Below are 55,776 nucleotides of genomic sequence, written 5' to 3'. Positions count from 1 at the left end.
TTCTTGTCACAGATATAGGATTTATTATCTATTGGATTGTTACTTACTTTGAATTGATACCCAAAAGTGCAGCCTTCAAAGATTATGATAACCCCATAGTCATAGCTTGGAATTGGTCGTTCTTCCCTCTAGATATTCTTATTTCATTCACTGGATTGTTTAGCCTATATTTATACAAGCTACATAGAGAATCATGGAAAGGTTACGCTTTAATTTCTCTAGTGTTAACATTTTGCTCAGGGCTACAAGCTATTGCGTATTGGGCATTTATTAAAGATTTCGATTTCACATGGTGGGCTTTTAATTTGTACTTGATGATTTACCCTCTATTCTTTATAAAATTACTTATAAAAGATAACGGCAATCAAAAAAGCAACCTTTCCTTATAATGAACGTTTTAAAAATTGTAAGAATTAATGAATAGTAGCATTCACTAATAAAAGAGGTAAGATTGGCTTAATCTTACCTCTTGGAACTTGCTCTTTTATGGTGCAATATCTTCTAAAACCTTTTCACGTGTTTCAATCATCTTAAATGCCATAAACGCACCTACTGCAGCTACACAAGCAAACAGAACAAAAACAGAGGTAATTCCCTTAGCACCTAACACAAAGCCAAGTATCGTAGGAGCAATAGCCGAAGCTAGTCGCAGCCATGCTGTCGCAAACGCGATTCCAAGTACTCTCATACGTGTTGGATAAATTTCTGGCGTGTAGAGATAGAGTAGAACCGTAATTGTTCCCATAACGCCGTAAGCTGCTGAACCTAAATACATAACACTTTCGGCAGATTTGGCACCATTAAACCAAAGTGTCGTTAAAAGTAATCCTACAACAAGAAAAGCAATAGTTGCCCACCTTTTACGGCCAACTTTATCAATAAGTAAGGCGCACGCAAACACAGCCACTGTTTGAATCACATTCGTTAGTGACGCTGCGTGTAGAGAATCCTCTAATGGAAGATTATAAACTGTTTTATATAAACTTGGGAGCCAGTTGTTAAGTCCATTCGCAACAAAGTAGGAAGAAAACCAAAGTGTCCAGACAATTAGCGTTCTACTGCGGTAAAAAGGGGAAAATAATTCTTTCCAATTGCCTTTTACTACAGCTTGAGGTGCACTAATTTTTGCTTCTATACGTTTATCCGTACTCGATTCAATTTCTTCAATTACTCGTTCTGCTTCGTCAAACCTGCCCTTTGAAATTAACCAACGAGGCGATTCACGCAGCTTAAAGAAAAATAAAAAGACAATTAATCCGCCGATACCACCGATCAAAAACATCCACTTCCACCCAAAGCTAGGTACAACTAAAGCACCAATCTGCGCGGATATCATTAACCCTAGCGGAAAAATCATCTCATACAGCATAAAAAAACGTCCCCGTCCTTGTGCAACTGAAAGTTCATTTATATAAGCTGCAGCAACAGGAACTTCACCACCTACTCCGATGCCTTGTACGAACCGCAGCCACAGTAGTGCATGGAAATTACCTGCAAATGCACAAGCAATACTCATGACAGACATTAAAAAAATGGTCCATTTAGCACTATAGACACGTCCAAACCGTTCCGCCAGCCACCCAAAGAAGATAGCTCCAATCGCTTGTCCAAGATATCCAGAACCGATAAGAATACCGATTTGACCAGGGGTTAAATTCCATATTCCAATTAATACGGGTAAAACGAATGCCAGAGATAACGCATCAAAAGCATCAAAAAACGTGGCTGAACCCATAATCACACGTGGTTTAATATGCCAGCGTGAAAAGGGAACGCTTTCTATACGTGTAAGCAGTTCGGCAGCACGATTCGACAAGCCAATTTCTTCATGATTATAGTTGATATTCTTAGTAGGTTCTGAAGAATTTCTGTTCAATTCTGTATTCATACATAAATCCTCCTTAGTAGCGATTCCTTCAAATCGGAATGACAATGACCCTAAGATGCGTGAAACAAAACTTATTAAACTAGGAATTCAATGAAAGGGTTTACAGTTAAAGACAGCACATAGCAGACTCTAAAATTTTTTAGAGCCTAGGTATACATTTTAGTTATGTTTTGGACTATCGGTTGTGGACCTGTTGATATATTCCATCTTAAATACAACATCTTTTTTTCGAATCTGTTTTCCTTCGAGCATATTCATCAGTATCGAGGTTGCTCTTTGACCAATACCTAATAAATCGACATGCACTGTAGATAAAGCAGGCGTGATAAAATCTGAAATTGGAACATCATCTGCACCAACCACTGATAAATCTTTGGGTACAGATAGTCCAAGCATATTGGCTGCCTTAATAACCCCGATGGCTAAATAATCAGATGAGCAAACGACCCCTGTAATGTTGCTATGTTTCTTTAGAAATGTCGCTACTTCTGTTGTTGCTTTTAAAGCGTCAAACTCATCAATCTCAAATACGTTTTCAGAAGAAAAAGGTAAACCTAGTTCATCCATTTTCTTTTTATATCCATTTAAACACCTAACACTATGCATGGAACTCATCGGTCCATTTACGATTCCAATATTCCGGTGTCCTAGCTGATAAAGAGCATCCACTGCTTGTTTGATACCATCTTCATCATCCGGTCGCACGCACGGGAAAGGAGATCCTTCTAAATAGCTCCCTACTACGACAATCGGTAACCGGATACTTTCTAACCATTCTAGGCTTAGCTCTTCATTTCTAGGTGCGAAAAGAATAACCCCGTCTACAGCCTGAGTTTCAAGCAACCGCTTCTGTTGAGAAGAGGTAAATGACATCATCATATTATAGTCTGTTTGGTCGATTCCTTTCGCTATTCCTTCTAAAACGGTTGAAAAAAATGGATTGTTCAGAATAAATGATCCTCGTGGAACCACAACCGCAATATTTCCTGTGTTTTGTTTAACAAGCCCTCTAGCCCCTAAATTAGGACGATAATCTAATTCTTCCATTACTTTACGAATTCGTTCCGCGGTTTTCGCGCCAACACCAGGTTTATTTGTTAATACTCGTGAGACAGAAGCTGTTGACACACCAGCTTTAAGTGCCACGTCCTTAATACTTACACTCATAGTACATACCTCCGTGGGTCAAGTATATCTATCTATTATAAACGAGTCCCACCTAAATACTAAAGAATAGTGGTTGCAATCTTGCAACCACTATCTACAATGTTTATTACGCTTTCACTTCATCTTTTAATAATCCGACTTTTAGTAAGCCTTGACGAATTTCTTCTACTTCCTCTTCTTTTAAAGGTAATACTGGACGTCTCGCTAATGAACTACTAATTAATCCACGTTGATACATCGCTTCTTTCATACGCAAGTGAGAAGTAGAAGAAGGTTCATCCATTTTATATACAGCCTGCTTTAATTCAAAGATACGGTCATACACAGCATTCGCAGCCGTTAAGTCTTGATCTTTTACACATTTTACTAGTTCTGCGATTAAATCTGGCACAAAACAACCAAAGCCAACTAATGCACCGTCAATTCCTTGAACTAAAGTAGGTAACAAGTATTCATCATGGCACGTTAACAGTGAAACATCAGGCGCATTCTTTTTTAGTGCTCGAATATCCACTTCATATTGTGCAATATCTCGTTGTCCGACTTTAATAGACACAACGTTTGGAATAGCAGCCATTTCTAATAATTGGCTGGTTGTATACGAAGTTTTTGTCCAAGTTGGATATTGGTGAACAACGATTGAGATGTTAATCGCTTCTGCCACATCTTTAAAAAACTGAACAGGTGATTCTTCTTGCATCCCAAATCGCAGCCAAGAATGCGGAGGCATCAGAAGGATCCCACTTCCTCCTGCTTTTTCTACAGCTTGCGCATGTTGGATAGCCTCAATTGTTCCTTCTGCCGATACACCAGAGATAACAGGAATACGCCCTTTTAATTCGTCAGCTGCAATTCTTACAGCCTCTGCACGTTCTTCAGGTAGTAAAGTCATAATTTCTCCCGTATGTCCATTTACTACAATTCCATTAACCCCTTCATGACTTGCAACCCAGCGAACTAAAGAGCGAAAACCTTCTTCATCAATTGAATAGTCGTCCTTGAATGGGATAAGAACTGCTGGAAATACGCCACTCCATTTTACTTTGTTTTTCATTAAAAACATCCCCTTTGTTGTTTTAGTTTTTAATTTTAAATTTATAGTAAACGTTTACGTAACTAATCATAAAATGTAAACGATTAATTGTCAATATAATTTTTATTTTCTGATAAATAAAGACAAAAAACTGCTTTTAATCGTTAAAAATTCCAGCAAAAATATAATTATTACAGAATAATTTAATAGTAAACGTTTACTATTACAAAAAACTCATACAAATCCGTGTAAGCAGCATGGTAATTCGTATATGCTCCAAGTCCTAAAAAGAGTAAAAACAAGATTGAATTAAAAAAGAGAAGGATAAAATCCTTCTCTTAAACTACATAATTGTTTTTTAACTATCATTCAATCACTCTATTTATCCTGCAATTTGAGCCCTAGTAAAAGTCCCATTTATATTTCCTTCTACAACGATACTATGTCCTGCAAACATATCTCCATCAGAAAAATAAAAATCAAAATCTCCTTCTGGATAAACGGATATAGTGTCTAAACTCATAAAATCCATAAACATTTCTTCTGTAATTTCCTCTATTTCATCCTCTTCCTGTAGCCAATCGTTTGCTAAATCGACCAGTTCCGCTGCGGCATACATTCTAATTTTTTGGCTCCATTTATCCTCCTCCTCAAAAAGTGTGTGTGCTGTCTTCAGCGCAGACTTCATCATACTTTCATCTTCATGCCAGTCAAAATACAGCTCGCACTGTTCATTCGCCCAAGCAATGTTTCTTTCAAAAACTTTAATACTTTTTTCAAGTGTAAACTTGCCAAATATCTCATCATGATAGTAAACGGGCTTCACTGACTTTTTCACTATTGTTTCTAGCTCTCCGTCTTCATACTCTGGTTCCAGAATGTTAACGAGCATCATTGAATCCGTTCCCGTACGTACTTGTAGCTTTACAACGGTATTACTTTGCAGTAGATTCATTGCTTTTTCCACTTCTTCCTCGTCCACTAACCATCTAAGCTGTATCTCTTCTTTCTTGACTGCTTCATTTTCCTCTAAACTTTTCCATGCAATTAAATCAATTGATGCTGTCCATAAAGTCTCTCCACGGGACATTCCAGCACCAATTCCTACTGAACCTGTAACCGCTGCTATGTCAATTACTTCTTCTGAGAATCCTTTTTCAAATTTCTTTTTTTCAATGAATTTACTCATTTAATGTACATTCCCCTCTTTAACTGCTTTTGAAAAATTCGCCCTAAATATATAGTTGCAAACTGATATGTCGTTCTCTACTCTTATTTTTTATAGCGGTCCACCTTCAAAACCAATAGGCCATCCGCTCCTGTTAAATTTCACTTTATATTGAAATACATTGGGATAATCCCCGTAAACAAAAGCTAAAGAAAATCCTGCAAGAATATGTCCGTCAAAATTTAAAAGCCGCCCAAAACTTACAGCGGACAGGTAATAGACACTAAATTTTTGTGCAGAAATGAACTGCTTTAAATACTCGAATGACCTTTTAAGATAGATATGTAATTGTTTCAATATACAATCCGCCATTGCAACGAATTCCTCATATGGCTTTTCACTATTTCCCTCTACCATAATTTCAACTTCTTGCCATTCTCCTATATCCGTACTCCAAAACCATTGCCTTGTAACTGGGACTTCCGCTTCATTTTCATCAAGTGGTTTAGTTAGGACAAGTTTTTCATACCCATTTTGTTTGAAGTTAGAGATTGTATAGGTTCGTTCAGAGAACTCAAGATCACTCATTTATTCCTCCTCCCTTCTATGTTTTTACTTCTATGTAGAAATATGTTTTTGACTTACTACGTTTAATTTTAGTACTACATAAAGCGAACATCAATTAGATTACTCAGCCTCTTTCAATAAAAACTCTTACGTTTTTCTGATTACTGTTACTATAATAAGAGATAAGCACATTACCTATAAATTATGAGGTGGAGGGTTAACCAATAAATAAGAAAATCGCTAATATTATTATCTTTTTTGTGTGGTTCCTGTTTTTGTTCCTTCTATGGATCATCTTCTCTTTTTCTAAAGGCCAAGGTGGCCAATGGTGGTCTATGTACCATTTGAACGCGAATCAATATGGTCCTTGGGCTTTAGAGATTTCTTATATAAAGATTAGTGTTGCTGCTGTTATTTCGTTAGTAATAGCTTATATCGTGAGTTTTAGGTTTAAAAGCAAAAGATAAGATTAATTCCATCTTTTCACCTTTTCAAATAAATACTGCACTCCATATAACAAATATGCTTTATAGTGAAGGTAGATAAAAAATTGAAAATGATTTAATCGGTTTAGACCTACAATTTTCAACCTTTTAAGAACATCAATAAAGTAAAAAGCAAAGATTCCATCAACTACAATATTCAGTAGTAAAAACTTCTTAAAGTTTCCATACGAAGATTTAAGCAGCCACATTGAAAGAGGCATATAAGGTCCAATACTAAAAGGAAGTTCATCTTTTATAAACGAATCTTTTTTATCATAAAATTTCCACCACTTCCTCTGATGCCCATACAAATGATTAATAATTTCAAAGATAATAATAAAAATCCCTGCTAACGAATAACGTCTTATGCTGCGTTTTCCTATAAACAACAATGATAACCATGGAATTGCTATTATAGATAAGTTAAATCCTAAGTGTTTTCTTGATATCATAAGTGAACTCACCTCAATGTACTTCATCTAGTTCTTCTTATAGTGTCCGCCTATCACAAAAAAAAAACACAAACCATCTATAATGGTCTGTGTTTTTTATTAATGTGCTTTTTGTTCAACATTAACTCTCTTGATAAAGAACGAGATAACCAATCCAACAATTGAAACAATAATCGCAAAGATGAACGCATGCTGAACACCGTTGGTAAAGGCAAGAACTTGATTTAATGGATCCATTTTATCTGATACCGTCTCAAGGAAGCTTCTTGAACCTGATGAAAGAATGGAAATTCCAACAGCTGTTCCAATTGCGCCGGAAACCTGCTGTAAAGTGTTCATAATCGCTGTTCCATGCGGGTACAGCTCAGGTGGAAGCTGGTTTAATCCGTTTGTTTGAGCCGGCATCATAATCATCGAAATGGCTATCATAAGCGCAATGTGCAGAGCAACGATAAACCCTGTTGACGTTTCCAGCGTTACGGTTGAAAAACCATACATGGTGCCGGCTACAATCACAAGACCAGGGATAACTAACCATTTGGGACCAAAGCGGTCAAATAATCCGCCCATAACCGGTGAAAGAATTCCGTTAATCACTCCTCCAGGAAGAAGCATTAGACCAGCGGCAAAGGTTGATAAAGCTAATGATGTTTGTAAGTATAAAGGTAAAATCATCATCGCAGACAGCAGTACCATCATGCAGACTAGAATTAACAGAAGACCGATTGTAAACATCGGATACTTAAAGGCTTTAAGGTCTAGCATTGGCTCTTTCATCTTCGTTTGACGAATAGAAAATGCAACTAATGCAACAGTTCCAATCACAAGAGTTAGAATAACCTGTAGACTTCCCCAGCCCCCGCCTTCTCCAGCGCTGCTAAATCCAAATACGATTCCTCCAAAACCTATTGTTGAAAGAACAACAGAAATCATATCGATTTTTGGCTTCGTTGGTGTGGTAACGTTCTGCATAAAGAAAGCTCCAAACACTAAGGCAACAAATAATAGCGGAAGTGAAATCCAGAAAATCCAGTGCCACGTTAATGTTTTTAAGATTAAGCCTGATACGGTTGGGCCAACAGCTGGCGCAAACATAATAACAAGGCCGATAATCCCCATTGACTTTCCACGTTTATGCGGCGGGATAATAACAAGAATCGTGTTAAACATAAGCGGTAAAAGTAAAGCAGTTCCAACGGCTTGCACGACACGGGCAATCATGAGTACCCCGAACGTTGGTGCAATAGCTGCAATAAATGTTCCAATGATGGAGCAAATTAGCGATGCTATAAAAAGCTGTCTGGTCGTAAATCGTTGAAGAATAAAACCTGAAATAGGTACCAAAATTCCTAACGTTAATAGATACCCTGTTGTTAGCCATTGTGCCGTTGTTTCGTGAATACCAAAGCCTGAAATTAGCTCTTTTAACGCCATATTTAGCGCTGTTTCACTAAATAAACCGATAAACCCGGCAATAAGAAACGACGTAATAATCGGCAGCACTTTGATGTTAGAGCCTTCGGCTACTGTTTGTTGATTACTCATATTAAATTGTCTTCCTCTCTTTTACATACTCTTTTTGGTGAATTTTTCTATCTTAATGATAAGTTGATTAGCAGACAAACAATACATACCGATATAAAGATTAGCAATAGGTTTAAGACATTATGTTGACTAAGCTTTTTCCTTCTCTTCTCTTTTGACCGGATTGCTTTTTGTCTTCTGAATTCGTTTCTTTCCACAGATACCTCTCTCTCCATTTCATTTCTAAATTACGTATGTAAACTGTTTCCCATTTATGTATATGCTTTTTCAATAAGCAAGATAGAACTAAAAAATGAAAAGAGGAAAGGCACTTATTTATACCATTCCCCTGTACAAAGGAAAAATGAATTTTCACTTTGTATACCAGGAATATTGTAACACAGCTATAAGCACTGTTTCTATCTAAAATATACTAAATAATGATATCTATATACCTAACTCAGTTCCCTCGCGATAATTAAAATTTGTTTCTGTTATTTTGTTAGGAATGACATATATAGTGATTTTTGAATGTAACAGAAGTTGAGCTTCTATCATCAATTTTTTATATTTAAACCTACTATAGAACATACGTTCCCGAAAGTCAATCTTCAACAGCAATCACAAACAGAGCCAACTAAAAAGATATTCTCCTAAACAGAAGAATATCCTAGCTAAAAATTCATTTGAATAACTAATAGTTCTGAACAGAATGATTGAATTCAGTGTCTCCATTTTAAGATATGTTCATTTTCCGTTTGAAGCAGCTTCGTCATATAAACGATTTGTCCCGTATGATAAGCATAATGTTCAACGACATATAAGATAACACTTAAGCATGACTGTACTTTACCTGGTTCTGGAATTAATGTACTTGTTGTAGAGGGCATTTGTATGGATTTTGCTAAATCATTAAAATCAAAATTCCCGATAACTTCTTTACTTTGTTGTCGTGTAAGAATTAAATTTTCTATCAGCTGATCAGAGTTCATTACTCTGTTGTCAGTAAATTCTTTAGATCGCTGTCTAATAAAAGGCTGACCACCAATTATGCTGGCGATAAATGCATATTCGCTGCCGGCAAGATGTAAACATAAGTTTCCAATACTATTCGTTTCTTGCCGGAGCTTTTTCCAAATGTCATCATCTTCTAATCTACTAATACAAGTTTGAATTATATTCAATTGTGTATCAAGGGATTCAATACTTTCTTTTATGAAAGAATTCATCTAGGTTCTCCTTTTGTATTATTATTCTATATTATAAATAATTATACATAGAAAAACATATATTTGCACTGTATTTTTTGTATTAGTTATTAATTTATTAAAAACATACCTGCAAAGCGTACGTGTAGAAATGAAAAGAGCAAACTCCCTTGCACGTGAGTTTGCTCTTTCTCTTCTTTATTCAAAATTCTTCAGTTTAACTTATTGTCCCATATCCTTCATCCTTTTAAGAGCTTTTCTATATTCTTGATCTCTCATATGCAGCATTTTATCAGGAGAAGGTTTAGGCTGGCCAAACTTTTTCAAAGCTTCTCTATACTCGCTGTCACCAATGACTTGATTCGCAACAATCTCTTTAGGCGAACGCTCAAAAACGGGAGTAGCTTTTTTACTGTGAACCTCTTCGGTACTCAGCTTTTCTTTATTTTTTTCTTTATCATGCGGCTTATGAGCCAGCTTGTGTCCCTTACCTGTTAAAAACATCAAAAACGAGAGAATGAATACCACAATGCTCAATACACACGAAAACGTAGAAAAGGTATGATAAGTAATGATTTCAGATTTTACATGTAGAGACTGAGTGAAATTTTCTTTACTAGCCACCTGGCTCTCTGCACTTACCGTCGCAAGGTGATTTTTATACACCTTTGCAAAAACAATACTGCTGATTACAGGGATGACTGCAGATACTGTAACTCTTATAAATTGAACCGTGACCATTCGAGGGACTAAACTTGGTAGCGGTCCGCCTAAAGCAGCACCCATCAGACCTGCAGCGACTGTGAACCCTACTCCTGTGATTAAAGCGGTGAAGCTACTAACAAAGAGAAAAGTTGAAGCATGACCGTCCACATACATCCACTGTATGTTTACTCCCATAATAATGACGGCTCCTATAATACCTAATAAGCCCGGCCCGACTTTATCATATAGTACGGCACTTAATATGGCCGCAATTACTATCCCTGCAAAAAGCCCGATATAGATCAGTGACATCTCTCCTTTATCAAAACCAGATTCACTTTTAAGCAATCCTTGTAGAGATAAAAGAGTGAGACTCATACTAATATTTCCTATAACAGCGATTAAGATAGCGAGAGCTGGTTTTCGAGAAGCCACTAATCGAAAGGGAATTAACGGATTTTTAATATGCCATTCTGCTATAAATAAAAAACATAAAAAAATGATGCTTCCTACTGTGCCTATCCATACATAAGTAGATGCCCATCCTGATTTTTGGAGATTAAGTAATGTAAACGTAATAAATGCAGTAACCATAAACATTAACGCTGCACCGATGATGTCAAATGGTTCATGATGTTTTTGCTGTTGCTTGGCGTGATTATTTGTTAAAAATTTGTAGCTAAAACCTATTCCCAGTAAGGAAAGTACGGCCGCTATATAAAATAACCATCTCCAGTGTCCGTAGCTGTTCACTAACATTCCGAGAAAAATGCCCACAACGCTAGAGCCATAAAATCCGCCAATAAGAATCAGTAATGCCAAGTTCCGTTTCTGAATCGGAAAAGAAAGAACCAGCATTGGAATCATCATCATAAGTGCTAAACCCGTTCCTGTCCCTTGTAAAAACCGACCAATGCCCATTCCTAAAAAGCTGTTAGAAGCAATACTTACGATAGCTCCTATAAGAAACAAACACATCGAAAGAACATAAGTACTCCTCTCCCCTAGCTTATGTCGAAGAATTGGTCCAAACGGAATACAAAATGCAAAGCTGATAACCCCTATTAAAACCGGTGTTATCGAAATATAAGATTGATTGTTAAACGTTTGTTGGAGAATTTCACGTATAGAATTTAATGACGTGTTTAACATTAAACCAGGACCAATAGCTAAAACTGCCAGTAAGGAAATCCCCCAGTGTTTTTCTATTTTCATACTACAATTCCTTTCTGCCTTTCATGATTGTAAAATATCTTTATCTGAACAAACTAAAAAATAAAGCTTCAGTAAGGAAGCTTTATTTTATTTTCTAAACCTGCCACTCGAATTGGCCCTAGAAGGGTTAAACGGGTTAATTTATCAGCCATAAATGCAGGGCTAAATTTCATATCGCTTTCTAACCAAGAACAAATGACACCTATATGAGCTGATGTGATATAGCTAATCAGGATATCTTTAGGAATATCCAGTCCATCCTCTGCTTCTCCAATCGAAGAGATTAGCTCTCCGTACACTCTTTTCTTTACAATTTCCGTCATATGACTTCTGAATTGAGGCAATCCTCGGTCACTTAGCATGACTTTAAAATAATCCGCGTGTTCGTAGATGAATTCAAAAAGCTTTAAAAAAGAAACAGACTCATCTTTTTCTTTCACTTCTGAGGAAGCCTCGTTATTTTGTTTAGGCTTTACCTGCTCTATTAGCTCTTCTAAAACTTCATTCATGATCTGAACAAGAAAGTCTTGCTTATCTTGATAGCGTAAATAAAAGGTTCCTCGCGTTAACTCCGCTTTTTCCGTAATTTCTTGAATCGTAATGGACGTGACATCTTTCTCCTTAAGAAGTTCGACTAAAGCGTCTCTTAAGTATTTATTTGTTCTTTTTATCCTAGGATCTACTTTTGTTTTTTTAGACATAGTTGATCTCCTTGTATCACTTTTATTAAGACATACGGTGGACTGTTTAAACTATCCTGTATCATCAGCATATATTCTATACATAATGTAAACTAATGAACATTATGTATATTAAGTCTCACAAAGTATAGCCAATCTGTCAATATCAAAAATTGGGTAGGGTTAAAACATTCCATTGTTAGAGATGGATTGCGTGAAATCTTTTGTAAAAACATTCAAAAGAAATGGTATTAGAAATGAAGGAATAGTAAAAATTGATATTATGGAGGTGTTTTCTTATGAAAAAGTTTGAAGTAACGTTTCATTTAATCAATGGTGAAATCAGTCATATAGTTGAAACTAAATCACTTATTCGTGCAAAGAACTACATACAATATAGATTTGAAGATAAAAGTAAAGTATTGGACTTAGCAAATGACTTGGTACTCGTTAAAAGCAGCGTTCAATACTTTACCGTAGCTGAAAAAGAATAAGTAACTTTGTAAAAGGACGTTATCTTCGAGAGTAATGTCTTTTTATATTGAATGGGATGAATAGTCGAGTATGAATTGCTTGTTACACCGCTGCTGATTTCCGTCCAAGGCTTCGCTTTCTCCAGGAGTCTGCGCCTTGCCTCTAATCACCAGCTAGAAGCACCTGCATACACAAAGCCTACGTTCTCACAATAAAAAGATCCGAACAGTTTATCGTTCGGACCTTCCTTCCACTAAACTAAACTACTTTTAAGCTCTTTTCTCGCTACTTTTTCACCCAGTTGTCATTACTATCTTTTTTGTACTTTGTTTTTACTGCATTCCAAGCGACTTTATGAGCTGTAGCTTCTTCTTTATATTCGTCACTAGCTGAGTTAAATGCTTCTTTATAAATTTCCTGAGCATGATGAGGAAGGTTATCTTTTACTCCATCAGGCAATTCTTTTAATGAATTGTAGGGCATATAGTATTCCTCCTTGAAAACGTCTTTTACTACTGATTTACCTGTTTTAAGGGGGTATAAACATTTAATTAATAATGAAAATGAATGCCTCTTAAGCTAATTATAGTGAGGCATTTTGTCAATAAGTTATATATAGGATGATGTAATGTAAAAAGCAACCCAACCAAGGAATGTATATAAACTGTCATTTTAAAAAACAGTTCTCTATATGGAAATTAATGATATAATTACCTCTAACTGTATAAGAGGTGGTTTTGTTGATAGAAAATTTAATTGGAGGAACACTACCGTTCTTTCCTTCTAGGGAAACAATAGTTGCTAAAAAGAAACTTAGTCTATTACGTAAGCAAGAATGGTTTAGAACTGCTTATGGAACGGAAACTATCTAAAACAATCGGGTTAAAGAATTTATAGCCAGCTTTGACGTAGAGTATTTGCTGAATGATACTAATGAAATAAGATTATTCTGTCAGAGATTAGATGAGCTTCTTAAGGAAGAACAGCTTAGTTAAGAAAGGATCTACGAACTATGAAAAAATCGAATACAGATCACTTACTTTGGAACATGTTAAAGCTGTGGATTTCTATACCTAGAAATATTCGTGTAGCATTTCTTTGGGCTTTTATTTTAGGGATCTCTTACTTTAGTTGGGTCAAGCTAGCCCACAGATTTATTTAGCTTTGCTACCTTTCGGATCGTTTTTGTTGCAAAATAATCTATAGGCATTATTTAACTTGAAAAAGATAAGAAAAGTTTATTGTAAAGGGATAGATTAATATGGCTGTAAATATTATCTTTAATCCATTTTTGGCTTTAATAGTCCTTATTATAGGGATATGGATGGCAAGTTTGGTCAACCTATTGTTTGGGTTAGTAGCAATTTTGGGAGGTTTGTTATTAGGGTTCTCTACCTTATTCAAAAACGGTATAACAATGAATAAAAAGTCAAAGGTTCTACTTTTTGCATCTTTTGTTTTTCTGTTGAGTTTATTCTCATTAGCTTACTTGGTTGTATCAGTCTTTATCTTTCATTTCTAAAGACACTTTAAATGAATAAACAAATAAAAGGATCTTGTAAACTAAGATCATTTTTTGATTATGGTATTCTTTCGTCTTTCTTTTTAGATATTGAAGACAACGCTATGAAGATTGGGATTATGAATATATAGTTCTCTTTAGATACTCCCAACGTTAATAAAATCATCAAGCCTATTAAAGCTCCTAAAATCATTCTGAAAATAGTACTTATCTCCATTTACTTAATAGTTCCATTTAGATTATCTTCTGCTTTTTTTATAGGTTTATATACAAAGACGTGTAAAGATAATCCTATAACTGCAGTAACGTTTAAAATAATACTCAAAATTGGTAACGCCCATTCAAAAAACGCAGGTAAATGTCCGTTCATACTTATTATAGACATATTAACTCCAATTATTAATATGGAAATTAACAAAGGCAAATTTTTAATCAATGTAATTCCTCCTATACATTATCTCTTTGATTTTACCATAAGAAGAAATAAATGTATTTACAACTTTCAATTTCAAAGGAATTCCTAATACGTTAACTAGGATCGCTTACTTAACTTAAAACCATACGTTACTATACATCTACTAATTTTCGTATATTTTCTTTTTTTGTAGTGCTATATTATTATTTGTGACTTCTTTTTGAAAAATAAAATTTTGACCCTATTGCTGTTCGCAGTACAGTTTATTAGTTAAAGGAGAATTGTATGTATGACCTGTTTGATAGGCAAGTTACACCCATACCGCCGGACTATTATCACCGTTTTAATTATCTTTGCTGGAATGTATCTTTACTATTTTTTCAGTAGTCAACCACACCTTACTGGTCAATCACCAAGTAAAGTATGGAAAGCCGAATATACACGTTCTGATACATATTGGGAAGGAACTCTAAAGTGCTTATCTGAAGATGCTATTACATTACATAGGTTTAGTATTATAGAGAACGGTAAAAAGGTGGACTATTCTCCTCATAACGATATGATTTTTCAGCAACCCTTTGACTTCATGTCTTTAGGTGACCGTCCACAAAGGAATGAGACTTATAAAGTTCAAATAGAATGGAAGGATTCTAAAGGGACTCATAAAGAAACCTTTCCATTAGAACGATCATATAATCCTTTTTAGAGACATGTATTTACCCAAGAGATTAGTCGCTGATAACATAGTTCAATTTAAGGAAACAAGAAGACCCGAAAAATAAAAAACTCAACTGAATATACTATTAAAGGAGAACTGCCTTGAGTCGCTTTATAAAACTAGTTGTTACATCCCTTTTATCTACTGCTATTTTTAGTGCTGTCTACGGGATAATCAGCTTAACACCTGAAAGTGAAAAAGAACCTAATATTTATTACTTCAGCTTTACAGATACATTCGTATTTACATTCATGTATACTTTACCCGTTTATATAGTTGTTGGAATTATTTGTTCCTATCTAATTGATATGCTAGCACATAACATGCAGACAAGAAAAATGTACTTTTCTAAGCTATTAATGTACTCGTTAGCAGGAATAGTTCCTGGTTTAGCATTTTACTTTCTGTTTGAAGGAATTCAGTTAGATTATCAATTGTTATTTTATTTTTTTGCTCTAGGTATTCTTGCAGCTAATACTTTTTATCATACTTTGCTACTTATAAATAAGGTTTTTAACAGAAAGAAAATTTAATTAAGGTTTGCTTTTGCTTCTAACGCAAACGTACATTATGATACAGAAGGATTTTCATATATATTATAAAAAAGAATAATTTCAGAAAGAGGAAAATGTGTGAAACGTAGTCGTTTGTTGCTTTTATCGTTAATGAGTAGTTTGCTAGTTATTCTAGTATCATTGTTCCAGTGGGATCTGGTGGATATGATAACGGAATTTTTAATGTTACCTGTTTGGTTATTTGTCTATGCCTTTTTTATCATCATAACTGTATGGGCATTGATTCACCTTTTTAAAAATAGAAAGTGGCAGCCGTTTGTTATTCAGCTCATCACTATCGCATTATGGTTCTTCTTTCCCTTTACTCAAGTCAACTTGGATTTGAACTTTAAAATCCACCAGAATAAAAGAGAAGAAGTTGCGGCTAAAATAAAAAATGGCGTGATTAAACCTAACGTACCCGATAGTCCATCTCTTATTCAATTGCCAAAAGAGTATACTCAATTGTCTAAAGGCGGAGGCGACATTGAAGTAGAAATAAAAGGAAAGTCGACATCAATTCTTTTCTTTACGTACCGCGGGATGCTAGACAATTTCTCAGGATTTGTTTATGACCCAAATGATCATAAACCTTCAAAAAGCGATTTTGACGGAGATTTTAAACAGATAGAAAAAGTACATAAGAACTGGTATTATGTATCTTCTTATTAAAAATAGATACTGCTTAAAAACTGGCCCCAAATCGTTAGACACTGTCTGACAATTGGGGCCGGTTTTTAATTTTCATTCTTTAATTCAAGCTCTCTACTTCAGAATACCGTTTTTTATCTACACGGTCAAAGTAAGCTTGTTCAAGAATTTGCATATAATCAGCCTCGGTAATTAAGCGGACGTTACTTGGCGTTGAGTTGTTTTGCATAGCCAACTTTACAATGCCCGGAAAGTCTTCTTTCTTTACACCCTCTAGCTCTTTTAATTTAGGAATATTTAATGATTCTGTTAATTCTATAATTCCTTGAATTAATTTTTCAACAGCTATTTCATCTGAATCTGAATCTTTGGCAAAACTCATATACCTTGCTAATTTAGCATGCAGCTGCTTATTCTCCATAGAATTAAATTTTAATACATATGGTAAAAATACTGCGTTAGCAACTCCATGCGGGGTATCATAAAGCCCTCCAAGCGCTTCTGCTAAGCAGTGTACCGAAGCAACATCTGCAGATCCGAAACACAAGCCAGCTAAGAGACTTCCTTCCAGCATATCTTGACGAGCCGCTTCATTTTTACCATCGCGGAAAACGATAGGTAATGCCGAAACAATCGTTCTCATTGCTTGAGCCCCAAGCGCTTGTGATATAGGATTTGTTACTTTACACGTATAACCTTCAATCGCATGAACGAGGGCATCAATGCCAGTCGCAGCCGTAACAGAAGGCGGAAGACTTAATGTTAGTTCAGGATCAAGAATCGCCAAGACAGGTCTTAATGTACTATGTTTGAGCGTCATTTTTCGATGTGTAGATGCCTCGGTAATAACAGCAGAACGAGTAACCTCTGATCCTGTACCTGAAGTAGTTGGAATACAAACCACTGGTGCGATGTTTGAATACAGAAGTCGGCCGTCTGCATAGTCAGATGGTTCTCCGCCGTTTGGACCGCACAGCGCAATAGCTTTTCCTGTATCCATCGCACTCCCGCCACCAATGGCCACAACTGCCTCCGCACTAAAGTCACGGAATAACTTAGCACCTTCCAAGCAGTTCGTATCTCGAGGGTTTTGTTCAATTGAATCAAATACCAGCACTCGGTAACCAGAAGCCTCCAAGGCAGTTACAATTGGTGAAACTAATCCCGCACGAACCACACCAGGGTCACTCACGACTAAAATTGATGAACCGATATTTAAAGATGTCAGCATTTCTGGTAATTCTCTAGCTTTCCCCATTCCTACCTCAATTCGAGTAGAACAAAAATAGTTATAAGATTTCATTTATACCCCTCCCGTTGTCTAAAATCAAATACATACCTTAAGAAGCACTATTTTTTAAAATTTCATCATGGCCGGTAAGCTTACTTGTTCCATTCTGAAGCTAATATCCCCATAAAATATGTATCTACGTACTTCCCATCCACATAGGCATGGTTTCTTAATTTTCCTTCGGTAACAAAACCAATTTTTTTATACAATGCAATGGCCTGTTCGTTTATTCCTCTTGTGGTTAAATAGATTTTATTTAGACGAAGCTGTTTAAACCCTAGATCAATCATTTGCTCCATAGCCATTCGACCATATCCGTGACCTCTAGATTCTGAAGATAGGAGAATTCCTATACTAGCTCTTCCATGTCCATGGTCTATATCCTTCAGAAATACCCATCCAACTAATTCTTTTTTATCGTTTTCAATTCCTAAAATTAAATCGTTGTTCATTCTTTTCTTTTCTACTTCTTGTACTACCTCTTCATAAGTTAAAGGTGTTCTGCCTATCATTCGTATTGCCCGTTCATCATTTAACCATTTATGTAAGTATTGAATGTGAGTAGTTTCAAATGGCGTAAGATGTATTCTTTTTGTACTCATTGATTTATCTTCTCCTTTTAAAAAGAGTTAACCACAAATTACAATTCATTCCATACTTGATTCCATAAATGTTGCTGACAAAGGTAAATGTGTATTTCTACTTACGATATACAACAGCCAAATTAAAATAAGTAGGTGCATAATTGAATCAAGCCATTAATCTGTTTAAATAGAACACTTTTGTATGTAATTCTGGAATCAATAAAAAAACCCTTTCTTACATTTTACGTATAGTTAATCTTTGTCTTTAATTAGGGTTAATTCATCGGTTTGAGATATTAAATCAATTATCTTATTTCCTTTTTCATAATAAGTAGAGGCTCCTTCTCGGTCCCTTTCCTTCCATCCTTTTGATTTAATCACTAATTTATATCCTGGCGGGATGCCGTTTTCTTCAGAAGCTTTAGACCAATCATACATGTTTACACGTTCTTTTCCTTTTACTAACTTTGCATTTTTAGGGACAGGGAAACCGAAAAATTTATCAGATGGGATATAGGCAAAGAATGTAACAAAATAGAAAATTACCGCTCCCATTAGTAAAATTCCAGTAACAGTGATCGTCACGGCTTTTTTCAACTTATTGCCCTTCTTTCAATGACATTTTTACAATGAGATGGATCTTATTGCATTAAGATTCCTGTTGTTTTAGATTTAAGCACCTTTTTGTACATTAGTCTTATATAGCTTTTTCAACCAGGAATAAAGAATACATTCGCTAATTATAAAGATAAGAACGCTTATAAACGTAGTCGCTAAAAACTCAAAGACGTTAAGAATAGACATAGAGTGTCCCCACCACCAATATCTAAAATCCATTCCAAACAAAACGAAATGAATAAAAAGAGAAATTGCCTGAACTTCCCCTACTGATCTATGAGATTTTATAATAAGTATCCTTCCAGCAAAGAAACTAATTATAAAAGATAGAATAATAAATACAAAATAAAGAGAACTAGTCAATAAGGCTTCCTGTGGTGAATACATTTCAGCCTCCTTTTTATTGATTATTTTACCATTAATTATAATTAAAGGAAGTTGTTTTTAAGGATTTGCACCTTAAGAAATATTTAAATAGAAAAAGAATCCTTTTGTAGCGTTGTTGACACATTGTTTCTCAAAAAACAGGATCAATTTTTCTCTAATCTAAGGTTGTTCCTTCTGATAAACCCTATTACGTTATTCCGATGTAATAGAAGAAGGATTTTTACTTTTTAAAATAGAATAGTTCCTTAAAGAATCATAAAGGAGTTGATTTCATGTCTAAACAAATAAAGGATAGAAAAGAAATAAAACTTTTGGATTCTCAAATTTATTTATGTGATGAAATTAAAAAGTTGTTGAGGAAAAAAGAAAAAAGAAGTCTAGCCTTTGAACAAGAGTACACAGAACATGATATATTACACATTGCTTTAAACAGATTAATGAGTGAGTTAATCTCTAGACATTAAAAATTTCATCTATTATATTTGATATTATTCGAAATAGATAAGTTTCATATAAAAATAGACAGAATATTTCATCATTATCTTTACTTTGTAAACGCTTTCGTTTATACTAAGTATAGGTTGGATGGCATGAGTGGCTGTCATAGTATTTAGCGTAGGCGGGGCTGATACGAGGGAACAGGACATAGAAGAAATGTCCTTTTTTGTTTGGGCAATATTTCTTAGAAACTAGAAAATATTATAAAATGCTTTCAAACATTTTTTTTATTTAGCATGCCCTATCCAGTCTGGAAATTGAAAACGACCACCTCTTCACAATCAAAAGAGGTAGCTTTTTTTAAAATTGAATGAACAGCAGTCGTTAGATAATGCTTTACTGCATCTTAAGTAAGTTGCTTAATTTAATAAACTGTATTCGTAGACAACATATTCATCGCTTTTTCTAACAGTAAAATATCTTCTTCAACCATTCTTTTCACATCGTCGAGATCAAGTTGAATATATTCTTCTTTTAAACGTTCTAATTCCCTGACAAACAGAGTTCCCGTATAGTACCTATAATTTGTCACTAATATTTATCCCCTTTGTGTGCTCTTAATATATGTAATTCCCCTTTACTTAGATTAACAACCAATAAAAGCAAGATTTTTTCAAAAAAATCCTTCTCTGATGTAGGCAAAGGATTTTTAACTTTATTAGAATAGGAAAAATACGTTATTAATGTGGTCAGATTTGTAGTTTCATATACATACAACGTTTTATCGTTCTACTTTGCTTTTAAATCAAATTTATCTTCTTTACCATTCCATTTTATTGTTATATGAAAAGGAGCGCTGCTGCTTTGAGTCGCACATCCGCTGCAGCTCCCATTTAAATTAATTTTTCCTCCCGTCTCGTCATCCGTACCTGATAATTTGCTTGTTTCCCCTTCCACGACATAAGAAACTTTTCCTACTTTCTCTTTGTCTTTTCCTTTATAGATAATACTGCCTTGTCCGTTTTCAGTATTCTCTCCTTTATTTAAAAGATACAAAGCTTTCCACTGATCCCCTTCCCCTTCAAAACGCACGCTTTCTTCCTTACTCCCACAGCTACTCAATACTAATAAAAGAATAGACATGAATCCTAAAAACAACAAATTTCTTTTCAATTTTGAATCCTCCTACACGGTAAAAAAGCAGCCATATTATCCTATTGGGTAAATTTTTATTACTATCTGGCCTTTTTTTAAGTAATTTAAAGTGAGTTATTTTTCAATATGTTCTCCTGTTATTGGAATAAAACCATTTTTAAATAAAGCGTACCATTCTTCTAGTTCTTTACTCTTTAAAACATTTAATTTATTTACAATGTCCTTCGAAAATTCTAATGCACCGCTTCCATTAGCTGTAATTAGACACCCATCACTAACAGATTGTTTTTCTATATAATTTTCATCCCCTCGATAATTAGGTGCTCCTTCTTTCAAATAAGGTAATGAATTACCTGTATGTTTATTCTGATCAAGAAACCCATAGTTCCCTAAAAAGGTCGTTGCATCACAAATCGCTGCAACCGGAATGTTATGTTCAAAACAAAAGCTCACCAGTTTCTTTACCTGATGATTTTTCTCTTCTCTCCGTCCCGTTCCCCCAGGCATAATTAACATCGCAAAGTCCAGTTTAAAAGGAAAGTCTTTTAGGCTGTAATCTGGAAGAACGGTCAATCCTCCCATTGAAGTTTTAGGGTGTTTGTCGATTGCCATTGTCTGAACTTGAAATCCTGTTCCCTGTTTATTTAACTCAGCTGTCACATAACTGGCTTCCCAATCAGCAAAACCATCTGTAATAAAGACCATCACTTTTTTCATACATACGCCACCCCTAATTCTTCATTAGAAATATAACTAAGTACATGATCAATCACCTATCTTAATTTACCACTTTATATATATAGTGTAAAATAACACCAATATCAAACTATTACGTTTAAGAATATCTACCTATAATTGAGCAATGTTTCCATCTAAATCATGGTTTCTCTTCTTCTATTAAAGGGAATTAAACCCTAAAAGTGAACCTTAAAAGGAGACCAACATGGTTACAATTGAATCAATCATAATAGGTATTGTTTTTATCCTCATTCAATTATACGCATTAACAATTGTCGAACGTTCTCCAATCGGGGAGCAAAAGCTGCTCTCATTATCAGGCGGTGTAGCTATTGCCTACGTATTTATTTATATCTTACCGACGCTTCATAAGAAACAAGAAGAGTTTGGAGGGTCGCTAGCCCTTGATACTGAACTATATTTTCTTGGTCTTCTCGGCTTACTCGTCTATTTTTCGGTGTATTCATTTGCTCAGACAAAAGCAGCCACTCACCTAACGGAACTGACCGTGTACATGGTACAGGCTAGTTTTTTTATGGTTTATTCTTTTATCATTTCTTATGTCGTATTTTCAACCGATGTTAAGCGAGTTGAATCAGTATTTTACGGACTGGCTATCAGCCTTCATTTTATCGGGTGGTCTTACCATCTAGGAAAAAAACATAATCGCTTACACAAAACTAGAGGTCGCTATATGCTGGCCGGAGCAACTTTTCTTGGATCCATTCTGGGCGTCTTCGGTCCCTCATCCGGCTTGCTTATCGAGTCGATGATTGCTTTTAGTTCAGGTGCAATGTTATTTAACGTGATCAGTAAAGAACTTCCTTATGAAAAACATGCGCATTTGCCTACCTTTTTAATCTCATCTCTTATCTATGCGGCTACAATGATTTCGTTAAAAGCTTTTTTCAATTGGTAGCTGCGTGCGCGTGTTTTCACAAAACAAAAAGAGCAGCCTTAAAGGTTGCTCTTTTAAAATATGGTTTTTATCACTAGATATACTGCAGCAATCGATGCAAGAACGATAAGTACATTCAAAATGCGATGTTGAGTAGCTAAGTGGCCTCGCTTCATTTCTGCACGAGTCAATGGTTTATTTTCATCGTGATTTCCACTCACTCTATTACATCTCCTATCCTGTTTAGTTATTGGTTCTGGCAATTTAAGCAATAAGCTGATCTTTGTCAGCTGCTTCTTCCTTTTTTATCTTCCCTCTACATAAGATATAGAAAACACTAAACATAACAATCGACCAAATAAGATTAGCTCCTGGCTCAGTGTTAGCTACCTTAAACAAACTCGGTATAGATCCGAAAACAGAATCGTCCGTTGTAAGGAACAGAGCGAGAAACATGTTGTTGGCTGCGTGTGCGCCAATGGTAATTTCTAAGCTTTTTGTTTTAATCGCGATATATGTAAGAGCAAAACCAGCTACAATATAATCTAGTCCCACCAATATAATGGATTTATTCATTTCAGGATTAGCAAAATGTCCTATAGAGAACATTAGTCCGACAATAATCGCAAGTAAAATTGGACGCTTCACTTTCTTACTCACCCATTGAAGAAGAAGCCCTCTAAAAAACAGCTCCTCTGTTGTTGTTTGAATAGGTACTAACAAAAGCGTAATCAGTACTAACAGGCTATACTCTTTTAAACTTACATGATTCCATGAATAATCCGAGTGGTTAAACACGACATCAATTAATTGTGAAACGATTAGTAACAGGCTAAAAGCTCCAAAAGACCATATTACTTTCTTCCAATTCACACGTTTGTTAGCAGTGATTAATGATTTCATTTTTCGTTTGTGAATAAAACGAATCCCGATCCATAAACCGAAAATCCAGCATATGTACATAATATGAGACAACAGAAAATCAAGATTAGCATTGATTCCTACAGCTACTCCGCTATCAAAATCAACATATGATTTTCCACTTTCATCAGCTGCAACCATTATCATTTCAGCAATAATATAAATAACTGATCCTAACAGCATAAACACAGAAGCAAGGATTGTTGTACTTACATAACGCTTCCAGCTATTTTTTCCTTCTTCCACATTTAAATAGTTTTTCATTTTATTCTTACTCCCTCAGCCTTCTCTTCTCAATTACATCGTTCTTCTCTACTTCGTTGTTGTCTAGGCAGTGTAAAAATCTATTAGGACCGGAAGTCCTGCAATTATGTTAACTACCGCCTGCTTTTTACCTTTGAAGATAAGGAAATAGACTGACAATATGAAGAAATCACAACTCTACCCATTACCTCTTTATATAAAATTTAGCGTCTTAAAAGCCGTTAAAAAACAGCTTCTTCTAAAAGAAGACTCGACACCAAGTCATCGTTAACCTTTATATCCTGCTCATATGTGCCCGCATACACATAATTTTGAAGAAAATACTTGCTACTCAAGAATATATATCCTAGAACAACTAAAATAAATATTTTTTTCAACATCGTCCTCACCTTTTTATCCAAAGTTTTCCCCTCACGGATGCTACCACAACCGCTAAGGGCTTATCTATAAACAGCTTTTCATTTTTTAAAATTAGCTACCATTCTATCCAACATCGCAAAATGTATATAAGTTACAAATATATTACATTATTATTACAAATGTAACAATTACATTATAACTAAGAAAAAGAGGATAATCAATATGAAGTGTTCAGTAAGACTAATAAAATTGCTAGATTAATATGATGCGTGTAAATAAATCAAAAACATGTTGGAAAAGACGTTTGTTATTAAACAGGAATATTTAAAGAACAAAAAAAGCAAACTCCCTACCATTAGGAGTTTGCTTCTTTTATTTAAGAGTTTTTATAACCTCTTTCATCTTGACACTCTTCTAAAGGAGTGATTAGATATATATATGTTAACTTTTTTAAAAATAAAGTTAACTTATTTTATCGTCGGTGGTGAGAGTGTATTGTATTGGGAAGAAGATATTAAAAGAGAACTTGCCTATTTAGATGAAATTTTTCAAAAACGGCACCTTGTTACGACAGAATTTGCTGAAGAACCATGGCTTACAGTCAATGGACGTAAAATGTTAAACCTTGCCTCTAATAACTATTTAGGCTACGCAGGAGATAAGGGGCTGAAGAAAACAATGAGTGATGCTGTGATGACGTATGGAGTAGGAGCAACAGCTTCACGCTTAATAGTAGGAAATCACTCTCTTTATGAGACAGCAGAAAGAGCACTTGTTAATTGGAAGAAAGCTGAGGCAGGACTTATTATCAATAGTGGTTATAATGCAAACCTAGGAATCATCTCAGCCTTGGTTCCGCGTAATGCCTTCATCTTCAGCGATAAGTTAAATCATGCAAGTATCATTGATGGAGCCCTACTGAGCCGTGCAAAACTGCAGCGCTATCGCCATAACGATATGAACCACCTAGAAAATTTATTAAAAAAAGTTCCCTTAGAGTCACGGAAGTTAATTGTAACAGATACTGTTTTCAGCATGGATGGTGACTTTGCCAAGCTCAAGGAACTTGTTAAATTAAAAGAGCAGTATAACGCACTATTAATGGTTGATGAGGCTCACGCAAGCGGTGTATACGGAAAAAATGGTGAAGGATATGCGCATTTTCTTGATCTGCAAGATAAAATTGATATTCAAATGGGAACGTTTAGTAAAGCGCTGGGCTCATTTGGAGCTTATGTTACTGGAAAACAGTGGCTCATAGATTATTTGAAAAATAGAATGCGAGGATTCATTTATTCAACTGCTCTTCCCCCTGCTATACTCGGTGCAATAACGGCTGCGATTGAAAAGGTGCAACAAGACACAGAGCGTCGCGCACTTCTTCAACAACATGCACTATTTTTTAGAAAAGCACTTACATACGAAGGATTCAACACGTGCAAAAGTCAATCTCAAATCATTCCAATTTTGACGGGAGAAAACAAAAGAACAATGCAGTTTGCAGAGCGTTTACAGAAAGAAGGAATTGCTGCTATTGCAGTTAGACCCCCTACTGTTCCTGAAAATAAAGCAAGAATTCGTTTTACTGTAACAGCAGACCATACTCGCGAAGATTTAGAGTGGGCCATAAGAAAAGTTTCTCTAATTGGAAAAGAAATGAGTGTGATCCAATGAAACAATCCACTATCCTAATATTTCCGGGATGGGGAATGGAAAAAGCAGCGTTTCACCCAATCATAAAATCATTATCTACTATATGTAACGTTTTGTGTATAGACTGGAGAGGTGTAAAAGAACTAAGTGACTTTAAAGAACGAGCAATCCAATTGCTTACTTCTACTCAAGGTACTGTTTATTTAATGGGCTGGTCATTAGGTTCCCTTATAACGCTTGAACTTGCAAGTTTATACCCTAACAAGATAGAAGGACTCATATTAATTGGCGGAACTAGTCGCTTTACAAACGACGTGCATAATACATTTGGATGGGAGCAGCGCATCGTTGAACGTATGAAAAAACAGCTACAGCGCAATAAGGAAAAAACACTTACTGCATTTTATAACGCTATGTTCACTAAATCTGAAAAAGAAGAAGAATTTCATCATCAATTTATGGAAGTTGTTCAGCGTGATTATCAAGGAGATAGTACGCACTCCCTCCTTACAGGGCTGGATTATTTACTTCAAAAAGATGTTAGAATGCAACTCAATCAAATTCAAACTCCTTGTTTGTTGATCCATGGAAGAGATGATCAAATATGTTTACCTGAGTCTTCTTCTTTCATAGCTGAAAGAATTGGTGGAAAAGCGCAGCTGTGCATTCTAGAAAAAGCTGGTCACATTCCTTTTTTTACGAAGCCTCAGCACTGTACGCAACTTATAGAAAAATTTCTCGAAAAGGAGCTCATTTATGATTAATAAGCAACTTTTAAAGAAAAGATTCAATAATCATGCTAAAACTTATGATGCTTATGCCGATGTACAAAAAAGCATGGCAAACCAGTTAATAGATCAGCTTTCCACCACTTTCTTTAACCAGAAAATAGCTATTCTTGAAATTGGCTGCGGCACGGGTTATTTAACACAATTATTGTGCGAAAAATTTCCTAAGGCTGCTATTACAGCAGTTGATTTGTCATCAGGAATGATTGAGTTAGCAAAGAAAAAAGTAATGGAAGATCGAGTTTCTTTCATATGCGGAGATATCGAGGAACTAAGTATAGAAAGACATTATGACCTTATTATTTCGAATGCAACATTTCAGTGGTTTAATAGTCTTCATACGACAATAAAAAAATTGTATAAACAACTTAAGCCTACAGGCAGCCTGCTATTTTCGACCTTTGGTAGTCGTACATTTCAAGAGCTTCATTCATGCTACAGCCATGCGAAACAAAAGCTCGGTCTTTTCAGTAATAGTTCACCTGGCCAATCGTTTTTTTCTCTTGAAGAGTTGTCTCAAGTTTGTGAACAAGCATTAGTTCCGTTGAGAGAACATCCATTTAAACTATCAAAAATGGAGAAACTAGAGGTTCAATACTTTCCGACGGTTCAGGCATTTTTTACATCAATAAAAAAGATTGGAGCAAGTAACAGTAACGAGGAAAACTACTGTCAACGTCCTTCGTTTTTTCGTGAATTAATCAACCTATATGAAAATGATTATCGTAATGAGAACGGAATAAAAGTAACCTATCATTGCTTAATATTTAATGTTACAAAAACGATCCAATAGCTAATCCTGCCCTGGCTACTCTCTAGAAGTGATGGATTGCCCCCAGTAAAAAAGGGTACTCTTCTATTTAGAAAAGTACCCTTAAATAATCAATTAAATTTAATTAACTTACTGTTTTTTAGAAACTAGCTCAATAATATTTGTTATACCTTGCTCGTTGTATCCTGTTTTTAATAACTGTATTTGACCACGTTCAGATAAATTTGTAAAAATGATTGGTGTAACAAGTGATTTAGCATTTTCCTTAATGTAGTTTAGGTCTATTTTTAAAAGCGGGGTTCCTTGTGTAACCTTTTCTCCCTCTTTAATTAGACATGTAAACCCTTTCCCATTCAAGTTCACTGTTTCTAACCCTACGTGAATTAATAACTCTAGATCTTGATCTGTTTTTAGACCTATGGCATGTTTTGTAGGAAAGATGCTAACAACCTCCCCATTGATAGGAGAAACAAGAGTATTATTAGTTGGTTCGATGGCAAAACCGTCTCCCATCATCTTTGAAGAAAAAACAGCATCAGGGACTTCTTCTAGAGGCACAATATATCCATCAAACGGAAGTTTGAATGCGCTTCCTAAAGTTGTATCGTTCATTTCTTTTTTCTCACCTGTTGCAGCAACTTCAGTTTTTGTCTTCGCTTCAGGTACTTCTTTGTTATTAGAGCCTTCTGTAATAGCCTCTTTTGGTATGCCAAATAAATATGTGCAGATGAATCCTCCAGCATATCCTGCAAGTAAGCCAATGATATATTTCAGCCATAAACCGTGAGCAATTAATGGAATTAATGCTAGGCCAGATGGACCGATAGCAATGGAACCAACGTTTCCGAACATTCCAATTACGGCTCCTCCAATTCCTCCACCGATACAAGCAGTAATGAATGGGCGTCCTAATGGAAGAATAACTCCATAAATAAGTGGTTCTCCAATACCTAATATTCCGACAGGAAGAGCCCCTTTAATAATGGTAACAAGTGATTTATTTTTACGACAACGAATCCAAAGTGCTAAAGTTGCACCTACTTGTCCAGCACCAGACATGGCAAGAATCGGAAGCAAGATGGTCATACCAGCTGTGTTAATCATTTCAATATGAATAGGGATTAATACTTGATGCAGACCTAGCATCACCAATGGTAAAAATGCCACTCCTAGTACAAAACCTGCAAAAACCCCTCCACGTTCAAGTGTCCAATCTATTCCACCAATTAAATTACTAGAAATTAGACCTGCAAAAGGCATAATAAAGAAAATCGTTAGTAATCCGACAATCAGAAGAGCAATTGTAGGTGTAACAATAATATCGATTGCATCGGGAATAAATCGACGTAAGAATTTTTCTAAAGATGAGAGTAACCATACAGCAATCAAAACGCCGATAACCCCGCCTTGCCCAGCAGTTAAGGGCTGATCGGTAAAGATATTCATAATAGGAAACTCTTCTGTAACTCCCGTTAAAAGGGTAATACCTCCAATAACCCCACCTAGGGCCGGAGTAGCACCAAACTCTTTTGCTGCGTTAATACCTACATAAATAACTAAATAGCTGAAGATTGCATTTTTAATCACATTAAGAATCGTAACGTATTGTTGCCAAGTGTCTTTATCAAGGTCTCCCGCGGTTATGCTATTGGCTAAAATCGAAGCAATGCCAGCTATTAAACCTGCGCCTACGAAAGCTGGAATGAGAGGTATGAAAATGCTTCCAACTTTCCGTAAAAAATTTTTAAATGGCGTATTGTTTTTCTTTTTTAGCTCAGATTTCATATCTGCACCTTTTGACGTCAAACCTTCAGATGAAGCTTTTTCTTGTGAAGGAGCTTCAGAATCTTCTTGAAGTACAATACCAAATTGTTCAGCAACTTTCGTAACTACTCCTGGTCCTAAAATAATTTGATACGTATCATCATCGACAACCCCTACCACTCCTTTCACTTGTTTTATACTCGCTTCATCAATTCTATTATGATTCACTGGGGTGACTCGGAGTCTTGTCATGCAGTGTGTATAATTCGCTATATTAGAACTGCCTCCAAGAGCTTGAAGCAGTTCTTTAGCTGTTTGATGATGTTTACTCATAGTTGTTCCCATCTCCCTTATATTTTCGCTACTTAATTAACGATTGCTTGACGGATAAATCCTTGGGTTTGTTCTAAACGATGTAAAGATTCCTCGTATGAAAGGCCTGTTAAAATCATGACTATAGCAAGCTTAGAATTACAATTTGCTTTTGCTAAGTACTCTTCTGCCGTATCATACGTGCATGAAGTTGCTTCCATCACAATTCGTTTTGCGCGCTCTACGAGCTTTTCATTCGTCAACTGCACGTCTACCATTAGATTTCCATAAACCTTTCCGATACCTACCATAGAAGCTGTCGAAAGCATGTTACAAATCAATTTTTGTGCTGTTCCAGCTTTCAAGCGAGTAGAACCTGTTAATACTTCAGGACCATTTACTACTTCAATTGCAATATTTGCTACTTTTCCAATATCAGAACTTTTATTGCAACTAACTGCTACTGTCTGAGCTTCAATTGAGTTAGCATATTCTAATGCTCCAATGACATAAGGTGTACGACCACTTGCTGCAATCCCCACAACAATGTCCGCCTTAGTAAGTCGAATGTTTTGTAAGTCTTCCATGCCTAACTCTTTACTATCTTCTGCTCCTTCTACTGCTTTAATAAAGGCTTTTTCTCCGCCGGCAATTAAGCCTACTACTTCATCTGGACTTGTACCAAATGTAGGCGGACACTCAACAGCATCAAGCAAACCAATGCGGCCACTAGTTCCTGCACCTATATAAATAAGGCGCCCCCCTTGTTTCTTAGCTTCTATAATAGCTTCTACAGCTTGCGCAATAGAAGGGAGTTCTGTTTTTATCGCACTCGCAACTTTTCCATCTTCTTCATTCATGGTTGTAAGGAAATCCAAAATAGACATTTCATCTAGATTCATTGTTTTTTCGTTACGTGTCTCAGTAGTTAAATGTTCAAGCATTACTTATCATCCTATCTTTGTTTTTGTTTGAAATCGTTCTCAAGTACAGAATAACGTCTTTGAAATTAAATTTCAACAATTATTTTAAAATGTTAAAATTTAATTTCAGAAACTATAGTAATATGTGACTTTGGACAAACATCATATGCCTGAATTTTAGTAAATAAGACAACTCTCGCCGTATAAATATCAAGCATGTCTTATATCAATAATGACTCCTTCCCTCCTGCAGCAAGGATTTTTTTTACATACGTTCCTATTAAAATCATTATTTTCATCCCTATATAGAAACTACCTTATGTTAAATGAGTAAAAAAGCGAAAAATTTTCTATTTTTTAGAACAGAATAGTTCCTTAAAAGGTTATAAAGGAGCCGAACTCATGTCTAAACAAATGGAAGATATAAACGAAATAAAGCTTTTAGATTCCCAAGTTCACTTATGTGAGGAGATTAGAAAATTGTTAAGAGAAAAAGAAAAAAGAAATCTACCTTTTATACAGGAATCTACAGAACACGATATCGTGCACATTGCTTCAAACAGGCTAATGAGTGAATTAATCTCTAGACACTAAATATATAGGAGCGCATTCATCAAGCAGACGAATAACTAATGACAAAGCAATCTGGATGCTACTAGACTGCTTTACCCCTTTCTGAAATCCGTTTTATGTTTATATCATGTATCTTAAAAAACAGAAAAAACAAGAAGGATCTCATAAGAATAATGCGTTTATCTATTTATTCTTCGTGCGGACAAATGATTGGATATTTCAAACTCAAATTACTAATAATACCGTTACATGTCTTTTGCGTAAAAGGAGCTAAGTAACGATGGAACTGAAAAGAATAATAGGCGTCACCTTTTTATCAAGCGTTATCTTATTTTCGGGACCTTTATCACTGGTCAATGCATCAGTAGATGATTCTAAAATGACTGTAAAACATTCAGTGAAAGAAGAGCTGCCCAATATAAAGATTTTGGCCACTGGAGGTACGATTGCAGGTTCTTCTGAAAGCAGCACAGACACAACTGGATATGAATCAGGAGCTCTTAACATTAAAACAATTATTAAAGCTGTTCCTCAGTTGAAAAAGCTAGCGAATGTAAGCAGCGAACAGGTCGTAAATATCGGAAGTCAAAATATAACTAACAGCATTTTATTAAAGTTAGCCAAACGAATTAATACACTATTAGCTTCTAAGGACGTTGATGGAGTGGTCGTGACACATGGATCTGATACGATGGAGGAAACGGCTTATTTTCTAAATCTGGTAGTAAAAAGTGAAAAACCGGTGGTTGTGGTTGGTTCAATGAGACCCGCTACCGCTATAAGTGCAGATGGACCGCTAAACTTATATAATGCAGTGAAAATTGCTTCTACAAAAGACGCACGAAATACCGGCGTTTTAGTAGCGCTCAACGATCGAATTGGTGCAGCTCGTTATATAACAAAAACACATACAACGGCAGTAGATACGTTTAAATCCCCTGAACAAGGATATGTAGGAGAAATAGCTGGAGATAAGGTAATATTTTATAACAAACCAACTCGCAAGCATACAACACAATCAATATTCGATGTATCAAAATTAGATAAGCTTCCTCAAGTAGATATCATATATGGGTATCAAAACGATTCTAGGAACTTTTATGACACAGCCGTAAAAGCTGGAGCAAAAGGAATAGTCGTTGCAGGAGCAGGAAATGGACTGCTATCCGATGCTGCCCTAACAGGTGCTAGAGATGCGGTAAAAAAAGGCGTAGTTATTGTTAGATCTAGCCGGGTAGGAAGCGGAGTTGTGACACATGAAGAATCAGATGATAAAGATACGTTTGTTACATCCGATTCGTTAAATCCACAAAAAGCCCGTATTCTTTTAATGCTTGCTTTAACGAAAACGAAGGATCCTAAAGAGATTCAAGAATATTTTAATGAGTATTAATAAAAAACTGTTTATACCGCTGTTGATTTCCGTGCAAGGCTTCGCTTTCTGCGGGCGGCCGGTGAGCCTCCTCGTCACTTCCGCTCCTGCGGGGTCTCACCTGTTCCGCTTTTTCCGCTGGAGTCTTCGCCTTGTCCTCCAATCAACCGCTAGAAGCACCTACATATACGAAACTCACGTTCAGATTTCCCTTTAACTAACATACTTTTATCTCAGCCTCTTTGAATTAAGAAAGAAACCATCAGCAGGTCCCTTATTCATTTCCCCAGTTCTTGCTTTCCATAATTAAATGATTTGAGGTGCCGTCTAGTACACGCCACACCAAAGTCTTGCCTTCTATATCCTTTAACTCGATAATGCCCTCTAGCTTATTGGTGTTCACATGGACGCGTCTCTCATTTATTCTTTGCGCACTTTTTAACCTTGTTCCAAATGTTGCAGGACTTTCTTCCGTTAGCTTTACAATTACATTTATCATACGTTTGTCAGAAACATAGTTTTCGCTGTTCTCATAGTTCTTATCAGCAGGTTTAATAGCATGTTCTAACCCATTTTCGTACTGACGCCAATCAACAATTAAAAAAACCGCAAATACGAAAGACACTGTGAGCAACAAGCCGTAGGCAATATATCGTTTCATTTACTTTTGCTCCTTTCGCAGGAATAGGTTGTATCAGAAAATAGTATCGTACCACTTTAAAAAATATTCCTTTTTTAAGAAAAAATAAAAGAAGTTATATTTTTTATAGGCCTTCCCTGCTCAAATTGCGCGAACCAAGAGAGATTTGTATACGGCTCATTTTTAGCTGCCACTATTACTTCACCATAAACTAAATTAAAAAAGGTTCCACTCATCAACGTTCAATGAGTAAAACCTTTTTTTGATTATCTGCGGCTAGCTGTGCCTCTGCTTTTTTGCAGATGAGCTTTGTGCCGTATAGCTAACAGGTTACTTTATTACTGAAATACTGCCGTTATGAGTAGCTAGTTTAATGATATTCTTTCCTTTTCCAATAACAGCGTCCCTATCATATTTACTCAGAATATCGACTTTTCCATTGTCCACGGAAACATTAAATTGAACGTTACTTGGTTCTTTTTCCGTCGTAATCTTAATCTTTCCATTGTTCGTTTTAAAGTCAATATCTCGATCAAGTTCTTTTGTTTCAAGAGCGATGCTTCCGTTATGGGTTTCGCTTTCTAAACTACCTTCCACGTTACTCAGCGTTATTTTCCCGTTATTTCCTTTTGCTTGAACCGTTTTTGCTGCAGCATTTTTTATGCTTGTAAGTCCATTGTGTACGCTGGTGTTCAAGTTTTGTGAATCAATGTTCTCTAATTCTACACGTCCATTGTTTGCACGAATGGAAACATCTGCTGCGCGTAACTTTTTAACAGACACATACCCATTGTTGCTGGAAATCCCCAATGAATTATACTGTTTTTCAGGCAGATAAACGTTGACGGTTAGCGGTTTTAATACACTAACAATGTCAAAATTGACCCAGCTGCGCTGTTGTTCATTGTAGGAGATGAAAAGTGTTGAATTTCTAACGGCAGTAGTGAAGTCTCTTTTTATGTTAGGAGATGTTTCGCCTTTTAATGTTACTTTGATATTATCGCCTTTGATAGGGTACACATGAACACGAGTATTATCCGTATCGATGTTTACCTTGGATACTTGATTGCTGTTGATCGTTTTTTCTTTTGAAATAGGTTCAGGATCAATAGCACGATACGTAAGGAGGCTTCCTATAATCCCACCAAGAATGAGAATGCCTGCAAGAATGGAGAGTTTCTTTTTATTCAGCACGTTTTAAACCGCCTTTCACCAGTGATACATTGTATTTTAGATAACGTACAAAGCCTTTTATAGCTAGCTTCGTTACAACTAACATACCTAACATAATAAAATAGCCAATTCCGCAAAATGCTAAAGACATAAATAAATTAAAGAGAAAAAAGCCGCCCCAATGTACAATAGCCTCACCGAGAACTAGAATAGGAGATAGCAAGAAACATAGACCTATGGCCCAAGCTGACAAAATGAAGCCAGCTAATGCAACCGCAGGACCTAGAACAATTATTATATTAAAAAAAGCTAAACCAATTACGGCCCAAGCGGCTCTTAAAATATTTTGAGTTGTTGTCTTAGCTGTTGCTTGCTCAACGTGGTAATCTGCCAGCAATTCTTTAGCTATTTGATTCGGAGAACCTAGCGACGTTACAATTTCTTCTTCTGTTTTTCCTTCTTCTAAGCCAATGGAAAAATGTTCTTCATAATCTTGTAAAATATCTGCACGTTCTTTTGAAGACAATGGTTTTAAGGATTCATTTAATTGCTGTAAAAAACTACTCTTTGACATTGTTCACACCTTCTTTAATTAATTGATTAACACCTCTTGAAAACTCGTTCCACTCATCGACAAGTTCATATAAATAATCTCTTCCTTTATCTGTGAGCTGATAATACTTTCTTGAAGGACCTTCTGTAGATTCTTTTAGGTACGTTGTGAAGTATTCTTCTTTTGTTAACCGGCGCAGAAGAGGATATACCGACCCTTCTGATATTTCAATTTGATCGGAGATTTTTTGAACTAGTTCATATCCATAACGGTCTTTTTTATCAAGCAGCACAAGGACACAAAGCTCTAAAACTCCTTTTTTAAATTGCACGTTCACTGTTCTTCACCCTTTTCTTTTCACAGTCCACTACTGTTTATTGTATAGTACTGATTTATAATTACTTCCTAATAATTACAATATATCACCAGCTATTGTTTATTGCAAGGTACTGTTTAATATTTTTTCAACCTTTAACCATTTTTACAGTCGTAAGGTGTTTTTTATAAAGCAAGATTCAACCTTCTTTTCTAATTAGCTTGTAGATAAAACTATTTTAACGTACCCAAAAGAAAAAGTAGTCTATAGCTATAGACTACATAAACGAAATCCGTCTATGCTATTTCTCCTTAGCCTGTTGGATAAATAAAAAGAAAACCGTTATTAAAATAAAATAAGTTAGAGGTTTTTTGAAAACGTCCCCTCCTAAAGCTAATTGTAATAAAATCCATAAGGCAAATATCACTAGTATGGCTGGTTCCAGTCAGTTGCGGCCTTAGACTATAGGTTTATTTCAGCGTTGATATATAATTGTATTTATTTTTTACTTTGAGTAGATCTTCTTTGCTCAAACTTCTTCTCCTGATAGCGTTGGTAGAACCAAATAGCAATAGCTAGCCAGCAGCCACTAGCAAAATAGCCTCCAATAACGTCGCTAGGATAATGCACGCCTAAGTAAATACGACTAATACCTATTGCTAAAATCATTATAATGCTAATAATGATTAAAAGTGTACGTCCCCAGCGAGTAGAAATATGACGCCAGAGCAAAAATGAAAGGACGCCGTAAACAGCAAAAGCACTCATAGCATGCCCACTTGGAAAGCTATAACCATTGATTTCGATTAATCGATGGAAATCAGGACGTGCACGATGAAAAAGTAGTTTTAGCAGCTCATTGAGGATTGGAGAACCTACAATAATCGCGATAAATAAAATAAGCTCCGTTCGATGTTTTAATACTTTATAGAGAAAAAACAAACTAAAGAGAGAAATAACTGCAACAGATGGCGTAGAGCCAATAAAAGTAAAGCATTTCATAATAGTCGTTAGCCCAGGAGTTTCGAACCCTTGAATCAGCGATATAATAGACCGATCAAATGCGACAATTTTTGATCCACTAATTAAAAGAGCCATCCCACTAAAACAAATAAGGGACAATATGCTTAACATAAAAGCAAGTGTAAATTGAAATTTCAACTTCATCCTAGACACCTCTAATTTCTGTCCTTTATCAAGTTACTTTTGATGAAATGTGATACGATAAGGTCTTTTTATTACTAGGTTTTAATGTTTCTTTGCTTTTGAAGTTAGGAGTATTAAAAATAAGGGCGTTGTTTTATATACACATTTATAGAGAGTTATTAAACAGAGGCAATACAACCGTTACATTTGTTCCTTCGCCTTCTTTACTCTCTATATTAATCGTACCGTGGTACTTTTCAATCCATCGCTTGGCTATAGCCAGTCCTAAGCCAAGTCCTCCTTGTTTTCTGCTCCTTGCCTTATCCACTCGGTAAAATCTATTTAAAATATAAGGTATATCCTCTTCTGGAATTCCAATTCCTTTATCCATTACTTTAAGAGATACTTTTTCATTGATTAGAGAACAGTCTATAACGACCTCTTTCTCTTCCTTCTTAGAATACTTGACTGCATTATCTAACAAAATAATTAGTATTTGTTCTAGATGGCGAGAAGAAATATTCACGTACAGATTTTCATGTGAGTGTCTTATTTTAAACTCATAGTTGTTATACAGTACTTCAAAATTCCTTACAACATGTTGAACAGTGGCCAATACGTTAATAGGTTCAACATCTACAGGATTTATCAGACTATTTTCAGCTCGGGATAGCTCTAATAATTCTTGCACAAGATTCGTTAAACGCTCTACTTCTTTCAGACTGGATTTCAAGGATTTATCTAATACTGCTGTATCATTTTTCCCCCAGCGATTTAACAATGTCAAATGTCCTTGGATAATGGCTAACGGAGTTCTTAATTCATGTGAAGCATCCTCTACAAACTGTTTTTGCTGTAAAAAGGAGTCTTCTAGGCTATCCATTAACTCATTAAATAAACTGCCTAATTGAGCAAACTCATCGTTTTTTTCATTAACTGGAACTCGTTCCTCAAGGCCATTTGTTTTTATTTTTTTCATCGTCAATGTTAACGCTTGAACGTTAGATAGTATTTTCTTTGCTAGAATGGTTCCACCTAGAATACTAAAGATTAGTGAGCCTATCCCTGCAGCAAGCATTAATAAAAAAATCTTGTCCATAAAAACATCGGACATCTCCATATTTCTTACAATTTCAACCGTTCCAGTGAAGTTGTCGGTGACAATTGGAGAACGAAGAACGAGTAGACGTTCATCGTGGTTTCGAATCACTTTATACTCTTGGTGCTTCACCGTTTTCGGTTGCTCCCAGTTTGGTGAAACATTGTTTGAGGTACTGGTTATAATGTTCCCTTTCTTATCAAGAACACGAATCAACTGATTCTTTTCATTAATTTTCGATAAGTATCCTTCACTGTTTTCAATTTGTTTTAAGGATAAGGGTTCATCATCAGATTGAATAAAAGCGAGAACCTCGTTTAATTGATGAATACCATTTTGCTTCTCATAATTTAAAATACTATTATCGATCACAATATATTGAAAGAGGTTGTAAGAGAGAAAAAGAAAAAATAAAAACATGGAAGACCATAAAGTTATCTTCCACCTTATAGGTAAGTCTTTTATATATTTTATCCATTTTCTCATTTAAACATCACGCATCACGTATCCAACCCCTCTGATGGTCTGAATATATAACTCTTTGTCCTCTACACTTAATTTGTTTCTTAAATATCTAACATATACATCTACAACATTCGTTTCAACAACTGAATCGTACCCCCACACTTGCTCTAGAAGTATGTCTCTCGTTAATACTTTGTTAATGTTACGCATAAAAATGGCTAGGAGTTCAAATTCTTTATTCGTGAGTTCAATTAGTTTTTTTTCTTTTATCACTGTTCTTGATTCCAAATCAAGTTCAATATCTTTAAATGTTAATAGTAGCTTCTGATCCAGCATCTTGTTGTTTTCTTGACGTCTAAAAATGACTCGCATTCTTGCAAATAATTCTTCAATTGCAAATGGTTTGGACAAATAATCGTCAGCTCCATTATCAAGCCCCATTACCCTGTCCATGACACTATCCTTAGCTGTGAGCATAATAACAGGAGTATCCTTAGTTGTTCTTAGTCTTCTGCATACCTCAATTCCATTTAATCCAGGCATCATTAAATCCAATAATATAATATCGTACTTCTGCTTGGTTGCTTTATCTAAACCAGTACGACCATCGTAAGCTACGTCAACTAAATATCCTTCATATTTTAGTTCTAATTCTAAAAATTCTACTAATCCTTCTTCATCCTCTACAATTAGTACCTTTTGCATATAAAGTACTCCCCTTTGTCTAAAAATTAAAAATGTAAAAACTGCTTCTACAAATGAATATGAGTACTAGTACTATATCCCTCAATTTTGAAAGATAATAAGAAGAAATATGAAATAAGTTTTCTATGACTTTCTTCTTTAATGAATCATATAAAGTTGCTTTCCTTGTTTCTTTAACTTTCTTTAATGGTGTATCCTATACCTCGAACAGTCTCAATAAGTGAGGGACTAAATCCTTCTTCAATTTTCTTTCTCAAATAACTTATATAAACATCAAGTATATTTGTATCTCCTTCGTATTCATATCCCCATACATTTAGTAAGATTCCTTCACGAGTAACCGTCTTATTTTTATGGATGACTAAGTAAATTAATAAATCATACTCTTTAGGGGTTAAGCTGATTTTTTGCCCAGCTCTAGTTACTTCTCTTGATTCAGTATTTATAACCATATCTTCAATTAATAATAACGAGTCTTTTTCTACCTTATTCCTAATAACAAGGTGCTTATAACGTAGTAAAGAACGTATCCGAGCCAGCAATTCTTCTGTTTTGAATGGCTTAGTTATATAATCATTTGCGCCATGATCTAACCCTAGTATTTTGTCTAGAGTTGAATTGCGAGCTGTCAAAAGAATAATAGGCACGTAATTCTCTCTCTTTCTTACTTTACGCAAGACCTCTATACCACTCATTTCCGGTAGCATAATGTCAAGTAAAATTAAATCAAACATATTTGATAAGGCCATTTCGAGACCATCTCTTCCATTGTTTTTAATTTTCACTTGGTAACCTTCATGTTCAAGTTCCATTTTTAATATATTGCCTATTTCTACTTCATCTTCCACAATTAAAATACTTTCTTTCATCTAACTAACCCCTCTTTTCAATCTCTATATTTTTGCTTTGCATATCGATCGCTCTTTCCAATAATAAAGAGAAGTGTACAGCTATCACAAACCAACATCTCAGTGGACAATAGGAAATTTTAAGTGCTGAACATAAAAACATAAGATAAAAGACTTCTATTAGAATGTGATATTAAATTCCCTACCCATTGTTCTTTGCTTTAATAACAATTACTTCACTAATATCATTAAAGTTGGATGAGGGTTTCACAACGGCCAATTGCGTTAGTCCATATTCATCAGGCTTTACTTTGATGACTTTTCCTAAGGCTAATTTCCCTTGAAAGATTGAACTGATAGGAGAGGTTTGAACTTTATCTCCTACATTAACCTCAGCCTCACTAGGGATTTTTCTAATAATTAAATTACCTTTTTTATCATCGTAGCCTTCTAATGTTCCATTCACGCTTTTCCTATCCTTTAACATTACCGCCATACGATTTGTCCTAAGGTTTGAGCTAATTAGTTCTACAATAGAGGTTGACGAAAAAACTTTGGATACCTTCCCAATGACTCCATTTGTACCTAGCACATTCATATCTATTTTTAACCCCTGCTTCTTTCCTTTATCAATTGTTAATTCATTGTTCCAGTTGTTCGTTGAGCGGCCAATTACGGCAGCTGTTACAGGATTATAGGTTTTTACCTGATCTTCTGTTTTTAAAATTTTTTTTAAGACTTTATTTTCATATTCCAACTTATAAGCATTTGCTTCCTCTTGGTTTTCAGTGGCTAGCTTATTCTTTAAGATAGAGTTTTCTTTGTAAGTGGAAAATAATTGACTCACTTGTTGAGGTTCACTCCAAGAAAGCTTGTCTAAAGAAAGTAAGCTACCTTTGTACAAGGTTCCAACAAAAATAAGTCCTCCTACAGTAAGAATCCCTCCTATCAAAATATATGTATGTCTTTTCTTCTTTCTTTGAAAACGTATCAAAATGGCACCTTCCTACCAATAGTCATGCTATTTATAATGTTACTAGCTGCTTCTTAAAAATTTCTTAAGTATTATCATCTTTGACCTCTTAACAACTATTCAACGTTCTCCTTCTTTTAATGAATTGTACTTATTTTCTAGTTTCAAAAGCTGAAGGCATAAAGTTATGTTTAAAAAACTTGGCTCACATAATTTAAATTTAATACTGTGTAATGAAATTTAAATGAAATTAAAATGAGAATTCGATAAAAAATAAATATTTTATTTTTATAAAAACATCATGGTGCAACAGAGTTGATAAAACATTTAATTAAAACATTAATAAAAAGTTTTTTATAAAAATCTCATTAAATTCTTATTTATTTTTCATTTTGATTTTAGAAAAAGACTGTACAGTTTGAATTACAGCGATGAAGCTTTTTAAAAATTTCTTTAAGAAAAACTTTAGGCAAGTGTGCCGTTTATTTAAGAGAATAAACAGTTAGCACAAGAAGGAGAGAAAAATTAAAAATGCAAACATCTTCGCCAATGAATAAAATTGCTCAAATTACCCTTGTTTTTTGGATTATGAAGATTTCTGCTACGACACTGGGTGAAACCGCAGGTGACTTGTTAGCACAAACATTAGGAGTTGGATATGCAGTTAGTACGCTAATCTTTTTTAGCATATTTTTAATTACGCTTGTAGCTCAACTAAGCTCTAAGAGGTATATTCCGGCCCTTTATTGGACTGTTATTCTGTCAACTAGCGTAGCTGGCACAACTATGTCTGATTTTATGGATCGTACACTGGCATTAGGTTACGCAAAAGGCTCGATGATATTAATCACTATATTGTTGTCGATATTTGCATACTGGTATTTTAGCGAGCGTTCATTAAATATCAACTATATTAGAAACCGCAAGGCTGAAATACTTTATTGGATTGCCATCCTTTTCTCAAACACATTAGGTACAGCTTTAGGCGATTTTTTGTCTGATACGTCTGGCCTTGGATATATAGGTGGAGCTATTTTAATTGGCAGCTTACTAGCATTCATTGTTATATGTACCTTCTATACAAAGATTTCTCGTGTATTTTTATTTTGGGTAGCATTCGTTTTGACTCGCCCTTTCGGAGCAACATTTGGAGATCTTTTGACAAAGCCACATGAAAAAGGTGGTTTAGACTTAGGTACGGCAGGCTCTTCTCTAGTCCTAGCCTCCATTCTTATTGCCTTTATGATTCATACGACATTTAAACAAAATAACGTAAGCTCAGAACAAGCGCTGTAGATTTTCTTTTTTATTTAATACATTACAAAACCCATAAAAAGAAAAAATCTAACGAAGTGACTAATTGCATGAACCACCTCTTTTTCGCACATACTCGTAAGGAGGTGGTGTTTATCGTTAATCAGTTAGAAGTTCTTACCCAGCGTGTTAATGATAAACCATACGATTACTGGCTTCATCATGATTTATTTAGTGCTCAATGGTGGCTAATTATCATTTTAAGTGCGCTTTTCTATTCGTTTTTTATCTCCTCATTGACCGACAACGAATAATATTTATTCTCTTAGTATTTTTCATTAGCTTTGTTTTAGTTGGCACTGTGGATGAACTCGGAAAGTTCTTTGGCGTATAGAGCTACCCTCATCAATTATTGGTCTTTACTCATCGTTTTCATTCCGTTGATTTTGCAGTTATCCCGGTTATACTTACATTAGTTTACCAATTCTTTAGCAAATGGAAGTTTTATTGGATTGCCTCTCTTATTGCTTCAGCTTTTATCGCTTTTATTGGAGTGCCTATATTTACTTTTTTCCATTTATATGATTTGAATCATTGGAATACATGGAAGGCATTTATAACCGTCTACCCAATTGGATTGTTCGTCAAAGTCATTAGTGATTTTATCTACTCCAATCAACACCAGTAGCATCTTCCTTAATTACTGTTGCTCTATATGAACAAATGAATAGCAGAAAGATATACTATATATTAAACCCAAACAAGTAGGTTCCTCTCCTAAAACAAACGACTAATATGACTGTTAGTCGTTTGTTTTATTTCCTGTATGTACAATATTCTATGAAGCATATTAATTGCAGACACAAAAAAAGCTCACCTTAAAAGGTCAGCCTAAATAGGGGAGTTCTATAGAAAATGTTGTATTGCATTACTGATATTTATACTAGCATCTAATAGTGAAAAATTGGTGAAATGTTCGTCTCACTTATCTTTTTAAAAATTTCTTTTTTAAAAAATGAAGTCTACGTTTTAAGCTCTCATTATAAAAGCGTGAACTCGTGACAGGCCACGCTTTTATACATCTATATTCCATTAAGATCTATGAAAGTTAACCGGTCTCTAATCATCGCTTACTCGTTCAACCCTGCTATTTTTAGGTACGTCTCTTTTATCTTCAATCGCACCCGTATGAAATATGCAGCTATGCAAATTTTTCAGCGTTAGTTATTCATGAATCTTCCATCCATTTAAAGTCTTAGCCGTATCGGCGGTAAAATGATCAATGATGTCACTTTTTCCGCTATCCATAGCAGTAATGTCTGCCATATCTTCATCACTTAAATTAAAATCCCAGATGTTAAAGTTTTCAGCAATACGTTCTTTATGAACAGATTTTGGAATGGTAACTACACCACGTTGAATATGCCAGCGCAAAATCACTTGTGCGAGTGTTTTTCCATATTTTTCTCCAATACCGGAAAGTAATTCATTTTGGAAGATATTATTAACGGTTTATCGCCAGATGACACTAACCCTAGCGAATGGGAGTTGGTACATGCTAATAAAACATCCAAAGGCTCTTAACATCACCTCTATACCGGCAGTAAAAAGACTTATCTACCATACCGTATAGATAAGCCTTTTTACTTCATTTGTTTGAGCTAGACCGCTGCGCTGTCAGTTTAGAGTTTGTGAAAATTCCCCCTGCAGTTCTTTTAAAAACGCATTTGCCGCAGCTGAAAGAACATGATGCTTTTTCCACACAATATTTAAACCTGATTCAAGTCTTGGCTGTAACGGCCTGAAACAAAGATTGCTAGTAGTAGACGTATTGACTATTTTATCAAGTGTTATGGCATATCCAACGCCTTCTTCAACCATAATCGCCGCATTATAGGCAAGATTGTATGTAGTAACGATGTTTAATTTATGAAAGTCTTCGCCAAACCAATCCGAAAATTCATTTTTTGAAAATGTCTGCTTCATGGCCTGTCGTGAACAGATTAGTGGAGCGTTTAATAAATCCGCAGCTTGAATGCTTTCTTTGAGGGCAAGAGGACTGTCTCTTCTCATCACAACGCCCCAAACATCTTTGGCAGGCATATTAAGATAATTGTATTTTGAAATATCGGCTGGCTGAATTAAAATACCGAAATCAAGCAATCCCTTGTCAAGCCGTTCCGTTATATCTTCTTCGTTTCCGCTGTAGAGGTGATATCGTATATTTGGATAACGTAACTGCACATCTTTTGCTACTCGTGCAATATGTTTCATTGCTTCTGTCTCCCCGCCCCCTATATAAACATCACCACCTATTGTTTCTGCCATCGAACTAAATTCCGCCTCTAATTTATCCACCATATTAACAATTTCTTCTGCCCTGTTTCGCAGATGCATTCCTTCATCTGTCAAAATGATACTGTGACTGCTGCGAATAAATAGTTTTTTACCTAACTCTTGTTCAAGGTCTTTTAATTGTCTAGACAGAGTTGGCTGTGTCACATGCAAAACATCAGCGGCCTTCGTGATGTTTCTTTCTCTTGCAACCGTAAGAAAATACCGCAAAACTCGAATTTCCATATCCCCCTCCTCCTTTCATAAGGTTTAGTATATACACTCTAGAAATGCTTATCAAATATATCATGATATAAGATATAAGTATTTTTTATATCCAAAAGAAGCCGGTAGAATAAATAACAAAGAAGTTCAACCTTTAATTATTAAAAGTGGAAAGGAGCTTAAAATGCAAAAGCTGTTGTGTCTGTCTTCTATCTTAGTAACAAGCCTTGCCCTCGCTGCTTGTAGCAACAATAATTCATCTGCAGCGGACGGAGATCATAATACTAGTAATCCTTTAAACCAAGCACCAGAACAACTAAAAGAAGATTCTATTTCAGATACAAAAATAAAATTAACGTTTAACAACAAAGAAGTATTCGTCAGGATGTACAATAACCCAGCAAGTATGGCTTTTTTAGCTCAACTGCCTTTAACCATAACTTTTGAAGATTATATAGGTAAAGAAAAAGTTAGTATTTTACAAAAAAGATTATCAGCAGATGATGTACAAGCTGGAGATCTATCAAAAAAAGGCGACTTTGCTTATTACGCTCCTTGGGGAAATGTAGCTATTTTTTATAAAGGTTTCGAGGATGCTACAAATGACCTTATCATACTAGGTCAGATTGAGTCTGGAAAAGAAAACGTTGAAAATATTCATGGTGATTTTACAGTTACCATTGAAAAAGTGACTAAGTAAAAACATGACAATTGCTCTTTAAACAGCCCGCTTTGAAGCAGCTAGAACAGAACGCTTTTTAGAAAGAAGGAAATTGATTTTATGTCTAAACAAAATAAGCTACTTATATTTGTCTTAACCTTAGGAGCTTTCGGGATTATAAATACCGAAATGGGGGTTATAGGGATACTGCCCTACATTGCGGATCACTTTCATATCAGTGTATCAAAGGCCGGATGGCTGGTGAGTCTCTTTGCGCTTACTGTATCAATATCTGGTCCAACGATGCCGTTACTCTTTTCAGGAGTCAATCGTAAGAAAGCGATGTTGCTTGTACTTGGTATTTTCGTTTTAGGTAACATTATCTCTATATTCACCACTAACTTTGCTATTGCCATAATTGCGCGTGTGATTCCAGCTATCTTTCACCCAATTTATTTTTCAGCGGCTTTTACAATGGCTGCAAACTCAGTGAGCAAGGAAGACGCTCCAAAAGCCGTTTCAAAAGTCTTTATTGGCGTATCTGCAGGTATGGTACTCGGTGTACCAATCGCAAGTTTTCTTGCAAGCACAGTTTCATTTCAACTATCAATGACGTTTTTTGCTGTTATTAATGCTATTGTATTTATTGCTACATGGGCATTCTTCCCTTCTATGCCCGTTAAAGAAAGACTTTCATACGGAGCACAGCTAAGCGTATTACAAAAACCTATTACTTGGCTTTCTATTATTGCCGTCCTTTTACTAAATTCAGCAGTATTTGGGGTTTACAGTTATCTTGCTGAGTATCTTAAAAGCGTTACGAACATCTCTGGACAATTAATTAGTTTCATGTTGATTCTATTCGGTGGGGCAAATATTTTCGGAAACATTATCGCAGGGAAGTTACTTACGAAAAACGCCATTAAAACTGTAGTCGTTTTCCCTTTCGCATTGGGAGTCGTTTACATCATTTTATTCTTCATCGGACAGTTTACTTGGCCTATGGCTATCATGACTTTAGTTTGGGGAATATTTGCTGGTATAGGAACGAATATTAATCAATATTGGATTTCCTCCGCAGCTCCAGAAGCACCTGATTTTGCGAATGGATTATTTTTATCATCCGTTAACTTAGGAACAACGATTGGTACAGCCGTGGGTGGACTATTTATATCAGGAATGGGTATACAATACGTTGTACTAGTGGGGATCTTGTCATTAGTATTGAGTGTACTATTTATTTTACCAAGAAGCTACATGCAGCGTCCGGTAAGTCAACTTTCAAAATAAGCCATCGGCGCAACTTTCTTTTATTACATCTATGAAAAGCAGCAATCCGTTCTAATCAATGCTTACAGCATTAATAAATAAAAAATGGAGGACTTGACATGGAAAAATACACTAAAGTGGCACTTGTCACCGGCGGAAATCGCGGTATTGGATATGAACTAGTGAGACAATTGGCGATGGATGGTTTTAAAGTTATTTTGACGAGTCGAAATTCAGAAACCGGACGTAAAGCCGTGCAAAAACTTAAAGACTCTCATCTTGAGGTTTCATATGTGGTGATGGATATAAGCAATGAAGCCAGCATCCTCAAAGCTGCAGCTACAGTAAGTGAACAATATGGACGATTAGATGTATTGATTAATAATGCGGGCATATATTTGGATAAAAATCAAAAATTAGTCAATATGGAGCCTTCTATTCTAGAGAAAACGCTGGCAACGAACTTCTTCGGTGCCTACCATGTAATCCGTTCCTTTATACCTCTCATGGAACAGCAATCCTACGGAAGAATTATTAATGTTTCCTCAGAATATGGAGCCATGAGTGAAATGTCATCTCCAGGAGTAGGCGCTTATAAGTTATCTAAGCTTATTCTAAATGGCTTAACGCAATTAATAGCTGTAGAAAGCACCAAAGATATCAAAATTAACGCAGTCGATCCGGGATGGGTAAGCTCAGATATGGGTGGACCATCAGCTCCAAGAACGCCGCAGCAAGCTGCTCGTTCTATCCTTTGGTTAGCAACGATTGGAACTGAAGGACCTTCCGGAGGCTTTTTTAAAGATGAAAAACAAATCGATTGGTGAATGTTTAGAGCTTTAAGTACCTCCCCTATGATATTTTGAATTTATAATAAAAAACCTACGGATTATTACCAATAATCCGTAGGTTTTTTTGTTTCTAGCATATATGCAATCTATTATTTTATGTTGTTATATTGCTCATCCGTTACTGATTCTAACCATTCCGGCGTACCGGCAGTGATGGCAATGTGTTCAAACCAGCTGTCTTTTGCAGCACCATGCCAATGTTTTACACCATCATGTGTAACAACAACATCTCCAGCTTTTAAGAATTGTGCAGGTTTTCCTTCTTCTTGGTACCAGCCTTCGCCACCTGTTACTAATAAAAGCTGAAATCCATCACGATGAATATGCCAGTTATTGCGGCATCCAGGTTCAAAGGTCACATTTCCAACTCCGACATTCACTTTGGGATCCGCGATTAATGTTTGAAGATAGCTTTGTCCAACAAAAAATTGTGCATACGCTTCGTTTTTTTCTCCTACTGGGAAAATAACGCCATTTTTTACTTCTTCATGTTTTGCCATTTTGATTCCTCCAATAATATCATTCATAGTTGTATGTCTTGGCTCATTCATTGCTATTACATGTTTACTTCAACTCCCCCCCAAATACCGGGAAGTAGCTATGCTCACCATAATCCTGAATAGGTTCGACATTTTTCAAAATTTCCATATCTGCATCACTAATCACAAAATTAAGCTCTGCATTGATTCTCATATGATCTGGGTTTGCAGTCTTAGGAATGACTGCAAACCCAAGCTGAATATCATAGCGTAGGCAAAGCTGCGCGACAGATACCCCATATTTATCAGCTATTACCTTAACTTCTTTATTATCAAGAACTGCACCGTGTGCAATTGGCGAATATGCTTCTACCAAGATGTCATTCTTCTGACAAAACTCAATTAAATCTAAAGGCGTGTTGCTCACATGTGCTAATACCTGATTGACCATAGGCTTGATTTCACAGCTTGAAAGAATATTCTCTATATCATCCTGAAGGAAATTAGAAAGACCGATTGCCTTTACCTTTCCTGCTTTATAAGCGTCCTCCATTGCTTTCCATGCCTCTTTGTTTTCTTCGAAATAGCGATTTTCTTCTCTAAACTCCGTCCAAGGCTGTGGACTGTGGATAATAAGAAGATCAATGTAATCCAGCCCCATCTTTATTAAAGACTCATCAATAGACTCCGTAACTTTCTCATAAGTCTTTGCTTCTGCAGCAACCTTTGTTGTAATGAAAAGTTCTTCTCTTTCAACACCGCTAGAACAGATTCCTTCGCCTATACCAGCTTCATTCATATAAGCTTGAGCCGTATCAATGTGACGGTACCCATTAGAGATCGCATCACGCACTGCCTGCGCTGCCTGTTCATCATCAAGCAGCCAAGTACCAAGGCCTAATAGAGGAATTTCTACACCGTTTGATAATTTATACGTTTCGTTAAACATGTTTTTTATCTCCTTTGAATTGTTTTATTTTTGTAGTAGCTTGTCCTATATACTTTATTTCCCTATTTATTATCAGTAAGTTCTTCACCGAAAGCAGAGATTCTTGACTCTCCTACTCTCTTCTCTTAATTTTCAGGGCTAATTTCATTAATACAAGCTAATGCATTTAGTGTTCTTGGAAACCCCATATATGGAAGACAGTGAGTGATTGCATCAATCAATCGTTCCTTGGCATTTCCCACATTCAGATTCCCTTGTACATGTGCCTTCACTTGACCTTCAGCACCACCTAACGCACTTACAATACAGAGAGTTAATAGCTCTCTTGTTTGCAAATCAAGTCCGCTGCGGGTGTAGAAATCTCCGAAACAAAAAGCCGAAAGATATTCCTGTATATGCGTTTGATTCGATGGAGCATTCTTCTGCATTTTTTTAATAACATCCCCGAAAATCTCTACTTGAGTAGCCAGCCCTTTTTGAGAGCGATTCTGTTCATTTACCGTCTTTTGACTCTCTATCGGTAAAACAATTTCCTTTGCTTTGAAAACCTCGTTAACTTTATCGATGGCATTTAACGTTTTTGGAAAACCAATGTATGGTCCACACTGGTAAACAGCTTCTTTAATTTCTACAGGTGTTAGACCAACACTCAGCGCTGCGCTAACATGTGCTGTTAGTTGAAGCAACGTCTGGTTAGTAGCCAGAACTACCAATGTAATTAGCTCGCGCTCCTTGTCATCTAGCTCACCTTGATAAAAAACTTCTCCAAAAATAAAATGGCTTAGAATGTCCTGAAAATCCGGATCGGTAACATGTGTAGCTGGAACACCATCGCCAAACAGCTGCTTGTATTTTTCTATACTCCTGTCAATGCGGTTCACAAACATTCCTCCTATTGAAGTTCATTTTTCTATAGTTTTAAAAGTATCTACCTGTCTGCTGAAAATCAATATTGATTGATTAATCAACATCTGTCTATAATTATAAAAGCAAATAAGATCCTTTCAATCGCTAATTAAAGGCGATTCGTTGATTACTCAACAAATGAAGAGATATTGTTGAATATCTTTAAAAAAAGTGAGGTTTTAAAGTGGCTAAAGTCGATAGAAGAATACTCAAAAGCCAAGAGGCTATAAAAAAAGCAGTTACTGAGTTAATGACCCAAAAACGATTTGATGACATTACCATTCAGGACATTGCTGACAAAGCAAACGTTAACCGAGGCACAATTTATCTTCACTACATGGATAAATACGATTTACTAGATAAGATGATTGAAGAGCATATGAACAATCTCGAGGAACTATGCCATTCGGCTGCTGATATGACGTTTCAAGAAGGAAATTATATTTGGTTTGAATACTTTGAGCGCCACCACCTGTTCTTTTCCACCATGTTAGAAAGTAAAGGCGCACATTATTTTCGCAGCCGTTTTCTCGAGTTAGTCATTCAAGAGTATAGTCCTGAAGTTGATATAACTAAAGGTGAAAACGAAGGGTTAAGTAAAGAAGTTGTTGTTCAATTCTTTGCCTCAGCTGTTGTAGGGACAGTAGAATGGTGGTTTAAAAATGGCATGCACGTTCCAACCGATGTCATAGCTGAGCAAACTGGCATATTGTTAGATCGGAATTTAGAATAATTTATTGCGTTTTTAAAAGCAATTAAATAACCTGGACTCTACAGAGGATCCAGGTTATTTATAAATAGTACTAAAGCACGGAGAATAAGCGCCGAAACATATTTTGATTCATCTAATGAATGAAAGACGCAGAAAAGCTATTAAACGAAAATGAAGTAGCTTTCCCCCCAGCTCTGCCTGAACGTTTAGAAGCAGGTTTGGATGATATTCTATGCAGAGCACGTTTTCAAGATCCAGAAGTCGCAGCGGCTATCTTCATGGAGATAGCCACTGATATAGTTGCTTATAGCTAATTAATTGGCTCGTCTATTCGGAAAGATATTGCAGCGATGTTTGATCAAATTCACAGATTACAAACAATGAGCTTTCTATAAATACAAAAAATATTTCTTAGCAAATAGGGACATTACGATAACTAACTTTATCTATGACATACATATTAGTTAATTGATTTAATCCCATATTCTAGGTCGATCAACCTCCATGATTCTCAAATACTGTAAGAGTTGTCCAGCGTGTACGGATTCATGATAGCCTATCCGCATCAACATATCCCCTAAAGAACGAATATAACCAACATCTGAACGGTCTATTTGAATGTTAGTTAAATCTTCTTCAGAAAAAGTAGTAATCATGTCTAAAAATTGTTGGTGGTATGATGCTGCAAACTCCAATTCATCCTTTATAGATTGTAAGGGTCTTTTTTCAAAAGGAGAATCAAATTCCTTTAAGCTGCCCAAATTTTTGATAGCTAGATGATAATAGTATTCTGACTCCAAGACATGACGAACCATTTCTATGCATGTCATAGCTTCTTTATCTGGCTTCCAATCGAGTTTATCATCAGGAATTGATTGCCAAACCTTTATACTTCTTCTTCTAATCTCTTTTATATTTAATACTATTGCGTCTGTTCCATTCATTTCCATCCCTCCTCTTATCATCATTTTACATGATTTCTCCAAAACAAAGAGGTGAATTTTCAACTAAACTTATTTCAAATATTCATGGTTCTTATGCTGAGTATAATAACTTTCATACTTTAGGAATCGTATATTCAATTCTTTTATGTAAAAAACTCCATAAACGCTTAGTAACAAGCTGTAAACCATTGGTTAACGCAGCAGATGTGAGTACTAATCACTATACATGTCCCTATTTAACAAATAAAAAAAGCTAGCATAAAGCTAACTTTTTTAAGTTAGAGATAAAGGCAGGCTAATAATTAGCAACCGCCAAATCCTCCCCAACAAGCACAGCCAATAATGATTAATAAGATAAACAGCACGATAATTAAAGCAAAACCACTGCCACCGCCGTAACCGCAGCCGCCGCCATAACCATAGCCACAACCTCCGCCATAACCGCCAAAGAACATAAACTTCACCTCCTTCTTCTTCATACATTTAGCATATGATGAAAAACGAAATTTGCTCCACGAAGTGGATAGACTACGTTTTATATCACTATAAATAAAAAATAATAACCTTTTAGTTTCTTTTACATACAATGAAGCATCCTCAGATCCCATATATGAGTTTTACTCCCTCTGCAATAGATTGTTTGAATTCCGCCCAATCAGTTCTATTGCGTATAAGAGTCCCCCCACAACCTAGAATAAAAAAGTCTTTCTCAAATTAGAGAAAGACTTTTTTATTGTTATTAATAGCCAAATCCGCGGCCGTAACAGCTGCATCCAATAATGACAAGAAGAATAAACAGGACAACTAATAAAGCAAAACCAGAACCAGCTCCACCATAACTAGACATACAAACACCTCTTTTCATGGTATTTAACTAAAGGAAAAAACTTTAAATATACATGGGTTAAGGTATTATATGTAGACATAGCTCATATCGATTGGATTTTGGTCTAAAATAGGCTACTTTGTTTAGCGATAGCTAAATAACATCCTAAATTTCACATAGTAAAAACCCTTCATTGTTAAAATGAAGGAGATTTTTTGGCTATCAGCACCAAGGACGAGGTCTAGGAGGACAGCTTGGAGCACAAAAATGTTGGTGCGTTTCCTGGCATACAACGGATTCTGTATGCGGGAATGAGTGCATATATTTATAATTTTTTTGATAAACATTTGTGGTATGACTCGGATGCACCACTGGTACAAACACATTTTGACCAGTATGAGACTAAGAAATAAAAGGTTTTTTAATGCCTATTATTCCTCAAGATTAACATCCATCGCTGCGTTATCAATATTATTTAAAATGGTTTTGTTTTTATCGTCTAATTCATTACGTAAAAGTGAATTACGCGTCGCTTCGTATAAATCATAGCTTCTTTCATCAACTGGAGAATTATGATCTTCACATATCATTTTTTCTGATTCTTTGGATTGATCTGCCATATCAGTCACCTCCTCTGTATAGTATGTGAGTTGGTTAGAAAAAACATAAGAACTTTATCTGGCTACTGTTGGGTAAGGTTTAATCAACGGTTAGCTGCTTCTGTGCATTGTGTTTACATATGACCTAGTATTAGGTAGACACAACCGTTTCTTGAGCATGTTTTTGAATGATTTCTGGAACTTCCAGCAGTGAATGAACGGTTATCAATTTACCTTTTGGCGTAATATCAATTTTAACTTGGTTGTAGCTCCACTCCAGTTCAGAAGGTACGTGAATCGCATGTATTCCAACTTCTACTGCCGGTCTTATATCGGTTTTTAATGAATTGCCAATCATCCAAGTCTTTTTTGGATCGTACTTAATTTGGTTTAGTATTTCTTTTAATGCAGGTGTATCTTTTTGTTCAGAAATAAACACTCTTTTTTCAAAGTATTTAGCTAGCTCTAGCTGAACAATTTTTCTACCTTGATTTTCCTCATCTCCACCTGTGTGTAAGTAGAGATTATGTCCTTGTTCTTTAAGCTTATCTAATACTTCATACATATTTGGCAAAGGTTCTATCGGTACTTCAAATACACTTTGACCAATTTTTTTGATTCTTTCGACTCTATCGTCATGGATATCTTGATGATTTTGTTCACTAAAAAATAAATAAGTAGCTACTAATGATTCTGGAAAACGAGAAGAGTGAAGGCCATACTTTTCGATGCTTTTTAAATCTATCTCTAACTGCTTTTGTTTTATTTCTTCCTTAGTCAGATTCTCAAACCATTCCTGCAATTGAGCCACAAAGGCATTTATGGTGTCTCTAAAATATTTATTACAGTGAACAAGCGTATCGTCTAAATTAAAAAGTAAGGTTTGCTTCTGCATTTCGTTAAATCCTTTCTACAATGGATGTACGGACAGTATATATGAAAAAACACTAACCACTTTTATTACCTATCCACACCTAAAACCAAGATAAAATCTCAAATACGTTAGGAATAAGCAGTTGATTTACTATGCTGAAATGAGAATATTTAGTGGAAAGATCCTTCTAGCATATAAAATAGAAGGATCTTTTTATAAGATAAAACGCTGCAGGATATTCCTGCTAATAAATATAACGTTCAAAATGTTCTCTATTCATATTTGTTTTGAACGTAGAGGTACTCAGTCCTGAACGATTTATTAGCGATTGGTTGCCTTCGTTTTCTTTAGGTATATTCATTTCAAGACCTTGTATAGTGAAAGGATCATACATATACGTTGTCCGTTCAGTTTCTGTATGCGACATTAACTTCACCTCTATTAATAGTCCTCATTTTTTAAAATCATGTTAACTCGTTTACAGCAGATCCTCTAATAAAAATATCTACGTTTCATAGGTCTTTTCGCTAAGAAAGATCCACCGTTTTTTACTTTTTTTTATTAAGTTGTAATTTCTTGTGGCTCTTCGCCTTCAAGGTCAGTAAAGAAATTTTCCAAGGTTTCCCTTGGGTCAAGAGCACGTCCGTCTTCTTCGACAACACGGTTAAGCGTAGGATCATTATTGCTATCTTTATTTTTATAGTTGTTATAATCAACTCTTTCTGCAATTCCTGAATTATCAACGCCTTTAAAGTCTTTCTTTGGCATAAAAACACCTCCTAGCCCTATTGTTTGAAAATCTGAAGATAAAATAAGTGGAAGGTTAAGTTATATTTTTATTTCCCGAGAATTAAATAGATACTTGTTGCTAAGAGACATGTACAACATGCTTAATTGTTTTACGAAATGGAGAAATTAAAACGTCAAAATTTAATTTGCAGAGGGTTACATTCAGGTGAAATCAGCGTGAATAACTTGAAGGAAAAAGGTCCTTTTATCGTAAATGCAGTCCAAGAAGCAATGGCTAGAATCAGTAAACCTAACTCTTAAAATAGATATAAAAAGCAATCCTTTGAGGCAGCTCCTTGGATATTGATCGTTTTCATCAAGCAAAAGACTAACTCTTTAAAGAGTTAGTCCTTTGTCATTCACATAGTATACACATGAACATGAAAAAAGAATGACAAATGAAAAGAATGACAAATGAAAAGAATGACAAATGAAATGTCATTTTCTCTCCTCCACATGGCAAGCGTTTAGTTTTTAGTCACAAGGAAATGAAAACATCCATTATTTACTACGAATGCATTTCTTCCACAATAGGAAACTTAAAAAAACAAGGAGGTGACACAACATGGCAAACAACAAAAGCAGCAACAACAATGAATTATTAGTATACGGTGCTGAACAAGCAATCGATCAAATGAAATATGAAATCGCCAGCGAATTTGGTGTAAACCTTGGTGCTGATACAACTGCACGTGCAAACGGATCAGTAGGCGGCGAAATTACAAAGCGTCTTGTGCAATTAGCTGAGCAACAACTTGGCGGCGGACGCTTCTAAGACAACTTTATAATTGATGGCTGAAGGAAGAGTGGGTATCCACTCTTCCTTTTATTATGGACATTTTCTATTTATCGTCATAAGCAGAAAACCACATAAAGCATGACAAAACAAAAAACTGCCCACGAAGGCAGCTCTCTGCATAACAAGGGTATTGTGACTGATTCCCTTATAGGCATCTTGAATAGTATGCGTAAAATAGTAGATTGTATTCACTGATAAAATTCCTTTTTTATATCTAGAAGAATAATAAAACATGATATGGAGACGTTAAGCATGTGCATAGTAAGAAAGGTGGCACATTATTATGAATATGTTAAGGAGGATAACAATGGGTATTTTAAGTGGAAATCCTACAGATGAACCGATGCATTATGGTGAAGTATTTGGAACATGGTCGTTTCTTTCTGCTTCAAAAGGATTAGTAGCTGGTTATCAAACGTTTCTAAATCATGTAGGGGACAAGGATCTACATAAGTTGGTACAAGAAACGATTGAACAATGTCAGCAGGAAATGAAAGGTGTAGAAAAGCTATTAAAAGAAAATGGAGTGGCTTTACCTCCAACTCCGCCTGAACGTCCAGAAGCTTGTTTAGATGATATTCCAGTAGGTGCACGTATTCAAGACCCCGAAGTTGCTGCGGCTATTTCACTGGATATAGCTGCTGGTCTAGTTGCTTGTAGTCAACTGATTGGCCAATCTATTCGTGAAGATATTGCAGCAATGTTTGGTCAAATTCACATGCAAAAAGTAGCCCTTGGCGGAAAGTTTTTGCGACTTAACAAAGAAAAAGGCTGGTTAGTTCCACCACCTCTTCACAAGTCAAAAAACACGGACTGTTGATAATAAAATTGCTATAAAACGTGAAGATTTCGCTTTAAGTGAACCATACCACATGCTACGAAACATTGTTTGGAAATCCTCATTTAAGGTATATTTTTCTTTTTAGTACATGAGCTATTAATAATTCGAGCAACCTGCTCAAGGTGCAATAGAGAATTATCAACATAACATCTATATTTTAACGACTAGGAAAACTACTGCACAGTGAACTGCACCCCAATTGTTAGACAAAAACTAATAATTGGAGGTGCAGTTTTTCATGTCAAAACACACACTTGAAACAAAGTTAAAAGCTGTAGATTTCTACATCAATAAGCAATATTCATATAA

The 55,776-nt window shown here is 35.5% G+C and carries 67 protein-coding genes and 2 pseudogenes (1 of these 69 only partly in view); 22 read left to right on the top strand and 47 right to left on the bottom strand.

The window, feature by feature from the left end:
* Window positions 1-389, top strand: partial view of a YvaD family protein gene (locus MMB68_RS23270; protein ID WP_277549379.1) — the 3' portion only. The gene continues 22 nt to the left of window position 1, outside the view; only the last 389 of its 411 coding nucleotides appear in the window; its start codon lies beyond the left edge, outside the window; it ends in the stop codon at window positions 387-389.
* A gap of 95 nt (window positions 390-484) precedes the next feature.
* Here MMB68_RS23270 and MMB68_RS23265 read toward each other — a convergent pair whose 3' ends face one another.
* From MMB68_RS23265 to MMB68_RS23220, 10 genes are all read right to left on the bottom strand, one after another.
* A complete protein-coding gene (locus MMB68_RS23265; protein WP_277549378.1) occupies window positions 485-1,888 on the bottom strand; it encodes an MFS transporter in 1,404 nt (467 codons plus the stop codon).
* Between the two features lie 159 nt (window positions 1,889-2,047).
* Window positions 2,048-3,055, bottom strand: coding sequence for a LacI family DNA-binding transcriptional regulator (locus MMB68_RS23260; RefSeq protein ID WP_098196825.1), 1,008 nt, complete (start codon window positions 3,053-3,055; stop codon window positions 2,048-2,050).
* Window positions 3,056-3,161: 106 nt separating this feature from the next.
* Entirely contained in the window at window positions 3,162-4,109 is a 948-nt protein-coding gene (locus MMB68_RS23255) for a dihydrodipicolinate synthase family protein (RefSeq protein WP_013058385.1), read from the bottom strand.
* Window positions 4,110-4,470: 361 nt separating this feature from the next.
* Window positions 4,471-5,277: a DUF2262 domain-containing protein gene (locus MMB68_RS23250; protein ID WP_277549377.1), complete on the bottom strand. Its 807-nt coding sequence runs from the start codon at window positions 5,275-5,277 to the stop codon at window positions 4,471-4,473.
* 90 nt (window positions 5,278-5,367) lie between these two features.
* Window positions 5,368-5,844: a hypothetical protein gene (locus MMB68_RS23245; protein WP_277549376.1), complete on the bottom strand. Its 477-nt coding sequence runs from the start codon at window positions 5,842-5,844 to the stop codon at window positions 5,368-5,370.
* Window positions 5,845-6,292: 448 nt separating this feature from the next.
* Window positions 6,293-6,760 (bottom strand): hypothetical protein, encoded by a 468-nt coding sequence (locus MMB68_RS23240; RefSeq protein WP_277447344.1) that lies wholly within the window; start codon window positions 6,758-6,760, stop codon window positions 6,293-6,295.
* 99 nt (window positions 6,761-6,859) lie between these two features.
* Complete coding sequence (locus MMB68_RS23235) at window positions 6,860-8,305, bottom strand: DHA2 family efflux MFS transporter permease subunit (protein ID WP_221786248.1); 1,446 nt, start codon at window positions 8,303-8,305, stop codon at window positions 6,860-6,862.
* Window positions 8,306-9,006: 701 nt separating this feature from the next.
* Window positions 9,007-9,513, bottom strand: coding sequence for a DinB family protein (locus MMB68_RS23230; RefSeq protein ID WP_277549375.1), 507 nt, complete (start codon window positions 9,511-9,513; stop codon window positions 9,007-9,009).
* Window positions 9,514-9,714: 201 nt separating this feature from the next.
* On the bottom strand, window positions 9,715-11,412 hold the full coding sequence (locus MMB68_RS23225; RefSeq protein WP_277549374.1) for an MFS transporter: 1,698 nt from the start codon (window positions 11,410-11,412) through the stop codon (window positions 9,715-9,717).
* A gap of 68 nt (window positions 11,413-11,480) precedes the next feature.
* On the bottom strand, window positions 11,481-12,113 hold the full coding sequence (locus tag MMB68_RS23220; protein ID WP_277549373.1) for a TetR/AcrR family transcriptional regulator: 633 nt from the start codon (window positions 12,111-12,113) through the stop codon (window positions 11,481-11,483).
* Window positions 12,114-12,391: 278 nt separating this feature from the next.
* On the opposite strand from MMB68_RS23220, the gene MMB68_RS23215 reads away from it, so the two are divergent.
* A complete protein-coding gene (locus tag MMB68_RS23215; RefSeq protein WP_028414863.1) occupies window positions 12,392-12,586 on the top strand; it encodes a hypothetical protein in 195 nt (64 codons plus the stop codon).
* A gap of 265 nt (window positions 12,587-12,851) precedes the next feature.
* On the opposite strand, the gene MMB68_RS23210 is transcribed toward MMB68_RS23215, so the two are convergent.
* Window positions 12,852-13,049, bottom strand: coding sequence for a ChaB family protein (locus MMB68_RS23210; RefSeq protein WP_033580050.1), 198 nt, complete (start codon window positions 13,047-13,049; stop codon window positions 12,852-12,854).
* A gap of 1,256 nt (window positions 13,050-14,305) precedes the next feature.
* Window positions 14,306-14,524 carry a hypothetical protein gene (locus MMB68_RS23205; protein ID WP_264408390.1) on the bottom strand — a complete coding sequence of 73 codons (219 nt, stop codon included), beginning with the start codon at window positions 14,522-14,524 and terminating at the stop codon, window positions 14,306-14,308.
* A 268-nt stretch (window positions 14,525-14,792) separates the two neighbouring features.
* Between MMB68_RS23205 and MMB68_RS23200 the strand changes: the two genes are divergently transcribed.
* From MMB68_RS23200 to MMB68_RS23190, 3 genes are all read left to right on the top strand, one after another.
* Window positions 14,793-15,209 (top strand): hypothetical protein, encoded by a 417-nt coding sequence (locus tag MMB68_RS23200; protein ID WP_277549372.1) that lies wholly within the window; start codon window positions 14,793-14,795, stop codon window positions 15,207-15,209.
* A gap of 113 nt (window positions 15,210-15,322) precedes the next feature.
* A complete protein-coding gene (locus MMB68_RS23195; RefSeq protein ID WP_277447339.1) occupies window positions 15,323-15,754 on the top strand; it encodes a hypothetical protein in 432 nt (143 codons plus the stop codon).
* A 99-nt stretch (window positions 15,755-15,853) separates the two neighbouring features.
* Window positions 15,854-16,447, top strand: coding sequence for a hypothetical protein (locus MMB68_RS23190; RefSeq protein WP_277549371.1), 594 nt, complete (start codon window positions 15,854-15,856; stop codon window positions 16,445-16,447).
* A gap of 79 nt (window positions 16,448-16,526) precedes the next feature.
* On the opposite strand, the gene MMB68_RS23185 is transcribed toward MMB68_RS23190, so the two are convergent.
* The 4 genes from MMB68_RS23185 to MMB68_RS23170 form a co-directional block, all read right to left on the bottom strand.
* Window positions 16,527-17,729: an iron-containing alcohol dehydrogenase gene (locus MMB68_RS23185; RefSeq protein WP_277447338.1), complete on the bottom strand. Its 1,203-nt coding sequence runs from the start codon at window positions 17,727-17,729 to the stop codon at window positions 16,527-16,529.
* Window positions 17,730-17,809: 80 nt separating this feature from the next.
* Window positions 17,810-18,319: a GNAT family N-acetyltransferase gene (locus MMB68_RS23180; RefSeq protein WP_277549370.1), complete on the bottom strand. Its 510-nt coding sequence runs from the start codon at window positions 18,317-18,319 to the stop codon at window positions 17,810-17,812.
* 234 nt (window positions 18,320-18,553) lie between these two features.
* Complete coding sequence (locus MMB68_RS23175; RefSeq protein ID WP_277549369.1) at window positions 18,554-18,898, bottom strand: hypothetical protein; 345 nt, start codon at window positions 18,896-18,898, stop codon at window positions 18,554-18,556.
* A 75-nt stretch (window positions 18,899-18,973) separates the two neighbouring features.
* Window positions 18,974-19,306, bottom strand: a complete 333-nt coding sequence (locus MMB68_RS23170) for a hypothetical protein (RefSeq protein WP_277447335.1) — start codon at window positions 19,304-19,306, stop codon at window positions 18,974-18,976.
* Window positions 19,307-19,578: 272 nt separating this feature from the next.
* Between MMB68_RS23170 and MMB68_RS23165 the strand changes: the two genes are divergently transcribed.
* A complete protein-coding gene (locus MMB68_RS23165) occupies window positions 19,579-19,770 on the top strand; it encodes a hypothetical protein (protein WP_277549368.1) in 192 nt (63 codons plus the stop codon).
* A 398-nt stretch (window positions 19,771-20,168) separates the two neighbouring features.
* On the opposite strand, the gene MMB68_RS23160 is transcribed toward MMB68_RS23165, so the two are convergent.
* From MMB68_RS23160 to MMB68_RS23150, 3 genes are all read right to left on the bottom strand, one after another.
* On the bottom strand, window positions 20,169-20,336 hold the full coding sequence (locus MMB68_RS23160) for a hypothetical protein (RefSeq protein WP_221786259.1): 168 nt from the start codon (window positions 20,334-20,336) through the stop codon (window positions 20,169-20,171).
* Window positions 20,337-20,533: 197 nt separating this feature from the next.
* Window positions 20,534-20,917: a hypothetical protein gene (locus MMB68_RS23155; protein WP_277549367.1), complete on the bottom strand. Its 384-nt coding sequence runs from the start codon at window positions 20,915-20,917 to the stop codon at window positions 20,534-20,536.
* A 96-nt stretch (window positions 20,918-21,013) separates the two neighbouring features.
* Window positions 21,014-21,616, bottom strand: a complete 603-nt coding sequence (locus tag MMB68_RS23150; RefSeq protein WP_277549366.1) for a type 1 glutamine amidotransferase family protein — start codon at window positions 21,614-21,616, stop codon at window positions 21,014-21,016.
* Window positions 21,617-21,842: 226 nt separating this feature from the next.
* Between MMB68_RS23150 and MMB68_RS23145 the strand changes: the two genes are divergently transcribed.
* The gene (locus MMB68_RS23145) at window positions 21,843-22,556 is read left to right on the top strand and encodes a hypothetical protein (protein ID WP_269871435.1); all 714 of its coding nucleotides are present in this window, start codon (window positions 21,843-21,845) and stop codon (window positions 22,554-22,556) included.
* Between the two features lie 53 nt (window positions 22,557-22,609).
* Here the strand turns inward: MMB68_RS23145 and MMB68_RS23140 are convergent, their stop codons facing one another.
* Entirely contained in the window at window positions 22,610-22,756 is a 147-nt protein-coding gene (locus MMB68_RS23140) for a hypothetical protein (protein WP_016766343.1), read from the bottom strand.
* Window positions 22,757-22,799: 43 nt separating this feature from the next.
* The gene (locus tag MMB68_RS23135; protein ID WP_277549365.1) at window positions 22,800-23,720 is read right to left on the bottom strand and encodes a CPBP family intramembrane glutamic endopeptidase; all 921 of its coding nucleotides are present in this window, start codon (window positions 23,718-23,720) and stop codon (window positions 22,800-22,802) included.
* Between the two features lie 855 nt (window positions 23,721-24,575).
* Here MMB68_RS23135 and bioF point away from each other — a divergent pair.
* From bioF to bioC, 3 genes are read left to right on the top strand one after another with little or no spacing between them, the layout of a single operon-like run.
* Complete coding sequence (gene bioF, locus MMB68_RS23130) at window positions 24,576-25,754, top strand: 8-amino-7-oxononanoate synthase (protein ID WP_481861946.1); 1,179 nt, start codon at window positions 24,576-24,578, stop codon at window positions 25,752-25,754.
* Window positions 25,751-26,497 carry an alpha/beta fold hydrolase gene (locus MMB68_RS23125; RefSeq protein WP_277549363.1) on the top strand — a complete coding sequence of 249 codons (747 nt, stop codon included), beginning with the start codon at window positions 25,751-25,753 and terminating at the stop codon, window positions 26,495-26,497. The genes bioF and MMB68_RS23125 overlap by 4 nt, the downstream gene beginning before the upstream one ends.
* Window positions 26,490-27,314, top strand: coding sequence for a malonyl-ACP O-methyltransferase BioC (gene bioC / locus MMB68_RS23120; RefSeq protein ID WP_221786265.1), 825 nt, complete (start codon window positions 26,490-26,492; stop codon window positions 27,312-27,314). Before MMB68_RS23125 ends, bioC begins: the two co-directional genes overlap by 8 nt.
* A gap of 108 nt (window positions 27,315-27,422) precedes the next feature.
* Here the strand turns inward: bioC and MMB68_RS23115 are convergent.
* From MMB68_RS23115 to murQ, 3 genes and pseudogenes are all read right to left on the bottom strand, one after another.
* Window positions 27,423-27,863 (bottom strand): annotated as a pseudogene (locus MMB68_RS23115) (PTS sugar transporter subunit IIA); the annotation flags it as partial.
* Between the two features lie 120 nt (window positions 27,864-27,983).
* Window positions 27,984-29,390 (bottom strand): annotated as a pseudogene (locus MMB68_RS23110) (PTS transporter subunit EIIC); the annotation flags it as partial.
* Between the two features lie 32 nt (window positions 29,391-29,422).
* Window positions 29,423-30,313 carry an N-acetylmuramic acid 6-phosphate etherase gene (gene murQ, locus MMB68_RS23105; RefSeq protein ID WP_264408397.1) on the bottom strand — a complete coding sequence of 297 codons (891 nt, stop codon included), beginning with the start codon at window positions 30,311-30,313 and terminating at the stop codon, window positions 29,423-29,425.
* A 381-nt stretch (window positions 30,314-30,694) separates the two neighbouring features.
* Between murQ and MMB68_RS23100 the strand changes: the two genes are divergently transcribed.
* Window positions 30,695-30,886 (top strand): hypothetical protein, encoded by a 192-nt coding sequence (locus MMB68_RS23100; protein WP_221786268.1) that lies wholly within the window; start codon window positions 30,695-30,697, stop codon window positions 30,884-30,886.
* Between the two features lie 259 nt (window positions 30,887-31,145).
* The gene (locus MMB68_RS23095) at window positions 31,146-32,258 is read left to right on the top strand and encodes a type II asparaginase (protein WP_264408398.1); all 1,113 of its coding nucleotides are present in this window, start codon (window positions 31,146-31,148) and stop codon (window positions 32,256-32,258) included.
* Between the two features lie 253 nt (window positions 32,259-32,511).
* Here the strand turns inward: MMB68_RS23095 and MMB68_RS23090 are convergent, their stop codons facing one another.
* The 10 genes from MMB68_RS23090 to mreC form a co-directional block, all read right to left on the bottom strand.
* Window positions 32,512-32,898 carry a hypothetical protein gene (locus tag MMB68_RS23090; RefSeq protein WP_221786270.1) on the bottom strand — a complete coding sequence of 129 codons (387 nt, stop codon included), beginning with the start codon at window positions 32,896-32,898 and terminating at the stop codon, window positions 32,512-32,514.
* 309 nt (window positions 32,899-33,207) lie between these two features.
* A complete protein-coding gene (locus tag MMB68_RS23085; protein ID WP_221786271.1) occupies window positions 33,208-34,071 on the bottom strand; it encodes a DUF4097 family beta strand repeat-containing protein in 864 nt (287 codons plus the stop codon).
* Window positions 34,061-34,624, bottom strand: coding sequence for an HAAS signaling domain-containing protein (locus MMB68_RS23080; protein ID WP_277549362.1), 564 nt, complete (start codon window positions 34,622-34,624; stop codon window positions 34,061-34,063). The genes MMB68_RS23085 and MMB68_RS23080 overlap by 11 nt, the downstream gene beginning before the upstream one ends.
* The gene (locus tag MMB68_RS23075) at window positions 34,611-34,940 is read right to left on the bottom strand and encodes a PadR family transcriptional regulator (RefSeq protein ID WP_028409849.1); all 330 of its coding nucleotides are present in this window, start codon (window positions 34,938-34,940) and stop codon (window positions 34,611-34,613) included. The genes MMB68_RS23080 and MMB68_RS23075 overlap by 14 nt, the downstream gene beginning before the upstream one ends.
* Before the next feature lie 280 nt (window positions 34,941-35,220).
* Window positions 35,221-35,364: a hypothetical protein gene (locus MMB68_RS23070; protein ID WP_277448044.1), complete on the bottom strand. Its 144-nt coding sequence runs from the start codon at window positions 35,362-35,364 to the stop codon at window positions 35,221-35,223.
* A gap of 53 nt (window positions 35,365-35,417) precedes the next feature.
* On the bottom strand, window positions 35,418-36,086 hold the full coding sequence (locus MMB68_RS23065) for a phosphatase PAP2 family protein (protein WP_277447323.1): 669 nt from the start codon (window positions 36,084-36,086) through the stop codon (window positions 35,418-35,420).
* Window positions 36,087-36,231: 145 nt separating this feature from the next.
* Window positions 36,232-37,650 (bottom strand): HAMP domain-containing sensor histidine kinase, encoded by a 1,419-nt coding sequence (locus tag MMB68_RS23060; protein WP_277447322.1) that lies wholly within the window; start codon window positions 37,648-37,650, stop codon window positions 36,232-36,234.
* Window positions 37,651-38,334 (bottom strand): response regulator transcription factor, encoded by a 684-nt coding sequence (locus MMB68_RS23055; protein WP_063247122.1) that lies wholly within the window; start codon window positions 38,332-38,334, stop codon window positions 37,651-37,653.
* Between the two features lie 173 nt (window positions 38,335-38,507).
* Window positions 38,508-39,203, bottom strand: a complete 696-nt coding sequence (locus MMB68_RS23050) for a response regulator transcription factor (protein WP_028414892.1) — start codon at window positions 39,201-39,203, stop codon at window positions 38,508-38,510.
* 181 nt (window positions 39,204-39,384) lie between these two features.
* Window positions 39,385-40,176, bottom strand: a complete 792-nt coding sequence (gene mreC / locus MMB68_RS23045) for a rod shape-determining protein MreC (protein WP_277549361.1) — start codon at window positions 40,174-40,176, stop codon at window positions 39,385-39,387.
* A gap of 510 nt (window positions 40,177-40,686) precedes the next feature.
* Between mreC and MMB68_RS23040 the strand changes: the two genes are divergently transcribed.
* Together MMB68_RS23040 and MMB68_RS23035 are read left to right on the top strand one after the other, a co-directional pair.
* Window positions 40,687-41,451 carry a COG4705 family protein gene (locus MMB68_RS23040; RefSeq protein ID WP_277447320.1) on the top strand — a complete coding sequence of 255 codons (765 nt, stop codon included), beginning with the start codon at window positions 40,687-40,689 and terminating at the stop codon, window positions 41,449-41,451.
* A gap of 107 nt (window positions 41,452-41,558) precedes the next feature.
* A complete protein-coding gene (locus tag MMB68_RS23035) occupies window positions 41,559-41,723 on the top strand; it encodes a hypothetical protein (RefSeq protein WP_221786280.1) in 165 nt (54 codons plus the stop codon).
* Between the two features lie 910 nt (window positions 41,724-42,633).
* Here MMB68_RS23035 and MMB68_RS23030 read toward each other — a convergent pair.
* Both MMB68_RS23030 and MMB68_RS23025 read right to left on the bottom strand, forming a co-directional pair.
* The gene (locus MMB68_RS23030; protein ID WP_372452311.1) at window positions 42,634-42,849 is read right to left on the bottom strand and encodes an aldo/keto reductase; all 216 of its coding nucleotides are present in this window, start codon (window positions 42,847-42,849) and stop codon (window positions 42,634-42,636) included.
* 237 nt (window positions 42,850-43,086) lie between these two features.
* Window positions 43,087-43,989, bottom strand: a complete 903-nt coding sequence (locus tag MMB68_RS23025; RefSeq protein ID WP_277549360.1) for a LysR family transcriptional regulator — start codon at window positions 43,987-43,989, stop codon at window positions 43,087-43,089.
* Window positions 43,990-44,152: 163 nt separating this feature from the next.
* On the opposite strand from MMB68_RS23025, the gene MMB68_RS23020 reads away from it, so the two are divergent.
* The 3 genes from MMB68_RS23020 (at window position 44,153) to MMB68_RS23010 (ending at window position 46,725) form a co-directional block, all read left to right on the top strand.
* Window positions 44,153-44,668 carry a cyclophilin-like fold protein gene (locus MMB68_RS23020; protein WP_221786282.1) on the top strand — a complete coding sequence of 172 codons (516 nt, stop codon included), beginning with the start codon at window positions 44,153-44,155 and terminating at the stop codon, window positions 44,666-44,668.
* A gap of 81 nt (window positions 44,669-44,749) precedes the next feature.
* The gene (locus MMB68_RS23015; protein WP_277549359.1) at window positions 44,750-45,919 is read left to right on the top strand and encodes an MFS transporter; all 1,170 of its coding nucleotides are present in this window, start codon (window positions 44,750-44,752) and stop codon (window positions 45,917-45,919) included.
* Between the two features lie 98 nt (window positions 45,920-46,017).
* Entirely contained in the window at window positions 46,018-46,725 is a 708-nt protein-coding gene (locus MMB68_RS23010; RefSeq protein WP_221786284.1) for an SDR family oxidoreductase, read from the top strand.
* A gap of 113 nt (window positions 46,726-46,838) precedes the next feature.
* Here the strand turns inward: MMB68_RS23010 and MMB68_RS23005 are convergent, their stop codons facing one another.
* The 3 genes from MMB68_RS23005 to MMB68_RS22995 form a co-directional block, all read right to left on the bottom strand.
* Complete coding sequence (locus MMB68_RS23005) at window positions 46,839-47,249, bottom strand: cupin domain-containing protein (protein WP_269871380.1); 411 nt, start codon at window positions 47,247-47,249, stop codon at window positions 46,839-46,841.
* Between the two features lie 64 nt (window positions 47,250-47,313).
* Window positions 47,314-48,177: an aldo/keto reductase gene (locus tag MMB68_RS23000; protein WP_277549358.1), complete on the bottom strand. Its 864-nt coding sequence runs from the start codon at window positions 48,175-48,177 to the stop codon at window positions 47,314-47,316.
* A 125-nt stretch (window positions 48,178-48,302) separates the two neighbouring features.
* Window positions 48,303-49,064: a carboxymuconolactone decarboxylase family protein gene (locus MMB68_RS22995; RefSeq protein ID WP_277549357.1), complete on the bottom strand. Its 762-nt coding sequence runs from the start codon at window positions 49,062-49,064 to the stop codon at window positions 48,303-48,305.
* A 203-nt stretch (window positions 49,065-49,267) separates the two neighbouring features.
* On the opposite strand from MMB68_RS22995, the gene MMB68_RS22990 reads away from it, so the two are divergent.
* Together MMB68_RS22990 and MMB68_RS22985 are read left to right on the top strand one after the other, a co-directional pair.
* Window positions 49,268-49,816: a TetR/AcrR family transcriptional regulator gene (locus MMB68_RS22990; protein ID WP_029323560.1), complete on the top strand. Its 549-nt coding sequence runs from the start codon at window positions 49,268-49,270 to the stop codon at window positions 49,814-49,816.
* 119 nt (window positions 49,817-49,935) lie between these two features.
* Complete coding sequence (locus MMB68_RS22985) at window positions 49,936-50,109, top strand: hypothetical protein (protein WP_277549356.1); 174 nt, start codon at window positions 49,936-49,938, stop codon at window positions 50,107-50,109.
* Between the two features lie 159 nt (window positions 50,110-50,268).
* Here the strand turns inward: MMB68_RS22985 and MMB68_RS22980 are convergent, their stop codons facing one another.
* From MMB68_RS22980 to MMB68_RS22945, 8 genes are all read right to left on the bottom strand, one after another.
* Window positions 50,269-50,739: a DinB family protein gene (locus tag MMB68_RS22980; protein ID WP_277549355.1), complete on the bottom strand. Its 471-nt coding sequence runs from the start codon at window positions 50,737-50,739 to the stop codon at window positions 50,269-50,271.
* A 302-nt stretch (window positions 50,740-51,041) separates the two neighbouring features.
* A complete protein-coding gene (locus MMB68_RS22975) occupies window positions 51,042-51,194 on the bottom strand; it encodes a YjcZ family sporulation protein (protein WP_013058439.1) in 153 nt (50 codons plus the stop codon).
* Between the two features lie 284 nt (window positions 51,195-51,478).
* Entirely contained in the window at window positions 51,479-51,586 is a 108-nt protein-coding gene (locus tag MMB68_RS22970) for a YjcZ family sporulation protein (protein WP_016766356.1), read from the bottom strand.
* Between the two features lie 201 nt (window positions 51,587-51,787).
* Window positions 51,788-51,934: a CotD family spore coat protein gene (locus tag MMB68_RS22965; RefSeq protein ID WP_243557575.1), complete on the bottom strand. Its 147-nt coding sequence runs from the start codon at window positions 51,932-51,934 to the stop codon at window positions 51,788-51,790.
* A 62-nt stretch (window positions 51,935-51,996) separates the two neighbouring features.
* Window positions 51,997-52,185 carry a hypothetical protein gene (locus MMB68_RS22960; protein WP_013058440.1) on the bottom strand — a complete coding sequence of 63 codons (189 nt, stop codon included), beginning with the start codon at window positions 52,183-52,185 and terminating at the stop codon, window positions 51,997-51,999.
* Between the two features lie 130 nt (window positions 52,186-52,315).
* Window positions 52,316-53,059, bottom strand: coding sequence for an HAD family hydrolase (locus MMB68_RS22955; RefSeq protein ID WP_277549354.1), 744 nt, complete (start codon window positions 53,057-53,059; stop codon window positions 52,316-52,318).
* A gap of 223 nt (window positions 53,060-53,282) precedes the next feature.
* Window positions 53,283-53,465, bottom strand: a complete 183-nt coding sequence (locus tag MMB68_RS22950; RefSeq protein WP_221786293.1) for a hypothetical protein — start codon at window positions 53,463-53,465, stop codon at window positions 53,283-53,285.
* A 134-nt stretch (window positions 53,466-53,599) separates the two neighbouring features.
* Complete coding sequence (locus MMB68_RS22945) at window positions 53,600-53,806, bottom strand: hypothetical protein (protein ID WP_221786294.1); 207 nt, start codon at window positions 53,804-53,806, stop codon at window positions 53,600-53,602.
* 138 nt (window positions 53,807-53,944) lie between these two features.
* On the opposite strand from MMB68_RS22945, the gene MMB68_RS27575 reads away from it, so the two are divergent.
* From MMB68_RS27575 to MMB68_RS22935, 3 genes are all read left to right on the top strand, one after another.
* On the top strand, window positions 53,945-54,088 hold the full coding sequence (locus tag MMB68_RS27575; protein WP_481861945.1) for a hypothetical protein: 144 nt from the start codon (window positions 53,945-53,947) through the stop codon (window positions 54,086-54,088).
* A gap of 304 nt (window positions 54,089-54,392) precedes the next feature.
* Entirely contained in the window at window positions 54,393-54,602 is a 210-nt protein-coding gene (locus MMB68_RS22940; protein ID WP_013058452.1) for an alpha/beta-type small acid-soluble spore protein, read from the top strand.
* Between the two features lie 331 nt (window positions 54,603-54,933).
* Window positions 54,934-55,446 (top strand): DUF3231 family protein, encoded by a 513-nt coding sequence (locus MMB68_RS22935; RefSeq protein ID WP_063672460.1) that lies wholly within the window; start codon window positions 54,934-54,936, stop codon window positions 55,444-55,446.
* Window positions 55,447-55,776 lie beyond the last annotated feature (330 nt).

The sequence above is a fragment of the Priestia sp. Y58 genome (genome assembly GCF_029522095.1).
Lineage (GTDB): Bacteria > Bacillota > Bacilli > Bacillales > Bacillaceae_H > Priestia > Priestia megaterium_E.
This window is presented reverse-complemented; position numbering and strand designations above follow the sequence as displayed.

What these genes read in the sequence shown, in the direction of transcription:
- MMB68_RS23265 (WP_277549378.1), bottom strand. Translation starts at nt 1,888, where the DNA reads ATGAATACAGAATTGAACAGAAATTCTTCAGAACCTACTAAGAATATC.
- MMB68_RS23260 (WP_098196825.1), bottom strand. Translation starts at nt 3,055, where the DNA reads ATGAGTGTAAGTATTAAGGACGTGGCACTTAAAGCTGGTGTGTCAACA.
- MMB68_RS23255 (WP_013058385.1), bottom strand. Translation starts at nt 4,109, where the DNA reads ATGAAAAACAAAGTAAAATGGAGTGGCGTATTTCCAGCAGTTCTTATC.
- MMB68_RS23250 (WP_277549377.1), bottom strand. Translation starts at nt 5,277, where the DNA reads ATGAGTAAATTCATTGAAAAAAAGAAATTTGAAAAAGGATTCTCAGAA.
- MMB68_RS23245 (WP_277549376.1), bottom strand. Translation starts at nt 5,844, where the DNA reads ATGAGTGATCTTGAGTTCTCTGAACGAACCTATACAATCTCTAACTTC.
- MMB68_RS23240 (WP_277447344.1), bottom strand. Translation starts at nt 6,760, where the DNA reads ATGATATCAAGAAAACACTTAGGATTTAACTTATCTATAATAGCAATT.
- MMB68_RS23235 (WP_221786248.1), bottom strand. Translation starts at nt 8,305, where the DNA reads ATGAGTAATCAACAAACAGTAGCCGAAGGCTCTAACATCAAAGTGCTG.
- MMB68_RS23230 (WP_277549375.1), bottom strand. Translation starts at nt 9,513, where the DNA reads ATGAATTCTTTCATAAAAGAAAGTATTGAATCCCTTGATACACAATTG.
- MMB68_RS23225 (WP_277549374.1), bottom strand. Translation starts at nt 11,412, where the DNA reads ATGAAAATAGAAAAACACTGGGGGATTTCCTTACTGGCAGTTTTAGCT.
- MMB68_RS23220 (WP_277549373.1), bottom strand. Translation starts at nt 12,113, where the DNA reads ATGTCTAAAAAAACAAAAGTAGATCCTAGGATAAAAAGAACAAATAAA.
- MMB68_RS23215 (WP_028414863.1), top strand. Translation starts at nt 12,392, where the DNA reads ATGAAAAAGTTTGAAGTAACGTTTCATTTAATCAATGGTGAAATCAGT.
- MMB68_RS23210 (WP_033580050.1), bottom strand. Translation starts at nt 13,049, where the DNA reads ATGCCCTACAATTCATTAAAAGAATTGCCTGATGGAGTAAAAGATAAC.
- MMB68_RS23200 (WP_277549372.1), top strand. Translation starts at nt 14,793, where the DNA reads ATGACCTGTTTGATAGGCAAGTTACACCCATACCGCCGGACTATTATC.
- MMB68_RS23185 (WP_277447338.1), bottom strand. Translation starts at nt 17,729, where the DNA reads ATGAAATCTTATAACTATTTTTGTTCTACTCGAATTGAGGTAGGAATG.
- MMB68_RS23180 (WP_277549370.1), bottom strand. Translation starts at nt 18,319, where the DNA reads ATGAGTACAAAAAGAATACATCTTACGCCATTTGAAACTACTCACATT.
- MMB68_RS23170 (WP_277447335.1), bottom strand. Translation starts at nt 19,306, where the DNA reads ATGTATTCACCACAGGAAGCCTTATTGACTAGTTCTCTTTATTTTGTA.
- MMB68_RS23165 (WP_277549368.1), top strand. Translation starts at nt 19,579, where the DNA reads ATGTCTAAACAAATAAAGGATAGAAAAGAAATAAAACTTTTGGATTCT.
- MMB68_RS23150 (WP_277549366.1), bottom strand. Translation starts at nt 21,616, where the DNA reads ATGAAAAAAGTGATGGTCTTTATTACAGATGGTTTTGCTGATTGGGAA.
- MMB68_RS23145 (WP_269871435.1), top strand. Translation starts at nt 21,843, where the DNA reads ATGGTTACAATTGAATCAATCATAATAGGTATTGTTTTTATCCTCATT.
- MMB68_RS23135 (WP_277549365.1), bottom strand. Translation starts at nt 23,720, where the DNA reads ATGAAAAACTATTTAAATGTGGAAGAAGGAAAAAATAGCTGGAAGCGT.
- MMB68_RS23125 (WP_277549363.1), top strand. Translation starts at nt 25,751, where the DNA reads ATGAAACAATCCACTATCCTAATATTTCCGGGATGGGGAATGGAAAAA.
- bioC (WP_221786265.1), top strand. Translation starts at nt 26,490, where the DNA reads ATGATTAATAAGCAACTTTTAAAGAAAAGATTCAATAATCATGCTAAA.
- murQ (WP_264408397.1), bottom strand. Translation starts at nt 30,313, where the DNA reads ATGCTTGAACATTTAACTACTGAGACACGTAACGAAAAAACAATGAAT.
- MMB68_RS23100 (WP_221786268.1), top strand. Translation starts at nt 30,695, where the DNA reads ATGTCTAAACAAATGGAAGATATAAACGAAATAAAGCTTTTAGATTCC.
- MMB68_RS23095 (WP_264408398.1), top strand. Translation starts at nt 31,146, where the DNA reads ATGGAACTGAAAAGAATAATAGGCGTCACCTTTTTATCAAGCGTTATC.
- MMB68_RS23090 (WP_221786270.1), bottom strand. Translation starts at nt 32,898, where the DNA reads ATGAAACGATATATTGCCTACGGCTTGTTGCTCACAGTGTCTTTCGTA.
- MMB68_RS23080 (WP_277549362.1), bottom strand. Translation starts at nt 34,624, where the DNA reads ATGTCAAAGAGTAGTTTTTTACAGCAATTAAATGAATCCTTAAAACCA.
- MMB68_RS23065 (WP_277447323.1), bottom strand. Translation starts at nt 36,086, where the DNA reads ATGAAGTTGAAATTTCAATTTACACTTGCTTTTATGTTAAGCATATTG.
- MMB68_RS23060 (WP_277447322.1), bottom strand. Translation starts at nt 37,650, where the DNA reads ATGAGAAAATGGATAAAATATATAAAAGACTTACCTATAAGGTGGAAG.
- MMB68_RS23055 (WP_063247122.1), bottom strand. Translation starts at nt 38,334, where the DNA reads ATGCAAAAGGTACTAATTGTAGAGGATGAAGAAGGATTAGTAGAATTT.
- MMB68_RS23050 (WP_028414892.1), bottom strand. Translation starts at nt 39,203, where the DNA reads ATGAAAGAAAGTATTTTAATTGTGGAAGATGAAGTAGAAATAGGCAAT.
- MMB68_RS23040 (WP_277447320.1), top strand. Translation starts at nt 40,687, where the DNA reads ATGCAAACATCTTCGCCAATGAATAAAATTGCTCAAATTACCCTTGTT.
- MMB68_RS23025 (WP_277549360.1), bottom strand. Translation starts at nt 43,989, where the DNA reads ATGGAAATTCGAGTTTTGCGGTATTTTCTTACGGTTGCAAGAGAAAGA.
- MMB68_RS23020 (WP_221786282.1), top strand. Translation starts at nt 44,153, where the DNA reads ATGCAAAAGCTGTTGTGTCTGTCTTCTATCTTAGTAACAAGCCTTGCC.
- MMB68_RS23015 (WP_277549359.1), top strand. Translation starts at nt 44,750, where the DNA reads ATGTCTAAACAAAATAAGCTACTTATATTTGTCTTAACCTTAGGAGCT.
- MMB68_RS23010 (WP_221786284.1), top strand. Translation starts at nt 46,018, where the DNA reads ATGGAAAAATACACTAAAGTGGCACTTGTCACCGGCGGAAATCGCGGT.
- MMB68_RS23005 (WP_269871380.1), bottom strand. Translation starts at nt 47,249, where the DNA reads ATGGCAAAACATGAAGAAGTAAAAAATGGCGTTATTTTCCCAGTAGGA.
- MMB68_RS23000 (WP_277549358.1), bottom strand. Translation starts at nt 48,177, where the DNA reads ATGTTTAACGAAACGTATAAATTATCAAACGGTGTAGAAATTCCTCTA.
- MMB68_RS22995 (WP_277549357.1), bottom strand. Translation starts at nt 49,064, where the DNA reads ATGTTTGTGAACCGCATTGACAGGAGTATAGAAAAATACAAGCAGCTG.
- MMB68_RS22985 (WP_277549356.1), top strand. Translation starts at nt 49,936, where the DNA reads ATGAAAGACGCAGAAAAGCTATTAAACGAAAATGAAGTAGCTTTCCCC.
- MMB68_RS22980 (WP_277549355.1), bottom strand. Translation starts at nt 50,739, where the DNA reads ATGAATGGAACAGACGCAATAGTATTAAATATAAAAGAGATTAGAAGA.
- MMB68_RS22975 (WP_013058439.1), bottom strand. Translation starts at nt 51,194, where the DNA reads ATGTTCTTTGGCGGTTATGGCGGAGGTTGTGGCTATGGTTATGGCGGC.
- MMB68_RS22970 (WP_016766356.1), bottom strand. Translation starts at nt 51,586, where the DNA reads ATGTCTAGTTATGGTGGAGCTGGTTCTGGTTTTGCTTTATTAGTTGTC.
- MMB68_RS22960 (WP_013058440.1), bottom strand. Translation starts at nt 52,185, where the DNA reads ATGGCAGATCAATCCAAAGAATCAGAAAAAATGATATGTGAAGATCAT.
- MMB68_RS22955 (WP_277549354.1), bottom strand. Translation starts at nt 53,059, where the DNA reads ATGCAGAAGCAAACCTTACTTTTTAATTTAGACGATACGCTTGTTCAC.
- MMB68_RS22950 (WP_221786293.1), bottom strand. Translation starts at nt 53,465, where the DNA reads ATGTCGCATACAGAAACTGAACGGACAACGTATATGTATGATCCTTTC.
- MMB68_RS22945 (WP_221786294.1), bottom strand. Translation starts at nt 53,806, where the DNA reads ATGCCAAAGAAAGACTTTAAAGGCGTTGATAATTCAGGAATTGCAGAA.
- MMB68_RS27575 (WP_481861945.1), top strand. Translation starts at nt 53,945, where the DNA reads ATGGAGAAATTAAAACGTCAAAATTTAATTTGCAGAGGGTTACATTCA.
- MMB68_RS22940 (WP_013058452.1), top strand. Translation starts at nt 54,393, where the DNA reads ATGGCAAACAACAAAAGCAGCAACAACAATGAATTATTAGTATACGGT.
- MMB68_RS22935 (WP_063672460.1), top strand. Translation starts at nt 54,934, where the DNA reads ATGGGTATTTTAAGTGGAAATCCTACAGATGAACCGATGCATTATGGT.